Genomic DNA, 55,165 nt, shown 5'->3' with positions numbered 1-55,165 from the left:
CGACAGCTTCACCCTGTCCTCGGCCATCAAAGGCAAATACGGCCTGGTGTTCTTCTATCCACTGGACTTCACCTTCGTCTGCCCGTCCGAGCTGATCGCACTGGATCACCGCATGGATGATTTCAAGGCGCGCAACGTCGAAGTGGTCGCTGTTTCGATCGACTCGCACTTCACCCACAACGCCTGGCGCAACACCCCGATCAACAATGGCGGTATCGGTCAGGTGAAATACACCATGGCTGCCGACATGAAGCACGAAATCGCCAAGGCCTATGACGTTGAGTCCGAAGGCGGCGTGGCCTTCCGTGGCGCGTTCCTGATCGACGACAAAGGCGTTGTCCGTTCGCAGATCATCAACGACCTGCCACTGGGCCGTAACATGGAAGAACTGATCCGTCTGGTCGATGCGCTGCAATTCCACGAAGAGCACGGCGAAGTTTGCCCGGCCAACTGGAAAAAAGGCGACAAGGGCATGACCGCTTCGCCTGAAGGCGTTGCCGCTTACCTGGGCGAGCACAGCGACAAGCTGTAAGCGCACCGAGGCATAAAAAAACCGGCCCATGATGGGCCGGTTTTTTTATGGGCGTTTCAAACTTGCCGGCTGAAACACAGGACCTTATGGCGAAGGAATTTATCTGTGAGAGCAAGGCTTGCCCGCGATGGCTGCGATGCGGTCTTCCAAAGACCGAGTCGCCTGTGTCGCGAGCAAGCTTTGCTCCCACGGAGGGCCGCCACAATGGCTCTACTGGTTAGTCGTCGAAATCCTGCCAGCCACCCATCTCTTTCCACCGGTTGACGATGCCGCAGAACAGCTCGGCGGTCTTCTCGGTGTCGTAGCGGGCCGAGTGGGCTTCACGGCCATCGAAATCGATGTCAGCCGCCTGGCACGCCTTGGCCAGGACGGTCTGGCCGTACGCCAGGCCAGCCAGGGTCGCGGTGTCGAAGCTGGAGAACGGGTGGAACGGGTTGCGCTTCATGTCCAGGCGCGCGACGGCGGCGTTGAGGAAGCCCAGGTCGAAGCTGCTGTTGTGGCCGACCAGGATCGCTCGCTTGCAACCGTTGGCCTTGAGCGCCTTGCGCACGCCACGGAAGATGTCGGTCAGGGCCGTTTCTTCGCTGACTGCCATGCGCAACGGGTGATCGAGCTTGATCCCGGTGAACTCCAGGGCCGCCGCTTCGACGTTGGCGCCTTCGAACGGTTCGACACGGAAGAAGTAGGTGTGGTCAGGGAACACAAAGCCTTTTTCGTCCATGCCGATGGTGGTCGCCGCGATTTCCAGCAAGGCGTCGGTGGCGGAGTTGAAACCGCCGGTTTCTACGTCGACGACAACCGGCAGATAGCCACGGAACCGAGCAGCCATGGGGTGACGGGCGCCGCCCGAACCACCGTTGCCGTCCAGTTCGTCGTCGAAATGATCTTCACTCACGCGTTTTCCTCCAGCAGGCGCCAGCGCAGTTTTTCACCGGCGCGCAGCGGGATGACAGCCAGGTCGCCGAAAGGCAGGCTGGCGGGGGCGGTCCACTCATCGCGAACCAGGGTAATACGATCGGTGTTCACCGGCAGGCCATAGAAACGCGGGCCATGCAGGCTGGCGAAACCTTCGAGTTTGTCCAGCGCGTTGCGCTGTTCGAACGCCTCGGCGTACATCTCGATGGCGGCATAGGCGGTGTAGCAGCCGGCGCAACCGCAGGCCGCTTCCTTGGCGTGCTGGGCGTGGGGTGCCGAGTCGGTGCCAAGGAAAAACTTGGCGCTGCCGCTGGTGGCGGCGTCCAGCAAGGCTTCCTGGTGGGTATTGCGCTTGAGGATCGGCAGGCAATAGAAGTGCGGCCGGATCCCGCCCACCAGCATGTGGTTGCGGTTGTACAGCAGGTGATGGGCGGTAATGGTCGCGCCGACGTTGGCCGGTGCCTCGTTGACGAACTGCACGGCATCGCCGGTGGTGATGTGTTCGAACACCACCTTGAGCGTCGGGAAACGCTCCACGACGCGGCGCATGTGCTCGTCGATGAAGATTTTCTCGCGGTCGAACACGTCGACGTCGCCCCGGGTGACTTCACCATGGATCAACAACGGCATGCCGACTTCGGCCATGGCCTCCAGCGCCGGGAAAATCTTGTCGATGCTGGTGACGCCGGAGTCGGAGTTGGTGGTGGCACCGGCCGGGTACAGCTTGGCGGCATGGACGAAGCCGCTGGCCTTGGCCTCGCGGATCTCTTCGGGCTGGGTGCGGTCGGTGAGGTAAAGCACCATCAACGGTTCGAAGCGGCTGCCAGCCGGGCGTGCGGCGAGGATGCGCTGGCGATAGCCGTCGGCCTCGGCGGCGTTGCGCACTGGCGGAACCAGGTTAGGCATGATGATTGCGCGCCCGAAGGTGCGCGCGACATCGGCGACGGTATGGGTCAACACAGCACCATCGCGAAGATGAATATGCCAGTCGTCGGGACGCAGCAGGGTCAGGCGGTCGGACATTGGGGGGCTTCCAGGCGGGTCAAACTGTGGGAATGCTACCGGAAAAGACCGATTCAGGCACCCGCTATCAAGTTCTGCCGCAACTTACCGATAGCTCCTACAGGTGTGCCACGAATCCGTGCAGTGCGCCGGACAGGCGTCATGCCTCCAGCATGCGTCGATCTTTGTATAAAAGTCAGTGGAGCCTCCCGTGCGCCAGCGTTATCTAGCCTTGCTCAGTGTGTTTGCCAGCCTTCCCGCCATGGCGCTCACTTTCCAGACCCGTCTGGAGAGCATTGAGTGGACGGTCGAAGGCGACAAGTTCGAGTGCCGGCTGAGCCAGCCGATCACTGATTTTGGCAGTGGCGAATTCGTGCGCCGGGCGGGCGAACAGGCGACGTTTCGCCTCAAGACCTATAACCCGATGCTTGGTGGCGGTTCGGCAACCTTGCTGGCGGCCGCCGCACCGTGGCAGCCGGGGCGGGGCGATATCAACCTGGGCTCGGTCAGCATCGGCAGCGGCGACGTACTGTTCAACAGCTCCCAGGTCCAGGCTGGCCGCTTGATCAGTGGGCTGATGGAAGGTCGCAGCCCCGTGGTGCGCCGCAACACCGAGGACGGGCGAGTCTCGGAAGTCCGTCTGCTGCCGGTGCGTTTCAGCAAGGCCTTCAACGACTATCAAGGCTGCGTGGCAAAACTGTTGCCAAAGAATTTCGAGCAGGTGAAACAGACACAGATCGGCTTCCCCGGCGAAGCTGCCGAACTCGATGCCCATGCCAAGGCGCAGTTGCAGGTGATGCTCGACTTCATCAAGGCCGACCCCAGCGTCAATCATGTCGAGCTTGACGGCCACTCCGACAACAGCGGCAACCGCCTGACCAACCGTGAGCTGTCACGCCGCCGGGCCCTGGCGGTCCAGGACTTCTTCAAGGCCAATGGCTTCCAGGAGTCGCAGATTACCCTGCGCTTCCACGGCGAGCGTTATCCCCTGGTGCCCAACACCAACGCCGCCAACCGAGCCAAGAACCGTCGCGTAGTCGTGCGCCTGGAGCGCGTGGCGCCGACCGAAGCGCCGGCACCGCAGGCACCCGCCGCGCAGCCCGCGCCCACTGCCGCGCCTGCCAAGGCTCCGGCGCCAACCGCAGCGCCGGCCAAGGCGCCCGCTGGGGCTACGGCACGGACGTCCTGAGTCGATTTTGACCGTCGCACGCTCGACATAATCTGTCGCTTCGTCGTCATAAGCTGTCGCGCCCCTGTAAATTATCCGCGCTGGACGTTAGACTTCCCGGCTTTCCGTACAACCCGTGGAGTGATGGCATGGCGGACGTAAACAAGGTCGTTCTGGCGTATTCCGGCGGCCTGGACACTTCGGTGATCCTCAAGTGGCTGCAGGACACTTATAACTGCGAAGTGGTGACCTTCACCGCTGACCTGGGGCAGGGCGAAGAAGTCGAGCCTGCACGCGCCAAGGCCCAGGCCATGGGCGTCAAAGAGATCTACATCGATGACCTGCGCGAAGAGTTCGTCCGCGACTTCGTGTTCCCGATGTTCCGCGCCAACACCGTTTACGAAGGCGAGTACCTGCTGGGTACCTCCATCGCCCGTCCGTTGATCGCCAAGCGCCTGATCGAAATCGCCAACGAAACCGGTGCCGATGCCATTTCCCATGGCGCCACCGGCAAAGGCAACGACCAGGTGCGTTTCGAACTGGGTGCCTATGCCCTCAAGCCGGGCGTGAAAGTCATTGCCCCGTGGCGTGAATGGGACTTGCTGTCCCGTGAAAAACTGATGGACTACGCCGAGAAGCACGCTATTCCGATCGAGCGCCACGGCAAGAAAAAATCCCCGTACTCGATGGATGCCAACCTGCTGCACATCTCCTATGAAGGCGGCGTGCTGGAAGACACCTGGACCGAGCACGAAGAAGACATGTGGCGCTGGACCGTCTCCCCGGAGAAGGCTCCTGATACCCCGCAATACCTGGAACTGACCTATCGCAACGGCGATATCGTCGCTCTGGACGGCGTTGAGATGAGCCCGGCCACTGTGCTGGCGACCCTGAACCGCATCGGTGGCGAACACGGCATCGGTCGTCTGGACATCGTCGAAAACCGTTATGTGGGCATGAAGTCCCGCGGTTGCTACGAAACCCCAGGCGGCACCATCATGCTGCGCGCCCACCGGGCGATCGAGTCGATCACCCTGGACCGCGAAGTGGCTCACCTCAAAGACGAGTTGATGCCCAAGTACGCCAGCCTGATCTACACCGGCTACTGGTGGAGCCCGGAGCGTCTGATGCTGCAACAGATGATCGACGCCTCCCAGGCTCACGTGAATGGCGTGGTCCGCCTGAAGCTGTACAAGGGCAACGTGATCGTCACCGGGCGCAAGTCCGACGAGTCGCTGTTCGATGCCAACATCGCGACCTTCGAAGAAGACGGCGGTGCCTACAACCAGGCTGACGCGGCTGGCTTCATCAAGCTCAACGCCCTGCGCATGCGCATCGCGGCGAACAAGGGTCGCAAGTTGTTCTGACCCTGTTGACATGAAAGCGGCCTGCCATGAGCAGGCCGTTTTTTTGCCCTTTTTTTGTGTGACCCTTGCTGCGGCGCTGCCCTCGGTCGCTCATTCATCCTGCCCTTGCGTTGCCAGGCCTGCGTTGCTGTAGATGACGTACACGACGATGCTGGCTTGCTTCAAATGTCTTGATCGACGGGGTTCGATCGGGCGTTTCGATTGGCTGCATACGATACAAAGGCTGTCTGGTTCGTGCCTGCGTCGATGAAGACGTATGACCAGCAGTTCTTTGACGTCCTCCGCCCGACGTAGCTGTCGTTTGCGTCGACAGGGCGAATCATCCATGGTCTTTATGAAATGTTTGCTCTTGCGAAAATCCGAAGGCGAATACAAGGAGCGATAATTGAAGTTGAGCGTTATGAAAAAAAGCAGCAATAGATAAAAAGGAAAACTGATCAGGAACCAGAGATAGTATTCACGATCCTGGTCATCCAGAAAGGGCAGGGAAATCGCTGCGGAAGTTTCGGATAAAGTTGCGAATATGGCGATGAGGGTCATGGGGTTGGTTATGGTCTTCAACGGTTTGTTCATGGTTAATGCTCATGGAATACTTGTGCTCGGAGAGTGAGTTGGAAAGTGGCAGTCCATGCCTAATGAAATATAGGCGAAGGCGCAATGGCCGGCCATGTTGAATATTAGGCGTCTGAGTGTGTTTTATATATGAATTTCTCTTCCTTAAGTGAGTGGAAGTCAGTTTTGACAGTAAATAATTCAGTTACTTTCTATGAATAAAGCGCTTTTCAGTGGGCTGCCTGCAGGTGGGTATGGCGGTGAAAGAGCGCATTGTTCATAGGGTTTCGGGATTGTTAAGAACGGCCATTCCTTCTCTTTAAAAAAATCCATGACACATTTTTTTTGCGGCGATTTGTAGGAATATTCTGTATAGCTTGTAGGTTCTGTCTCTCGATGCGAGCGTTCAGGGGGGGGCAGCATGCCAAGGTAGAAATGACTAGGCTATTGTGCGTGCTCTAAAAATTCGAACAGCGAAGTTGGATTTGCCCATGAATAAAGTGCTGATCGTGGATGATCATCCCGTCATTCGTCTTGCTGTACGTTTGCTGATGGAGCGTCATGGTTATGAAGTCGTTGCCGAAACCGATAATGGCGTCGATGCGTTACAGTTTGCTCGCGAACTTATGCCCGATATTGTCATTCTCGATATCGGTATTCCGAAGCTGGACGGATTGGAAGTCATCGCTCGCCTGACGGCCATTCCTTCACCCATGAAAGTGTTGGTGCTGACTTCCCAGGCACCGGGACATTTTTCGATGCGTTGCATGCAGACGGGGGCGGCCGGGTATGTATGCAAGCAACAGGATCTCACCGAGTTACTGAGTGCAATCAAGGCGGTACTTTCCGGTTACAGTTACTTTCCCAACCAGGCATTGCATACGGTGCGGTCGAGTCTGGGTAATGCCAGTGAGTCCGATATGGTCGATCGATTATCGGGGCGGGAAATGATGGTCTTGCAGCAACTGGCGCGCGGAAAGACCAACAAGGAGATCGCCGATGGAATGTTCTTGAGCAACAAGACCGTCAGTACCTACAAGACGCGCCTGTTATTGAAGCTCAATGCCCGTTCGCTGGTCGACCTGATCGAACTGGCGCAGCGCAATGGCTTGGTGTGAGTTTTCGGGTCACGCGTACTCAGTAAAAAGCCTCCATCAGGGAGGCTTTTACGTGTCAGAGGTCAAAGTCATAATCGGCCAGTTGTTTCTGCAGGCGACGCTCTTCCAGCAGGTTATCAATGGTGCGGCGCTTGCTCAGGTTGGTTTTCGCCACTTCCACGACCACAGGTTCGACGTCGTCGGCTTCAGCGGCGATGAATTCGTCTTCTACATCCAGTTGTTCTTTGCCAGCACTCATGGGTTCGACTCCAGGCTAAGACTGCCATTGGCGCTCCTTATATCGATAAACCACGGGCGGGTAAAAAAGATTTTTTCAATCGATGGATCGATAAAAGCAATAGCGTCTCAATCGTCGGAGGTCTTGTGCTTGTATTCGCATAAATCTTCGATTCGGCAGCTGCCGCAGCGAGGCTTGCGCGCCAGGCAAACGTAACGCCCGTGAAGGATGAGCCAGTGATGGGAGTCCAGCAGGAATTCCTTGGGAACAAATTTCATCAATTTCTTCTCGACCTCCACCACGTTTTTGCCGGGGGCCAGCCCGGTGCGGTTGCTGACGCGGAAAATGTGGGTATCGACCGCCATGGTCAACTGCCGAAACGCGGTATTGAGCACGACGTTGGCGGTTTTGCGGCCGACCCCCGGAAGGGCTTCCAGCGCTTCGCGAGTCTGCGGGACTTCACTGCCGTGGCGCTCGATCAGCAGGCGGCAGGTCTCGATCACGTTCTTGGCCTTGCTGTTGAACAGCCCGATGGTCTTGATGTACTCGGACAGTCCTTCGACGCCCAGGGCATAGATGGCCTCCGGCGTATTGGCCACCGGGAACAGTTTGGCCGTGGCTTTGTTGACGCCGACGTCGGTGGACTGGGCTGACAGGATGACCGCGATCAGCAACTCGAACGGCGAGGAATAGGCCAGTTCGGTTTTCGGTTCCGGGTTGTCCTCGTGAAGGCGACGAAATATTTCCAGGCGTTTTGCGGCGTTCATGGGCGCGGCGTTTCCTCAACGGATGAATGGGGTTTGGCGGCCGTCCAGGCCTGTCGAGCCGCCAGCAGCAGCCCGAGCAGAATGAACCCGCCGGGGGCGAGCAAGGCCAGGGGCAGGCCGCTGCCGATCAGCCCACGCACGGCACCGAGGCTGATCATCAAGAGGCCAAACAGCCCGGCCAGCCTGAGGCGTCCGAGCCAGCGGGATTCAACGAAGAAACCCTCATGCTCCAGCGCGACGCAGCTCAGGGCGATCCAGCCAGCGTAAAGGTTCAACGGTCGATACAATTCCAGCACCCAGGCCTGGGCGACAAGGCCAATGCAGGTGGTCAGGGTAGCGGCCAATACGATGGCGGCGAGCAGCCGTTGACAGGCTGTCAGGCGTTGCCGGACAAGCCCCATTGCCAAGCCATGGCTGAAAAGAACCACGGCCCAGGCGAGCCATAACCCCAGCGCGCCAACCAGCGAGTCGCTTGCGCCGACCAATGGGACGAGCAGCAGGCCGTGTGTCAGTCCCCATGGCTTATTCATTGGCTGCCACCCCCATCAACTGGGCCTTGTGCTCGTCGAAGTAACGCAGCGCATCGTGAACAGCCTGGAGCACTGCCCGGGACGTCACTGTCGCGCCTGCCAGTTGATCGAACTGGCCCTGGTCCTTTTTCAAGGCCCAGCCGCTGTCATCAGGCGCCTGGCGTGATTTACCCGTGAAGGTCTGCAACCAGGCGTTCGGCCAGCCGGCAATCGCTGCGCCCAATCCGGGTGTCTCGGATTGACGCAGGGTCTTGACGCCCAGCAACCGGCCCTGTGGATCGATGGCGACCAGCAATTCGATGCTGCCTTCATAGCCCAGCGCCTGGCTACGCAGCAGCACGGCGCTGGGTTGGCCGCCGCGAGTCGCCAGGTAGCCGCCCAACAGCGTGCTATGGGCCAGGGGCACCGAGGCTGTGACAACGGGCTGCGTCAACGGCTGGTTATCATAGTGGTCGGTGGGCAGCACCTCGAGCAAGGCCCTGTTCGCCAGTGCTTGCTGCTGGGTCTCGATACGCCCGGCGGTGCCGAGGTGCGTGAGGTAAGTGGCACCGATACCCAGGCCGATCAACAAGGTCAGGATTGCCACGCCGAGGGGATTGTTCATGTCAGCGGCCGCCGTTGTCGCGCCTCGGCAAACCGCTCCAGTGCCGGCACGCCGAGGTTCATCAGCAACACCGCGAACGCCACGCCGTCGGGGTAGCCACCCCAGGTGCGTATCAGATAGACCAGCAGTCCCATGCCCGCGCCAAACAGCAGGCGGGCGAGAGGGGCCTTGGCACCCGAGACCGGTTCGGTCGCGATAAAAAACGCGCCGAGCATGGTTGCGCCGCTGAACAGATGAAACAGCGGCGAGCCATGGGAGTCGGAACCCGAACCGTTCCAGCACAGCAGGCTGACGGCGGACAGGCTCACCAGCATGCCCACGGGTGCATGCCAACTGAACACCCGTTGCTGCAGCAGAAACAGACCGCCCGCCAGGAAGGCCAGGTTGACCCATTCGACACCCCGGCCACCGAAACGCCCGAACGCAGGATCGTTGGCGAACAGTTCATCGACGGTCAGACTCGTGTTGATTCGCAGGCTGTCCAGTGCGGTCGCCCCGGCCCAGGCATCGGGCGCCGGATGAGCGCCGAATACCTGCTGCAAGCCTTCAGACAGGCCCATGCCGTGGAGCGCCGGCCAGTGACTCATCTGGGAAGGAAACGCCACCAGTACCAGGGCGTACCCGAGCATTGCCGGGTTGAACGGGTTGCTGCCGACGCCGCCCCACAGGTGCTTGCCCAACAGCAAGGCGCAGGCGGCCGCCGTGACGGTCAGCCACCAGGGGCAATAGGCCGGCAAGGCCAGGGCCAGCAGCGTGGCACTGACCAGCGCACTGCCATCGTTCAGGTCGGGCTTGAGTGGCCGGCGTCGCAAGCGCAGCACCAACGCTTCGACCGCCAGCGCAGTGGCGCCGGACAACAGCAGGTTGAGCGCCACGCCCCAGCCATGGAACCACAGCAACGCCAGCACGCCGGGCAGCGTCGCCAGCAACACTCGCGTCATCGCCTGGCGCAGCCGTTCGTCCGCTGGCTCAAGAGGCGGCATGGGCGTCCACCTGGCGTTCGGCATCCTTCACCGCGTGTTCCAATGCCTGCAGTTGTTCATCCGATGCCGTAGCTGCGCGGGCTTTGCTGAGTTCGGCGCGGCGCATCGCCAGTTGGATCTTGGCTCGCTTCAGCTCGGCGTTTTGCGTCGGTGCAGGGGCTGGCGCGGCCGCGGGTGCGGGTGCGGCATTTTCCAGTTGGCTCAGGGCCTGTTCGGCCGCTTCGAACTGGCGTTGCAGCACGATCAGTTGCGATTGCTGCTCAAAGGTTGGCGGGTGGCCGAACGCTTTCAAGGATTTGTTCAGCTGTGCCCGGCTCATGGCCAGGTCGACCTTGGCTTTTTTCAAGGCTGCATCGGCCGTGGCGGCTTTTTGCGCGCGAACGCGCTCCAGTGCGGCTTGTACGGGATCGAGTGCCGGGTCCTGGGTTTGCGCCTGGGCCTGGGCCGCCCGTTGGGTTCGAGCCAGGCGTTCGGCCTGGCGCTGTTCTTCTTCGCGGCGCAGGCGCGCATTGCGTTGTTCGAAGCGGCGCCGGGCATGATTGCGCTTGGCGGTTCGCGCCAGTTGTTCTTCGACGCTGAAGGCCAGGCCGCCGACGATCGGCAGCACGTTTGCCGTCGGCAGCGGGTGCATTTCAATGCAATCGACCGGGCAGGGCGCCACGCACAGATCGCAGCCTGTGCATTCGTCGATGAGGATGGTGTGCATCAGCTTGGCGGCGCCGACAATCGCGTCCACCGGACAGGCCTGGATGCACTTGGTGCAACCGATGCATTCGGCTTCACGGATAAAGGCGACTTGCGCCGGGGCCACGCCGCGGCTGGTGTCCAGCTCCACCACCGGTATTTTCATCAGCTCGGCCAGGGCGGCGATGGTTTCGCGCCCCCCGGGCGGACATTTGTTTATCGGCTCGCCCTGGGCGATGCCTTCGGCGTAGGGCTTGCACCCGGGGTGGCCGCACTTGCCGCATTGGGTCTGCGGCAGCAGGGCGTCGATACGTTGAATCAGGCTCATGTTTTGACCAGCCCGCGCAATCCGAGAAAGGCCACCGCCATCAGTCCGGCGCTGATCAACTGAATCGGCAGGCCCCGAAAGGGCAGGGGAATATCGTTATTGAAGGTGCGCTGGCGCAGATCGTCGAACAGGCTCAGCACCAGCCAGAACCCCAGTCCGGCACCCAGGCTCAGGGCGATGGCGTAGCCCAGGTCTCGGTCATGCTGGCCGTTGAGCAGCGTGACGCCAAGTATGCCGGCATTGCCGAGCAACAGCGGCCACAACCCCTCGAACGGCATTGTCGGCCGCCAGCGGGCCAGCAGGCGCAGCAAGGGGCCGATCAGCAATACGCTCAAGGACAGCCAGGCCAACAGGCGCAGCGAGACCAGGTTGGTCGGCACCAGCAGCCCATGATCGATCAGGTAGCCCAGGGTGCCGACGATCAGCATCAGGCATGCCGTCGCCAGGCCCAGGGCGTGTACCTGCTTCCTGCCGTTGACCGCCAGCAGCGGATCGACGCCCAGCGGCCAGTGCAACACCAGGTTGTTGATCAGGGCAGCGCTGAACAGCGTGAGGACGATTTCGGTCATGGGTGTGTTGGCGACAAAGGGCCTGTTACAAGATTAGGCATTATCCGGCACGCCGGGGGCGTGGGCCAGATATGAAAATCCCACAGCCACCTGCAAGGCGACTGTGGGATCGGTGCAGCAAGCGGTTGCGTTACTTGATCCGCTGGCCCGGCTTGGCGCCGCTGTCAGGGCTCAACAGGTAGATTTCCTCGCCGCCGGGGCCTGCCGCCATCACCATGCCTTCGGAGATGCCAAAGCGCATTTTGCGCGGCTTGAGATTGGCGATCATCATCGTCAACCGGCCTTCGAGCTTGGCCGGGTCCGGGTAGGCACTCTTGATGCCGGAGAACACGTTGCGTTGCTCGTCGCCAATGTCCAGGGTCAGGCGCAGCAGCTTGTCGGCGCCTTCGACGGCCTCGGCCTTGACGATCAGCGCCACGCGCAGGTCAACGGCGGCAAAGGCGTCGAAGTCGATTTCCGGCGACAGCGGGTCCTTGGCCAGTTCGCCGTTCCCGGCAGGCGCGCCGGTGTCGGTCTGGCTGGCGGCCAGGTCTTCCTTGGAGGCGTCGGTCATGGCTTGCACCTTGGTCGCGTCGATACGGGTCATCAACGGCTTGAACGCGTTCAACTGATGGTTGCTCAGCAGCGTCTGGTGATCGTTCCAGGTCAGTGGCGCGACGTTGAGGAACGCCTCGGCATCGGCAGCCAGCAGCGGCAGCACCGGCTTGAGGAAAATCACCAGTTGGCGGAACAGGTTGATGCCCAGGGCGCAGATTGCCTGGACTTCGTCCTGCTTGCCTTCCTGCTTGGCCAGGGACCAGGGCGCCTTGTCGGCGATCCAGGCATTGGCGCGGTCGGCCAGGGCCATGATTTCGCGCATGGCACGGGCGAAGTCGCGGGACTCGTAGGCGTCGGCGATGCTTGGCGCGGCCGCCAGGAAGGCATCGGTCAGTTCCGGCGCGGCATTGCCGGCGACCAGGACCCCGGCGTTGCCCTTGTGGATGAACCCGGCGCAACGGCTGGCAATGTTGACGACCTTGCCCACCAAGTCGGAGTTGACCTTCTGCACGAAGTCTTCGAGGTTCAGGTCCAGGTCGTCGACGCCGCGGCCGAGCTTGGCCGCGTAGTAGTAGCGCAGGTATTCCGGGGACAGGTGGTCCAGGTAGGTCCGCGCCTTGATGAAGGTGCCGCGGGACTTGGACATTTTCTGGCCGTTGACGGTCAGGTAGCCGTGGACGTTGATGCCGGTCGGCTTGCGGAAGCCGGCGCCTTCGAGCATGGCGGGCCAGAACAGCGCGTGGAAGTTCACGATGTCCTTGCCGATGAAGTGATACAGCTCGGCGGTGGAATCCTTGCCCCAGAACGCGTCGAAGTCCAGCTCCGGCGTGCGGTTGCAGAGGTTCTTGAAACTCGCCATGTAACCGATCGGTGCGTCCAGCCAGACGTAGAAATACTTGCCGGGCTCGTCGGGGATCTCGAAGCCGAAGTACGGCGCATCGCGGGAAATGTCCCATTGCTGCAGGCCGGCATCGAGCCATTCGGCGATCTTGTTGGCGACGGCGTCCTGCAGGGTGCCACTGCGGGTCCAGGCTTGCAGCATCTGCTGGAAGTCCGGCAGCTTGAAGAAGAAGTGCTGGGAGTCCTTGAGCACCGGCGTTGCCCCGGAAATCGCCGATTTCGGGTCTTTCAGGTCGGTCGGTGCGTAGGTGGCGCCGCATTTTTCGCAGTTATCGCCGTACTGGTCTTCAGTGCCGCATTTCGGGCAGGTGCCCTTGATGAAGCGGTCGGCCAGGAACATTTTCTTTTCCGGGTCGAAATACTGGGTGATCGAACGGGTGGCGATGTGCCCGGCGTCACGCAGTTTCAGGTAGATCTGGCTCGACAGCTCACGGTTTTCTTCGGCGTGAGTGGAGTGGAAGTTGTCGAAGTCCACCAGGAACTCGGCAAAGTCGGCGCTGTGTTCAGCCTGGACGTTGGCGATCAGTTGTTCCGGGGTGATGCCTTCCTTTTCTGCGCGCAGCATGATGGCCGAACCGTGGGCGTCGTCGGCGCAGACATAAATGCATTGGTTGCCGCGATGCTTCTGGAAGCGCACCCACATATCGGTCTGGATGTACTCCAGCATATGGCCGAGGTGAATCGAACCATTGGCATAGGGCAGGGCGCTGGTGACGAGGATCTTGCGTGGCTCGGACATGGGGCTCGGCTACTTGATGAAACGGAGGTCGGCCACTATAAAGCGCTGGCGGCTTTTTTTCACCCTTCGGGGCTGTTTATGGATGCATTGCCGGGAGCGGCGCAAGGATCAAGCCAGGCACAACTTGCGGCGAGGGGATTGTGGGAGCAAAGCTTGCTCGCGAAACAGGCGCCTCGATTTCTGAAAGACCGCATCGACCGCATCGCGGGCAAGCCTTGCTCCCACACAGCGGGAGCATTCGTCGCCTTTAATCGGGTCGCCACAAAAGCATGCGCGGCGTAGGATAGCGGCCTGTTTTCAAGTCTTGCTATCGGAGTTGCCCATGAGCGCCGTCAATCGCGCAGCGGTGGAAGCCGTCCTTCGCCAGTACACCGACCCCTACCTGAACCAGGACCCGGTCAGCGCCGGATGCGTGCGCGCCATCGACATCCAGGGCGATCGCGTCAGTGTCCAGCTGGAAATCGGCTACGCCGCCGACCTGTTCAAGAGCGGCTGGGCGCAGATGCTGCAAATGGCGATCGAGGCCCTGGACGGGGTGAGCGCCGCCAAAGTCGACATCACCAGTGTGATCGCCGCTCACAAGGCCCAGGCGCAGGTGCCGGGGCTGGCGAACGTCAAGAACGTGATCGCCGTGGCCTCGGGCAAGGGCGGCGTGGGCAAGTCCACCACCGCGGCCAACCTGGCCCTGGCCCTGGCCCGTGAAGGGGCGAAGGTCGGGATTCTCGATGCAGACATCTACGGCCCGAGCCAAGGCATCATGTTCGGTGTTGCCGAAGGCACCCGGCCGCAGGTCAAGGACCAGAAGTGGTTCGTGCCGATCCAGTCCCATGGCGTGGAAGTCATGTCCATGGCCTTCCTGACCGACGACAACACGCCGATGGTCTGGCGCGGGCCGATGGTTTCCGGTGCCTTGCTGCAACTGGTCACGCAAACCGCGTGGGGTGACCTGGATTACCTGGTGATCGACATGCCTCCGGGCACCGGCGATATCCAGCTGACCCTGGCGCAGAAAGTCCCGGTGGCCGGTGCGGTGATCGTCACCACGCCTCAAGACCTGGCCTTGCTGGACGCGCGCAAGGGCGTGGAGATGTTCCGCAAGGTCAACATCCCGGTACTGGGCGTGGTGGAGAACATGGCCGTGCACATCTGCTCGAACTGCGGGCATGCCGAGCACCTGTTCGGCGAAGGTGGCGGGGAAAAACTGGCGACCCAGTACGGCGTCGAATTGCTGGCTTCGCTGCCGCTGTCGATGCTGATCCGCGAACAGGCCGACGGCGGCAAGCCGACGGTCATCGCCGAACCGGACAGCCAGATCGCCATGGTCTATCAGGAACTGGCCCGCCACGTGGGCGCGCGGATCGTGTTGCAGGAAGCGGCCATGCCGGCGATGCCGAACATCACTGTCAGCGACGATTGATCAGCTGAAATGCAATCTAATGTGGGGAGCAAGCCTGTAGGGGGCAAAGCCTGTGGGAGCATAGCTTGCTCGCGATGACGGCGTCACACCCAACATCTCTGTTGGCTTTAAAACCGCTATCGCGAGCAAGCTATGCTCCCACAGGCTTTGCCCCCCACAGGCTCGCTCCCACAGGGGTTATGTGGTGCTTTTAGATGCGCAACCCGCCATCCATCTCCAGGATCCGACCGGTGTAGTAGTCGTTCTCGAAGATATACGCCGCCGAATGAGCAATCTCCTCAGGCTTGCCCATACGCTTGAGCGGAATCCCCGAGGTCATTTTTTCCAGGGCCTCGGGCTTCATGCCCAGGGTCATCTCGGTTTCAATGAAACCCGGTGCGATGCCAGCGACACGGATGCCGTAGCGTGCCAGTTCCTTGGCCCAGGTCACGGTGGCGGCGGCCACACCAGCCTTGGCGGCCGAGTAGTTGGTCTGGCCGACGTTGCCGGCGCGGGAGATCGACGAGATATTGATGATGGCGCCGCTGTTCTTCAGCTCGACCATTTTCGCCGCCACTTCACGGGTGCACAGGAATACACCGGTGAGGTTGACGTCGATCACGGCCTGCCACTGGGCCAGGCTCATCTTGGTCATTTCGCCGTCCTTGACCTTGAGCAGCAGGCCGTCGCGCAGGATCCCGGCGTTGTTGATCAGGCCGTGGATCGCGCCGAAGTCCTCGGCGACCCGGGCGACCATGTCGCTGACCTGCTCCTCATTGGCCACGTTGCACAGATACGCCCGGGCCTCGACGCCCTTGGCTACACACGCGGCAACCGCCTGGTCGAGTTTTTCCTGGTTGAGGTCCACCAGGGCGAGCTTCGCGCCTTTGCCCGCGAGATACTCGGCCATGGAGCGGCCCAGACCCTGGCAACCGCCGGTGATAATGATTACTTTGTCAGTGAGTTGCATGCTCATGTCCAGGTGGCGCAGCGGTGAAGGGGGAGACTTTTTGGGACGTCTCTCGATTTGCGACGGTGTAGCCCGGTTGCACACGAGAACTGTCCTATCGGTGTGTCGGAACATTACTCCAGTCGCCTGACCGTTTTCTAGACGGATTTTATTAAAGGAGTCATAAATTGAGCGTTGAAGCTGCCAAGCATGCCCGGGAACTGCTGCTCAAGGAGTACCGTGGAGTGCTCTCCACTCATTCCAAATCCATGCCCGGCTTTCCGTTCGGCTCCGTGGTGCCCTATTGCCTGGACGAACAAGGTCGGCCACTGATCCTGATCAGCCGTATCGCCCAGCACACCCACAATCTGCAGAAAGACCCCAAGTGTTCGATGCTGGTGGGCGAGCGGGGCGCCGAGGATGTGCAGGCCGTGGGGCGCCTGACCTACCTGGCCGAGGCCCGCAAACTCGAAGACAGCGCCGCCATCGAGGCTGCCGCCGAGCGTTACTACCGCTATTTCCCTGACTCGCAGAACTACCATAAGGCCCATGATTTCGACTTCTGGGTGCTCGAGCCGGTGCGCCATCGCTACATCGGCGGCTTTGGCGCCATCCACTGGATCGACCAGCTCACCCTGGCCAATCCCTTCGCTGGCAAAGCCGAAGCCAGCATGGTCGAGCACATGAATGCCGATCACGCCAAGGCCATCGCCCATTACGTGGAATTGACCGGCCTGCCGAAAAGCGAACCGGCACAACTGGCGGGTATCGACAGCGAGGGCATGCACTTGCGTATTGGCCAGGGCCTGCACTGGCTGGGGTTTCCAACGCCTTGCAACACCCCGACACAAGTGCGCGAAGCCTTGGTTTATCTGGCTCACGCCGAGCAATGGCCGAAAAATGCCGAGGTCGACGCTTGAATTCACGAAAGGGCGACGTCATTTAGGGTTTCATAGCAAGGTATTCTTGCGTTGAGGAACCATTTGATGCGCCCTTTTTTATTGCTCTTTCTGCTGTTCCCGGTGTTGGAGCTGTTCATATTCGTCAAGGTCAGCGGTGCGATCGGGTTTTTCCCGGCCCTGCTGCTGGTCATTCTCGGCTCGATGCTCGGCGTGTTCGTGCTGCGTATCGCCGGCCTCGCCACGGCATTGCGTGCCCGTGAAAGCCTGAACCGCGGCGAGCTGCCCGCCCAGACCATGCTCGAAGGCCTGATGCTGGCCCTGGGTGGCGGTCTGTTGATCCTGCCAGGCTTTATCAGCGACGTGTTGGGCCTGGTCATGCTGTTGCCGTTCACCCGTAGGCTGCTGGCCAATAAAATGCGCCAGCGCGCCGAAGAGCAGGCGATTCGTCAGCGCGCTTTCGCCGATGACCTCCAGCCCCGTGGCGGTCCGGCTCCGCGAGAGCCTGTGGGCCGCGAGCCCAACGTGATCGAAGGCGAGTTCGAACACCGCGACTCCAAGTAAAACCATCAGCACGGCGCCTTCGGGCGCCGTGCTCGTTTTGGTGGCATGGAGTAAAAAATTTTCTGTCCCCACCCTTGTAATCCACTTGTGCGCCCTTATGTAACGGTCACCGCAAGGTTTCCGGTGGTGACACCGGACAGACTTCCGCGGTTCGACTGACGAACCGCACCCGGCTCCGCCGGCTTTGTTAAACCCGCCGGGACTACACCGGCCGATGAAAACCAAAAATTAGGAGAGATCGACAATGAAGCTTCGTCCTCTGCATGACCGCGTCGTCATCCGTCGCAGCGAAGAAGAGAAGAAAACCGCTGGCGGTATCGTCCTGCCAGGTTCGGCTGCTGAAAAAGCCAACCACGGTGAAGTTCTCGCTGTAGGCCCAGGCAAGGCACTGGAAAACGGTGAAGTACGTGCGCTGGCCGTGAAAGTGGGTGACAAGGTTGTGTTCGGCCCTTACTCCGGCAGCAACACAGTGAAAGTCGACGGCGAAGACCTGCTGGTAATGAGCGAGAACGAAATCCTCGCTGTCCTCGAAGGCTGATTCCCCCGCCCATTTTCCCGTTACTACAAAGTATTTAAGGAATATCGATCATGGCTGCTAAAGAAGTTAAATTCGGCGATTCCGCCCGCAAGAAAATGCTCGCCGGTGTCAACGTCCTGGCTGACGCAGTAAAAGCGACCCTCGGCCCGAAAGGCCGTAACGTGATCATCGAGAAGAGCTTCGGCGCTCCGACCATCACCAAGGACGGCGTTTCCGTAGCCAAAGAAATCGAGCTGAAAGACCGCTTCGAAAACATGGGCGCGCAACTGGTCAAAGACGTTGCCTCTCGTGCCAACGATGACGCCGGCGACGGCACCACCACCGCTACCGTCCTGGCTCAATCGATCGTCAACGAAGGCCTGAAAGCCGTCGCTGCCGGCATGAACCCTATGGACCTCAAGCGCGGCATCGACAAGGCGACCATCGCCATTGTCAAAGAGCTCAAAGCCCTGTCCAAGCCATGCGCTGACACCAAGGCAATCGCTCAGGTCGGCACCATCTCCGCCAACTCCGACAACTCCATCGGCGACATCATTGCCGAAGCCATGGAAAAAGTCGGTAAAGAAGGCGTGATCACCGTTGAAGAAGGCTCGGGCCTGGAAAACGAACTGTCGGTTGTAGAAGGCATGCAGTTCGACCGTGGCTACCTGTCCCCGTACTTCGTCAACAAGCCAGAGACCATGACTGCCGAGCTCGACGGTCCGCTGATCCTGCTGGTCGACAAGAAGATCTCCAACATCCGCGAAATGCTGCCAGTGCTGGAAGCCGTTGCCAAAGCCGGCCGCCCACTGCTGATCGTGGCTGAAGACGTTGAAGGCGAAGCCCTGGCGACCCTGGTTGTGAACAACATGCGCGGCATCGTTAAAGTCGCAGCCGTCAAGGCTCCAGGCTTCGGCGACCGTCGCAAGGCCATGCTGCAGGACATCGCCGTACTGACCGGCGGTACCGTTATCTCCGAAGAGATCGGCCTGAGCCTGGAAAGCACCACCCTGGAGCACCTGGGTAACGCCAAGCGCGTGATCCTGTCCAAGGAAAACACCACCGTGATCGACGGTGCCGGCGTCGAGACTGACATCCAGGCTCGCGTTCTGCAGATCCGTCAGCAAGTGGCCGACACTTCGTCCGACTACGACCGTGAAAAACTGCAAGAGCGCCTGGCCAAGCTGTCCGGCGGCGTTGCAGTGATCAAGGTTGGCGCCGGTTCCGAAGTTGAAATGAAAGAGAAGAAAGCCCGCGTTGAAGACGCCCTGCACGCTACCCGTGCAGCCGTCGAAGAAGGCGTGGTACCTGGCGGCGGCGTGGCACTGGTTCGCGCTCTGCAGGCTATCTCCGAGCTGAAAGGCGACAACGATGACCAGAACGTGGGCATCCAGTTGCTGCGTCGCGCTGTAGAAGCCCCGCTGCGCCAGATTGTTGCCAACTCCGGCGACGAGCCAAGCGTTGTGGTCGACAAGGTCAAGCAGGGTACGGGTAACTACGGTTACAACGCTGCTACCGGCGAATACGGCGACATGATCGAAATGGGTATCCTGGACCCAGCCAAAGTGACTCGTTCGGCTCTGCAAGCGGCTTCGTCGATTGCCAGCCTGATGATCACCACCGAGGCGATGATCGCTGAAATCAAGGAAGACGCTCCAGCTGGCGGCGGTATGCCAGACATGGGCGGCATGGGTGGCATGGGCGGCATGATGTAAGCCAGCCTTACCCCTGTAGCGAAAAACCCCGCCTGCGAAAGCAGGCGGGGTTTTTTATTGCCTTGGGTTTATCCCGGCATTGAGCTGGACCCAGCTGTCTTTGTGGGAGCAAAGCTTGCTCGCGATTGCGGTGGGTCAGCTTGCCGGGATGCTGAAGCTGCCATTGCGATCGCGAGCAAGCTTTACTCCCACAGGGTTTGTCCGGGGCGTTGTCAGGCGTTGGAAGGCTGGCTCAACGCCACGCGATCGGTCATGACGGCCGGTCGGTACAGGATGTAGTAGTAGCACCCCAGGCTGATCAGCCAACAGAACACTGCGGTCCACACGTTGTGGGAAAAGAAGTGCGCTCCTTGCATCATCCGCCCCAGGGAGAACACCGTTCCCAACGTGAAGGCGAATATCAAGGCCTGGCGGGCCAGGCGTGGGCGACGGTCGCGCAGGACGAAGAACAGCGCAAACAAGGTGAACCCGGTGGCGGCGTGACCGCCGGGCCAGCATCGACCTGGTTTGTCCGTGGCCGGGCGCGGGCTGAGCAGTTCGCTATAGGTTTCCTTGCCGCCGAATTCCTTCAGGCTCCAGGGGCATTGCACTGCCGTCACCGCTTTCATCGGCGTGACGAAGGACGTCGCCAGTGCCAGGGACAGCACCAGGCAGCCCAATTCCCGCTTGAACGGTTTGAGCCGGGTGATGAAGAACGAGCTGATGAATCCCAGGATCGCCAGCACGGAGAACACGATGACCGCCTCTTTGGCTCGATCGTGCAGGATGTCTTCCAGGAAAAAGCTGTGCCGACCGATGAATCCACCCGCCATCGGGTCGTAAAACAGCTTGGCCACGTCCATGTCCAGCGTAGTCAATTCCAGCAACACCAGCGTCGCTGCGACAACGGCGGGCAGGCCCAGGGCAACCCAGAAATTCAGGGGCCTGGAAGCGGGGCGGATGGCGGTGGAAACCATGGCAGTACCTTTGATGGAGATTTTCGTAAGCAGCGCGTTGCGCAGTCTGGTCCGCATTGCGTCGGGACGGTGTGAATGTTGGGTGAAAAACTCGTCAATGCCCACACAGTCCTGTTCCTGGGCTCACCGGATCTTTGTGGGAGCGAGCTTGCTCGCGATCGCGTCGGAACATCCAACATTGATGGGGCTGATCCACCGCTATCGCCAGCAAGCTCGCTCCCACAGCCGATACAATCCTAGCCGTCAGCCAAACTTGGCCGTAAGCTGCGCGGGCCAGATGGCTGTTAACTGTGTACACAGAGGTGCCCATGCGAATTCTATTGGTCGAAGACAACCGCGATATCCTGGCCAACCTGGCCGATTACCTGGGGCTCAAGGGTTACACCGTCGATTGCGCCCAGGACGGTTTGTCGGGATTGCACCTGGCCGCGACCGAACACTACGACCTGATCGTGCTCGACATCATGCTGCCGGGCATCGACGGCTACACCTTGTGCAAGCGCCTGCGCGAAGACGCCCGGCTCGATACGCCGGTGATCATGCTGACCGCCCGGGACCAGTTGGACGACCGGCTGCAGGGCTTCAAGTCCGGGGCCGATGACTACTTGATCAAACCGTTTGCCCTGTCGGAACTGGCGGCGCGGATCGAAGCTGTCATGCGTCGGTCCCAGGGTGGTGGCCGCCGTGCCTTGCAGGTCGGCGACCTGAGCTACGACCTCGATACCCTGGAAGTGACGCGTGAAGGCAAGCTGCTCAAGCTCAACCCCGTAGGCCTCAAGCTGCTGGCGGTATTGATGCAGAAAAGCCCTCACGTGCTGCGCCGCGAAATCCTCGAAGAAGCGTTGTGGGGCGATGATTGTCCGGACAGCGACAGCCTGCGCAGCCACGTCCATCAACTGCGCCAAGTGATCGACAAGCCGTTCGACAAGCCGTTGTTGCACACGGTACACGGCGTCGGCTATCGCTTGGCCGAGGGCCGCGATGGAGTTTAAGCAGAGCCTCGCCCAACGGATCATCATCGCCTTTGCGCTGATGAGCGCATTGGTGGCTGGCGCTTTCGCCATGGGCATCGTGGCGACGGTCCACCTGGTCGAAGAAAAACTGATCTCCGCCGGGCTTGGCGGCGATCTGCAGCGCTTGCTGTTGATGGACAGTGTCTCGGACTGGCACCATCGCCCGGAACCCGACCAGTTGTTTTATTTCAGCGGTGGCCCAGGTGACTTCGAGTTGCCCAAGGACCTGCGCCATCTGGAGCGTGGTTTTCACGAAGTGTTTCGCGAGCAGTTGTCGTATCACGCCATGGTCGAGATCGTTGATGGCCGGCATTACGTGTTGCTGCAGGACCAGAGCGACTTCGAGGAGCGCGAGCGGGTGCTGTTCGCCGTGGTGCTGGTGGGCTTTGTGCTCAGCCTGGCGCTGGCGGTATTTTTGGGCTGGGTCCTGGCACGCCGAGTGATGGCTCCGGTGGTTCGCCTGGCCCGGCAAGTGCGCCATCGCGACCAGCTCCTGGGCCTGGCTCCGCCGCTGGCCCCGGATTATGCCGCCGATGAAGTGGGTGAACTGGCCGTGGCGTTCGACGCAACACTGGGGCGCTTGCGCCAGGCCCTGACCCGTGAACGATTGTTCACCAGCGACGTGAGCCATGAATTGCGCACACCGTTGATGGTCTTGGCGACCTCCTGCGAATTGCTTCTGGAAAACCCGGCACTGGATCTGCGTGGTCGCACCCAGGTCGAGCGCATCAACAGGGCCAGTGAAGAGATGCGCGAACTGGTGCAGACCTTCCTGATGCTTGCCAGGGCACAGCGCGACGACAACGGCATGTCGCCTCGGTCGAACCTTGCACAGGTGGCCGAAAATCTCCTCGGATTGTGGCGCGACCCCATCGAATCCAAAGGCCTGACGCTGATCTTCGAACCAGGACAAACCCTCGACACCCTGTATAACGCCACTTTCCTGACTGCCGTCATGGGCAACCTGTTGCGAAATGCCTTGCACTACACCGACCAGGGGTTCATCCGTCTCTCGTTGTCTGCGACCGGCTTCGTGGTCGAGGACAGTGGCGTGGGCATCCCGGAGGAGAAGCGCGAGGCGATGTTCGAGCCATTCGTGCGCGGCAACGAAAAGCGCGGCGAGGGGCTGGGGTTGGGGCTGTCACTGGTGCAACGGATTTGCGAGAACCAGGGCTGGACGGTGAGTCTCAGCACGATGGAGCCCAACGGTTGCCGTTTCGAGGTGGAGTTGAACCCGAAGGTATGATCGCTTAGGTTGGAAAAATCCTGTAATGATTCGGTCATGTACATGACAAACTTTTCACAAAGTGACGACCTGACCCTGACATATCAATTCATAAGGTGGGGGCTATTCAGACATGGAGGCCCCCATCAATGCCCGACCCTATCAAACTCGATTTTTCCGAGAAATACGACGAGCAGCACGCCAAGAAGTATTTTCATAAGCATCGAGGCAGCTTGAGTCGCCGTCTTTCCAACCTAAGAGACCAGCAACTGGCCCGCCGGGCATTGGCGCTCGTGGGTGATCCAGGCCTGGTATTGGATTTGCCGTGCGGTGCCGGGCGATTCTGGTCCTTGTTGGCCGAAAAACCGAACCGGGTCATCATCGGCGCGGACAATTCCGAGGCCATGCTCAAGACCGCAATGGAGGCTCAACCGGCCGATGTGGTGAAACGGGTACAACCCTTGCAGACTTCTGCGTTCGACATCGCCTTGCCTGATAACGCCGTCGATAGCATTTTTTGCATGCGCCTGTTGCACCACATCGGTGAACCCGCGCATCGACTGGCGATTCTTAGGGAATTCCAGCGTGTCAGCCGCGACAGCGTGATCGTTTCGTTATGGGTTGATGGCAATTTCAAGGCCTGGAAACGCAAGCGCCAGGAGCGCACTCGTGGGCAAAAAGACTACCAGAATCGATTTGTGTTACCGGTTGCTACAGTAGAGGAGGAGTTTCGGCAGGCAGGGTTTCGTATTCAGGAACGACTGGATTTTCTACCGCTCTATGCCATGTGGCGAGTTTATGTATTACGCAAGAGGTAAAGGCATGGGTGTACAGGCAGCAGAACCATCAACGATTCTTCACGACGACTTCGAACATTTCTGGAGTCAGCAGGGTGAGTGGGTGGAAGAACCCAATGTGCGTCGCGGCGGTGAAAGCGGCGTGCAACGGATCAAGAGCAAGGACGGCAAGCTGCTTTATGCCAAGCGTCAGACCGGACATATTTATCGCAGTTGGTTGCACCCGTTCGGTCGACCGACTGTGCTGCGCGAGCAAGACGCACTCCTGGCGTTGACCCGATTGGGTGTTCGCGTCCCCCAGCTCATTTTCTGTGGCGCCCAGCGGGACCCGGTTCACAAGTGGCGTGCGCTGCTGGTGACCCAGGCGCTGGAAGGCTTTGAAGAGATCGAGCACTGGTATGCCGCAGGTGGCCGCGAGCGCCATGGCGAAGCGGTGCACGATCAAATCCTCCTGGGTCTGGCTGAAAATCTGGCGCGCATGCACATGGGGCGCTGGCAACATGGCTGTATCTACATCAAGCATGTCTTTGTGCGCGTGACCGGAGAGGGCGAGGCGGCCAAGGCTGAAGTGGCTTTGCTCGATTTTGAGAAGTGTCGCCAGCGTCTGACCGCCCACCGTGCGGCATCCCATGACCTGAAGCAGTTGCGGCGCCACTCGTCGTTCAGCGACGCTGACTGGAAAAAACTCGTCTACTTTTACGAGGCGGCGTTTGGCAGCGCTATCAAAGGTTTATAGCGATGAAATTAGAAATTGCTAGAGGTTTGTTTTTAGTCGGAGCCCTGGCAGTTGCATCGATGGCGGTGGCTGTGTGGGAACAGCCACGCTCGCAGATCCTCAGTGCTTCCAATGCTGATGCGCATTGTCCTTTGCCGCGCGTGGCAAAGGTCAGCGAGACGATACGACCGGACAATGACCTGCTGCTGTTCATGTTCAGCCTGTCCCAGGGGATGAGGCCGCAAAGTTGAGAGACATGAAGCCAAAATAAAGGCCTCGCTTGTGCGAGGCCTTTATTTTTTGACTGCAGAAAAACCATTGTGGCGAGGGGATTTTGTGGGAGCAAAGCTTGCTCGCGAAACAGTCGCCCCGATTCCTGGAAGACCGCATCACCTTCATCGCGGGCAAGCCTTGCTCCCACAGTATCCCTCGCCACAGGTGTTCACTTCAGGCCTTGTCCGGCTTGGCCAGCAGCGTGTAGACGCAAGGCAACACGAACAGCGTGAACAAGGTACCAATCGACATCCCGGTGGCGATCACCGTGCCAATGTCGAAGCGGCTCACCGCCCCGGCGCCTGTGGCGAAGATGAGCGGCACCATGCCGAACACCATTGCTGCGGTGGTCATCAGTACCGGTCGCAGACGAGTCGACGCGGCTTGTTCCACGGCTTCGCGCGGTGTCAGGTTCTGTTCCCTGCGCAACTGGTTGGCGAATTCGACAATCAGGATCCCGTGTTTGCTGATCAGTCCAATCAGCGTCACCAGGCCCACCTGGGTGTAGATGTTCATGCTCGACCAGCCGAGGAACAGCGGAATCAAGGCGCCGCAAATCGACAGCGGCACGGTCACCAGGATCACCAGCGGGTCCCGGAAGCTTTCGAACTGCGCGGCCAGTACGAGGAAGATGATCGCCAGTGCCAGGGCAAAGGTCACCCACAACGCGCTGCCTTCCTGTACGAATTGGCGCGAAGCCCCGGCGTAATCGAAGGCGAACCCCACCGGGGCTTCCTCCCGGGCGATCTGGCGGACGGTCTCGATCGCCTCGCCCATGCTCACGATGGGAAAGCCCGAAATGGTCACCGCATTGAGCTGCTGGAACTGGTTCAGTTGTCGCGGTCGCGCCCGGTCGCTGACCTTGATCAGGGTCGAGAGCGGGAGTGATTCACCCTTGGCATTTTTCACGTAGTAATTGTTCAACCAGTCCGGGTTGTCCCGGAAGGGGCGTTCGACCTGGGCAATGACCTTGTAGCTGCGTCCCTCGAGCGTGAAGCGGTTGATCTCGGCTTCACCCAGCAGTGTCGCCAGGGTACCGCCCAGGTCCTGCATCGAAACGCCCATCTGGGCGGCCTTGGCGCGATCGATATCCACCACGACTTCGGGCTTGTCGAACGCCAGGTCAATGTCCATGAAGGCGAACTTACCGGATTCCAATGCGCGCTTTTTGACCCGGTCGGCGATCTCCAGCAGCGTCGCATAATCCTTCGGCGAGTTGATGACGAACGCAAATGGCAAGCCTTCACCGGTGCCCGGCAGCGAGGGCAGGTTGAAACCGAAGATCTGCAAGCCAGGCACGCTTTCCAGCTTGGCCTGGACCTCTGGCAGGATTTCCATCTGGGTTCGGCTGCGTTCGTTCCAGGGCTTGAGCAGGAAGCCGCCGATACCCGACTGTACGCCGTTGTAGCCGTTGATCTGGAACGAGGAGTAGTACTCCGGGAACTCCTTGAAGATGGTAATGAAGTGATCGGTGTACGTGTTCAGGTAGTCGAGGTTGGTTGGCTGCGGGGCGCTGGCCATCATGAAGATGATGCCCTGGTCCTCGTCGGGGGCCAGTTCGGACTTGGTGAACATGATCAGCACCGGGATCAGCAGCAGGACGATCACGGCGAACACCAGTACCACCGGCCGGGTGTTGAGCGTGCCGTGAAGCATGCGCTGGTAACGGCTCTTCAAGCGCTCGAAAACCATGTCCAGCCTATGGGCCAGGCCCGAGGGGTTCTCATCGTGGCGCAGCAGCATGGCGCACATCATCGGTGACAAGGTCAGGGCGACGATGCCGGAGATCACCACCGCCCCGGCCAGGGTCAATGCGAACTCCTTGAACAAAGCGCCCGTCAGGCCCTGGAGCAGGCCGATCGGCGCGTACACCGCCGCCAGGGTGATGGTCATCGAGACCACCGGCATGGCGATTTCCCGGGCGCCTTCTATCGCGGCGTCGAGTGGGGTCTTGCCTTCCTCGATGTGCCGGTGGATGTTCTCCACCACCACGATGGCGTCGTCCACCACCAGACCGATGGCGAGCACCATGGCCAGCAGGGTCAGGAGGTTCATCGAGTAGCCCATCAACTGCATGAAGAACATCACGCCGATCATCGACAGCGGGATGGTCACCACCGGAATGATCACCGAACGCAGGGCACCGAGGAACAGAAACACCACGACAATGACGATCAGCACCGCCTCGAACAGGGTTTTCACCACTTCGTCGATGGAGGCCTGGATGAACAGGGTGGCGTCGTAGGCGATCTCGGCCTTGAGGTTGGCCGGGAGCTGGGCCTCCACGTCCGGCATGATCTTGCGCACTTCCTTGATCACATCCAGCGGGTTCGCACCGGGTGTGGCCTTGATCCCGATGTACACCGAGGGCGTGCCACCAAAGGAACTGATGGAGTCGTAGTTCTCGGCGCCCATTTCCACGCGGGCCACGTCCCGTAGCAACACGCGGCTGTCGCCGTCGGTCTTGAGCGGGATCGCGCCGAAGGCCTCGGCGGACTTGAGTTCGGTGTTGGCGTTGATGCTGGTGACCACATACTCGCCTTTCACTTCACCGGCGGCGGAGAGGAAGTTGTGCTGGCGCACGGCATTGGTCACGTCGGCGGCAGTCAGACCGAAGCCGGCGAGTTTGACCGGGTCCAGCCACAGGCGCATGGCGAAGACCTGGTTGCCGAGGATCTCCGCCTCAGCCATGCCTGGCAGGGTCGCCAGTTTGGGCTGGATCACCCGTGACAGGTAGTCGGTGATCTGCGGGTTGTTCAGTTCCTTGCTGAAGAAGCTGATGTACATCAGTGCCGAGGCATCGGCGGCCTCGCGGCTGAGGACTGGGTCCTCGGCATCCTGGGGCAGCTGGTTCTTGACCTCGTTGGCCTTGGCCAGCAGTTCGGTAAAGAGCCGATCGCTGTTGGAGCCGATGCGGGCATAGACCGAAATCACCGAGAAATTCTGGCGGCTGACCGAGGTCATGTAATCGATGCCCTCGGCACTGGCCAGGCTCTGCTGCATCGGCTGGGTAATGTAGCCCTGGATGGTTTCGGCGTTCGCCCCGGGGTAGGCGGTGGTCACCGTGATCAGGGCGTTCTCCATTTGTGGATACTGACGCAGGGGTAATTTGCTCCAGGCCTGGAAGCCCAGCAGCACGATCAACAGGCTGACCACGGTGGCGAGCACCGGACGGCGGATGAATGGATCGGTAAAAGCCATGGGGGTTCCTTGATCAGTCCACGCGCGGTGGGCTGTTCTGTTCGGTCAGGGTCTTGTCGTCGCTGATGGCGATCGGCGTGCCGTTGTCGAGTTTGAGCTGGCCGGCGATCACGACTTGCTCGCCGCGCTGCACGCCTTTGGTAACCAGCACCTGCCCGTCGCGTCGCTCGCCGGTTTCTACGGAACGCCGTTCAGCGATCAGGACCGGCTGGCCCTTGTCGTCTTTCTCGACATTGCCGTCGGCGGTTTTCTTCTGGCTCACCACGTACATGGAGTTGCCATAGAGGGTGTAGGTCACGGCGCTTTCCGGCACGACGATTCCGGCGGCCACGTCCGGCAGGATCACCTGCAGGTTGGCGAACATGCCGGGCAGCAGCTTGCCGTCGGGGTTGGCCAAGGTGGCACGCACCAGCACGTTGCGGGTGCTGTCCTCGACCTTGGGGTTGATCGCGCTGATGGTGGCGACGAAGTTTTGCCCGGGGTAGGCCGAGACACTGACGTTGACCGACTGGGCAACGGCGAGCCTGGGCACGGTTTGCTCAGGGATGTAGAAGTCCACGTAAAGGCTGCTGAGGTCCTGCAGGGTGGCGATCATCGTGCCGCTGGCCAGGTAGTCGCCAACGTCCACCTGGCGAATGCCGATGGTGCCGCTGAATGGCGCCAGAATCTGTTTTTTGGCCAGCGAAGCCTTGAGCTGGTTGACCGTGGCCTGGTTCTTCTTCAGTTGCGCCGAGAGCCGGTCGAATTCACCCTTGGAGATCGCCTGGCTGCCCACCAGTTGTCGGCCGCGACCGAAATCCAGTTGTGCCAGGCCAAGGTCGGCCTCGGCGGTTTCCAGCAGGGCGCTTTCGACTTCACTGTCCAGTTGCAGGAGCGGCTGGCCGGCCTTGACCTTCTGCCCCGACTGGAATTGCACCTTCTGCACGGTCCCGGCGATTTCCAGGCTCAGGTCCACGCCTTGCAGCGCCTTGAGGCTGCCAACGGTGGGCAGGCGAGCTTGCCAGGGTTGCTGGGCTGCCGTGGCCACGGCCACGCTGACCGGCGGTTTGGGTGCAGAAAACATCTGGATCTGCTGGTAGACGGAGAAGGCCTTGTAGCCGGCGAGCAACAGCACAACCAGCAGGACAACACCCAACATGATCAGCATGCGGCGTCGCAGCATGTTCCACTTCCTTGGAAAAGAGCTGAGAGAAAATACAGATAGGCGGGCACATTACTCTGAGTGTGCGGGCTATTCCAGATGTTGGCGGGTCGGTGATGCGTGGGATTTTTCCGAAAAATCAGGGAGCTCGGCACCGAGGTGCTTCGCTCCCTGGCTCAGGCCAGATGCAAATGGTTGTCCCAGAGCCCTGCCGGCAGATCCAGTGGTTTTGCAACCAGTTGTGTCTGTCGGCAATCATAATAGCGGCAACGCCCTTGGCCCGACGTCACGACAAACCCGTCGGCCACCGCACCCACGCCGGCACAGTCCGGCAGCGGCGCATCCAGGCGTACTTCGCCACTGTCCAGGTCCCAGATGAAGAAGCGGTTGCCGCGAGGAGCGGTCAGGGCCACCAGGCGCAGGTCGCTGTGCACGGCGACGCTGGCGGTGTAGTGCCCCATGGCCTGCAATTGCTCTTCGGGCACCGGGAACGCCTGGAAAGGCTGGCCCGGCCGCTTGATCGCCAGCAGTTCCGAGGACTCGTGGGCAGCGCCCATGAACTGCTGGCCGGAGACGATGGTGCCGTCGCTGGCGACGCCCAGGTGGCGCACGCTGTTCATTGACTGGGCGAGGGTTTCCTTGCTCAGCAGGGTGCCATCGCGTTGCATCAGCACCAGGCTTGGCTCCATGGCGTCGAGGTTCATTTCGACCCGGCTTTCGGCCTCGGTGCGAATGCCGCCATTGGCCACCACCAGCGTTTCGCCATCAGGCATCCATGACACCTGGTGCGGCCCGATACCATGGGTGGACATCTCACCGCTGTGCACCAGTCGCTCGCCTTCGAAACGGTACACGCCCAACAGGCCGCGTCCCGGGTCGGTGGTGTCGTTCTCGGTGGCATACAGCCATTCGCCGCTTTTGTGGATCACCGCATGGCCGTAGAAATGCCGGTTCGGCAACGAAGTGATGGTTTGCAGCAGCGTCCCGTCGCGCAGGTCGATCAGGTAGCTTTCGGTACCTGGACGACGGGCGACGAACAGCGCAATCGGCTGCGTCGGATGATTGATGATGTCATGGCAACGCTGGCCTACCTGGGTGGCGAACACCCGGGTGCCGTCCAGTCGATAGCCAACGGCGTAGTGCTTGCCGTCGCCATCGTCCCGTGCCGAAAGCAAGAGTGGGTGCTTGTCCTTTTGCTTGAACAGCGTCCAGCCGCCCAGGGTGACGGCGCCGAGCAGCAAGCTGCCCAGTGCCAGAACCTGACGTCGAAACATGATCAGTCACCGTCGTTGGCATTGAAGCCCAGTTGAATGCCCAGCGCCTTGGCCAGTTCGCCTTCGTGCAGGCGATGGACGACGTTGAGGCTGTCATACAAATCGTTGAGTTGCTGGCGCCCGGCATCGTCGTTGAGCATTTCGGTCAACGAGCGCTGGCTGCTGGCGAACAACTTCAAGGAGGCATCGTAGGCGGCATCGATCTTGTCGGCCAGTGGCTTCTGGTCGCTTGGCAACAGACCGCGCAGGCCCTTGTTGTCCACGCCTGCCCAGACGGTCCTGGCCGCACTCAGGCTGGCCTCCAGGCCTTGCAACGACGACTGGCTGCGCCAGGCATCGGCCTGGAACGGCTGTGGCACGCCTTTGCTCTGGCGGCCCATCGGAGTGCCGAGTTTTTTCTTCAGCGTGTCCAGGGCGGTGACCTGGACACGCAGCAGGTCAGCGATGGCCTCGTGGGAATCGGCGTAGCGCTGGTTGGGGAATTTGCTCATCTGGGCGAGCATGCCGTCGTTGGTGTTCCAGCGCGACAGGATCTCTTCGGCCAGTTGTTTCTGGCGTTCGCCGATGGCGGTGAGCAGCGGGCAATACTTGGCTTTTTGCGCGCTGTCGGCCATGTCGATCTTGGCGTCGAACAGCAGGTATTCATAGGCCGAGAGGCCCTGGACCACGACGCTGGACTTGGCCAGGCCGGCGGCGTCGATCTGTGGCTCGCTGTTGACCAATTGCTCGACCTGACGGCCCACCAGGTTTTTCTTGTCCGGCCAGAACTGCACCTGCCAGGCGCGGTTGCCCTCGGCCAGCGGACCGATCAGCAGCGGTTGCAGCTCGGCCCAGGCTTTTTGCGCCTTGAGGAAATCGGCGCGGGCGGTTTCCAGGTTTTCCTTGCCTTGGCAGAACGCCAGGGCGCTGGTCGCCAGTTGCCGGTCGGCATCGACCCAGCGGCTGTAGGTCGGCAGGATCACTTGCTTGGCGATGGCGGCCGAGGTGACCGCTTGCGGGTCCTGGGGCGAACAGGCACCGAGGGCGATGGCGGCGAGGCTGGTGAACAACAGCTTGGGACGGAACATGTCGTGCTCCCACTTCTGGAAAAGGCGTTTAAAGGGAATTCAGGAAGGCCAGCAACGCAGCGCGCTGCTCGGCATTGAACGCTAAAACCTGGCGCTGCGCCGCTTGTGCTTCGCCGCCATGCCACAGCACGGCTTCGAGCAGGTTGCGGGCCCGACCGTCATGCAGGAACTGGGTGTGGCCGTTGACGGTTTCGGTCAGGCCGATGCCCCACAGCGGCGGGGTTCGCCAGTCACGGCCGCTGGCCTTGAATTCGCTGCGGTTGTCCGCCAGGCCTTCGCCCATGTCGTGCAACAGCAGGTCGGTGTAAGGGCGGATGACCTGGTTCGCCAACTCCGGTTCGGCAGCGTTGGCGGCGGTGGTGTATTTCGGTGTGTGGCAAGACTGGCAACCGGCCTGGAAAAACAGATTCTTGCCCGCCAGCACCTGGGGCGAATTCACCTCGCGCCGGGCCGGTACGGCGAGGTTGCGGCTATAGAACAGCACCAGTCGCAGGATGTTGTCGCTGACTTCCGGTTCGCCACCGGGGCCATTTCCGCTGGGCGCGCGCTTGCAGTCGACCTGGCTCTCGGTGCAATCGTCGAAGGGCCGCAGGCTTGTCGTCAGGCCCATGTCGCCGGAGAACGCGTGGACGTTCTGCTGGTTGAGGTTGGGCTGTCCGGCCTTCCAGCCGAACCGTCCCAGGACGGTTTTTTGCTGGGCATCGTCCCAAACCTGGTTGGGACGCCCGGCGATGCCGTTTTTCTCCCGGGCCTGGGCTTCGGCGTTCGCCAGGATGGCTTCGTCGGGGATGGCCTCGAGCAGCCCCAGGCCGATCATCGGCGGGGCGACGCGGGCGGAAAAACGCGTGTCCGGGTGCATCGGTCCATAGGCCAGTTGGGTGATCTGCAGGTCCGGCTTGCGCAGTTCCACGATGGTGCCGTCCTGGAAGCGTAGCGGAACCGGCGTGTAATCGACCCGCACCTTGCCTTCCGGAGCGACGCCGGGCACGGACATGTCCTGCAATTGCCCACCGTAAACCGGTTCCGGTACCACCCCGAGTTGCTCGATGACCTTGGCGTAAGGCGGCGCGTCGGGGATCGACAGGCGCACCAGCATCGATACCGCGCTGGTCGCGTCCGGCGTTGGCGGGTGGCCGCGACCGTCCTTGATGTGGCAGTTCTGGCAGGCGTTGGTGTTGAACAAAGGCCCGAGGCCGTCGCGGGCGGTGGTGGTCGAGGGGGCGATCACCCAGGGGCTGCGGAAGAAACTGTTGCCGACGCTGAAATCCACACGCCGCGAGGGCGACAGGTTGGCCGAGGGCAGGGAAAAGGCGTTCTGATCCGTCTTGCGTACCGTCGCGGCACCACCGGAACGGGCTTCCCCCGGTTCGGCCTGGGTAAAACGCGGGGCATCATCGCAGGCGCCCAGGCCCAGGGCCATGAACAGCGCACATAAACGAAGAGGCAACGACGGCATCGGGTGTCCTGGGAGATGAGTGAAAACGAGGGCGCAAAGTCTAACAGGGCGGGGCAGTTTGAATAAGAGGGATTATCGTTTGGTTTTTGAGCAGCACCTTATCCAGATTACCAGGCTGCTTTTCTAAGGCTTGGCTCCAGCGTCCAGTCATTCTCTCCCTAACCGTTCGTCGGCGATCGGCTCTGACCTGTCAATCCTGACAGTAGCCAGCGTCCCCTACCTGAAGTCTCATGGCTCCATGCCGAAAAGCCGCGCGCCCTCCGTTTGTCAGGAACCGTCATGGACATTCAATCCCCTGCCTTGAACGAACTATTCGATCTGATTCCCGTGATCATCATGGGGTGGGTGACGCCAGTTAAACCGGCCGGCATTGCGGATGGCGGTATCCCCAAGAGCCTTTACGACGATCAGCCCAGAGGGCTGAGATGTCTGATCGACCCGTGGAGCGAACTCCAGCGACGTTCCTGGACAATGGCTGTGGATGATCGAGCTGATTTATACGTCAATGACGATCCCTTTCCGGTGGCTGGCAAAGATGTAGGGCCCGGAGAAGAACAGCTGCGCATGGAGTTGTATGTGCCCCATGGGCGGTTGTTGCATGGCATCAACCGGTTGCATTACAAGGTAACCCGTCCCAGTCAAAACGGTGAATCATCCAGGGACCTGCACGTGCTTTATCACTTACGGGCACCGGGTGAGCCGGCGCCCCAAGGCCTGGATCTGGTGATCCCGTCGGATGTGCTCCGTGATGGGGTCAGCGCCGAGCGGGCGGCGCAGGGTGTGGCGTTTGGTTTTACCTATTCCAATCCGCGAGATTACGACAGCATCAGGTTTTTAGTGGGCGATGTGACCGTTCCAGTTGACGGATTTGATGCCTCCAGACCGGTGACGCATACGCTGTTTACCGACACATTCAGACAGGCAGGGGACAACCCCAATACAGCGCTCCAGTTCACGGTGACTGACCAGTTGGGCAACTCCAACCAGTCGTCGATCAAGTACTTGGATATCCATTTGGACCGCGTGCTGATTGCTCCTACTCTTACCAATGTCAAGGATTCCACCGGCCAGGAGATTCCTGACAGAGGCGAAACAACCAGCACCACCTTGGCGCTGTCGGGTCAGGCAAGTAATGGCAAGGAAATCGAGGTCTACGACGGCAGCGGAGCCAGTGCCGTCCCTAAGGGCAAAGCGCTTACCGATGCGACAACTGGCCTATGGACCAAAGAAATTACCGTCCCGGTCGGTGCTCGCCGCCTGTATGCAAAGTCGCTCTACCACCCTACGAACATATATTCGAACGTACGCACCCTGACCGTGATGCCTGAACCCCTAAGCATCGATACCAGCGACGCCATTCTCGACCAGTTAATGTTTAGAGCCGATAAGTTTCCTGATCGTCCGCCAGTAGGGGCGTTCGTAGAGCGGATACCGTCGGGAGGTGTGCCTCCCTATATCTATACTTCCAGCGACCCAGAGGTGGCAGAGCTTTTTTCATCATCAGAACCGCGGGTTGTATCGAAGCGCTCAGGGACCGCTACGATAACCGTTGGAGATCAAATGGGTGCACGCGTGTCTTACCGAGTCATTACTTCCAAGGTTTGGCTGCTGTTTGACTTAGGCAAAGACAATGATTGGCAGACATATTGGAATTGCTCGGGGGCTGCGTGGACCGCCGGAGGGGGCATCCCTGACCTGGTGACTTGGGGAGCACTTCGAACCATCCATGACGGCGACCCAGGTTTGGGTGACTCGCGTGCATGGACTTCGGACCAAGGTCCTGGTGAAAGGACTGTTTATACAATCAACCCCAAGACAGGACTCCGAGAGCTACTGTCCCAGGATAGCGACTATGCAAGGGGATGGATGATCAAAGAGGTATGACCTTTCCTTGGCATTGATGCGACGAGACTGGCAACGCTGTGCAACAGGTAAACCCTGCCAGCCAGTTTGCGGCTGCTGCGCAGCCGAGCGGGAGCAAGCAATCTCCCTTGCCACGGGGGGTTAAGGCTGGACGACAGCCCCCGGCACCAACGGCAGCTCCAGCGTTGCGATGAACCCGCCGCCAGGATGATTGCCCAGCACCAGCGTGCCGCCATGGCGTTCGGCGGCGCGGCGTGCGATGGCCAGGCCCAGGCCATGGCCGGCGGCGGTCTGGCCTGGCGCACGGTAGAACGGCTCGCCCAATTGCCCCAAGTGTTCGGCCTCCACGCCCGGCCCGTGGTCGCGCACGCTGATCAGGATCCGGTCGCCCTGGCGCGCCGCGCGCATCTCGATGGGTTGCCCGGCCGGATTGAAGCGCTGGGCGTTGCGCAGCAGGTTGTCCACTGCTCGCTCGATCATGGTCGGCCAGCCCTTGAGGGTCAGGTCCGCCTCGGTTTCGAGCTGCACGGTTTGTTCCGGTGAGGCCAGTTGCGCATCTTTTTGCAGGGTGACCAGCAAGCCGTTGAGTTCCACCTCTTCGGCGCTGGCGTTGTCGGCATCGACCCGGGCCAGCACCAGGATTTCACTGATCAGCGCTTCCAGGCGATCGCATTCGCGGGTCAGGCGTGGCCAGAGCCTTTCACGTTCCTCGGGGCTGGCCCGTTCAGCCAATGCCAAGGCAATGCGCAGCCGGGCCAGGGGCGAGCGCAATTCGTGGGACACGTCGCGCAGTAGTTGTCGCTGGCTGGTGATCAAGCTTTGCAGGCGCGCGCCCATGCGGTTGAAATCAGTGGCCAGTACGCCGAACTCATCCCGCCGGTTGGCCAGCTTGGCGAGGCTGTTCTGCTGATAGGCGGCCTGGCCCAGGTCATGCACCGCACCACGCAGGCGACTCAGCGGACGGGTGATGGAAAGCGTCACCAACAGGCTGAACAACGTCAGCACCACCAGCGCGATCCCCAGCGCACTGAGGGGCCAGAGCAGGCTGTCGCGGTGCCAGGCATCCAGTTCAGGATGGGGAATGCGGTAAATGAACAGATACGTGTCACCGGTTTTGGCGCTGGTGAATTCGTCGGTCAGTCGCCGCCAGGGCAGGCGTCGCTCGTTGTTGTTCTGCCGAGCTTCGAAGGCCGCGGCGCGATGGGGGAAGGTGCCGCGCACCACCGGGTCGCCGCTTTCGTTGAACACCTGGACGTCGATGTGATACTGGCGCTTGCGCTGTTGCAGGATGTCCTGGGCGGCGTCCTCGCCCTGGCTTTCGTAGGTTTGCGTCCACTCTTCGGGCAGGGTATTGAGACCCGGGTGGCGGCTGAGGATCCAGGCGTCCTGATTGAGCATGTGGCCCATCAGGATCGAAAGCCCTGCAACCAGGGCGATGGCCAGCCAGAAACTGGCCAGGATGCGCCAGAACAATGAACGCACGGTAAATCCTCGAAAACAAAGAAAGCCCAACGGCGATTTGCCGTTGGGCTGGGGGCGTCAATGCATTATTGCGCTTTTTGCGGCTGTTGCGCTTTCCAGGCCTTGAACTCAGCCCACTCGGCGCGACGCTCGGCCTGTTTCTTCTGGATCGCGTCGAACTCTTTCTGCTGCTCAGGCTTCAACAGCCCGCGGATCTGGGCATCGACCTTCTGATGCCGGGCCTCCATTTCGTCCTGCATGGCTTTCTGGTCGGCTGGCGACAGCTTGGCCAGGTACTTGTCTATCAGTTCGCGTTGTTCGTGGCGCTGTTCGCCCATGATCCGGCGAATCTGCTGGCGCTGTTCGCGGCTCAGGTCCAGGTCGCTGAAGGGACCTTTGTCATGCATCATGCCGCCGTGGCGCGGGCCATCCATCGGACCCATCGGGCCGGCGTCTCCAGGCATGGCCATGGCGACGGTCGGCAGGGCAGCAGCGAACATCAGAGCGATAAGGGTCTTGCGCATGGTGTGTCTCCTTGTCTCGTTCCCGGTCAGTTCCGGATGAGTGCAGATTACGGAGATCAAGGTCAGCGGCGGTCAGGGGTGGGTAAAGCTTGGGTAAAGACGGTTTGGTGCGGACCTGACAAATCTGCAGGGCCGGACACAAAGCCCTGTGGGAGCTAGGCTTGCCCGCGATGAAAATAACGCGGTCTCCGAGGGAACCCAGGCGCCTGCATCGCGAGCAAGCTTTGCTCCCACAGCCCCGCGGCGCAGTGTTCAGAGGCTGTAGTAGTAACCACGGCTACGCAGCGCCACGATGCGCGGGCGGCCGTCGGGGTGGGGGCCGATTTTCTTGCGCAGGTTGCTCACGTGCATGTCGAGGCTGCGGTCGTACAGGGTCAGCTTGCGGCCCAGGGCGATCTGCGCCAGTTCCTGCTTGTCCAGCGGCTCGCCCGGCTGCTTGAGCAACGCTTCGAGCAGGCGGCTTTCGGAAACGGTGAGGGTTTGTTCCTGTTCATCGATGCTGACCACGCCGCGCACCGGGCTGAAAGTCAGGTCACCCAGTTCGATCTGGCTGGACACGGCCGTCGGGTGGCTGCGGCGCAGCACGGCGCGCAGGCGGGCGGTCAGTTCACGTGGGTCGCAGGGCTTGGCCAGGTAGTCATCGGCGCCCAGTTCCAGGCCGAGGATACGGTCCAGCGGTTCACCCCGGGCCGACAGCATCAGCACCGGCAGCTCCGGGTGATCGCTGCGCAATTGCTTGAGCAGTTCCAGGCCACTGCCGTCGGGCAGCATCACGTCCAGTACCACGGCTGCCGGGGCGGTTTCGGCCAGGGCCTTGCGGGCACTTTGGCCATCGTGACAGGCCCGGACCTGAAAACCTTCCTGGCTCAACCAGCTTACAAGGAGCTCGCACAGCTCCTGGTCATCGTCTATCAGTAACAGCTCGCTCATGACTCACTCAATTTAGCCATTGCCGACGTTGTCTACGTCCACCGCTGGCAAAGATACCGCAGAGCAGGGCCAATAGCGCTACCCCGGCACCGATGACAAACCATTGCTGTTGATCGGTCAACAGGCGTGGCAGGGGGCTGGCCTGGGCTTCCTTGAGTTGCAGCTTCAGGCGTTGGTTCTCCTGGCGCAACCGGCCCAGCAATGCGCTCTCGCGCTCGGTGTCGGCGCTTTGCAATTGCTTGCTCAGTTCTTCGCGCTGGCGTTCGCTGTCTTTCAAGCGTTGCTGCAGTTCGGCGATCTGGCCGCCGGCACTCAGGGACAAAGGCGTCGAATGACTGCCCTCGGCGTTCTCCTCGCCATGGGCGGGTGCCCCGATCGCCAACGTGACCAATAACAGGCACAACGGACCTTTGCGCATTGCAACTCCTGAATTCCAATCGAGATTAGACAGGTTGTCGGCAGGCAAATGAGAAAGATGAGCAACTGGGGGCAATGAGCCGTGAAGGCTCATCGCGCCAGGGGCATTTACGGCATGACTTGCTTGAATGGCTTGACCACGACATTGGCATAGACGCCGGCCGCAACGAACGGGTCGGCCTCGGCCCATTGCTGCGCAGCGGACAGGGAGTCGAATTCGACCACCATCAGGCTGCCGCTGAAACCTGCGGCGCCCGGGTCGTTGCTGTCCACCGCCGGATGCGGGCCGGCCAGCACTACGCGGCCTTCGTTCTGGAGTTTTTGCAGGCGCTCCAGGTGCGCGGGACGAGCGGCCTGGCGTTTTTCCAGGGAGTTGGCGACGTCGGTAGCAATGATTGCGTAGAGCATGTCAGTCCTCGGTTTTTGGCGTGGTGGGGTCGGCATCATGCAGATGACGGGACAGGTAGATACCCTGGCCAATCAGGAACAACAGCGTCATGCCCAGGCTACCGAAGACCTTGAAGTCGACCCAGTACTCCTGGAACGTGAACGCAACGAACAGGTTGGCGGCACCGCAGAACAGGAAGAAGGCGATCCAGGCGATGTTCAACCGGGTCCAGATCAGTTCCGGCAGGTTGATGGCATGGCCCATGATGCGCTTGATCAGCAAGCGGTCACCGATGAAGTGGCTGCCTATGAAGGCCAGGGCGAACAGCCAGTTGACCACCGGGGCCTTCCATTTGAGGAAGGTTTCGCTGTGGAAGGCCAGGGTCAGGCTGCCGAACACGAGGCAGGCGATCAGGGTCAGCCACTGGCTCTTCTCCAGCTTGCGCTGGGACACGAAGAGTGCGCCGTAGACCACCAGGGAGCTGATGATCAGCACTGCGGTGGCGCTGTAAATACCGCCTACAGTCAAGGAATGACCGGCGAAGTCGACGGCCCGGGGATCAAGTTTGTAGACGATGAAAAACAGCAGGAGCGGGATGAAGTCGATGAATTGTTTCACAGTGGCAGCCAGAAGCAGGATGTGGCGGCATAATAACAAACATCCTTGGCCGCGATAGGGCCAGCTGATTTGAGGTAACAAACTCTCGTGAATGTTGATTTGCACTGCCATAGCACGGCCTCCGATGGCGCCCTGGCGCCTGCGGTTCTGGTGGCGCGGGCGTTCGAGCACGGCGTGCGAGTCCTGGCCCTGACCGATCACGACACCCTCGAAGGCCTCGACGAGGCCCGCAGCGCCGCCACGGCGCTGGGCATGCAGCTGGTCAATGGGGTCGAGTTGTCGTGTACCTGGGGCGGGGCGACCATTCATGTGCTGGGCTATGGTTTCGATGTGAATGCGCCCGCTTTGGTCCAGGCCATCGCACAGCTGCGCGACGGGCGCTGGCTGCGTTCCGAAGAGATCAGCCGCAAGCTGGCCCTCAAGGGCATGCCCGGTGCGCTGGACGGCGCCCGGCAGATCCAGCAGGAACTGGGCGACAGCGGCAACGCACCGGCCCGCCCACATTTTGCCGACTGGATGGTGCGCGAAGGGTTCGTCAAGGACCGCGCCGAAGCGTTTCGCAAATGGCTGGGGGCCGGCAAGCTGGGGGACGTCAAGCAGCACTGGCCGACGCTGGAAGAAACCGTCGAGACCCTGCGGGCCGCTGGCGCATGGGTCAGCCTGGCACATCCATGGCATTATGACTTCACTCGCAGCAAGCGCCGTCGCCTGGTCGCCGACTATATTCAAGCGGGGGGCCATGCCATTGAGGTGGTCAACGGCCATCAGCCTGCCGAGCAGGTCGGCAGCCTGGCGATACTGGCCCGTGAGTTCGGCCTGCTGGTTACCGCCGGCAGTGATTTCCATGGCCCTGGGGGCTGGTCCGAGATTGGCGAATACCGCCCGTTGCCGGAAGATCTGCCACCACTATGGTGTAGATTCAAACATGATCCCGTTACCGCCGCCGTCTGAACAGGTAGAACACGTGAGTCAATTTTTCCAGATTCATCCGGAAAACCCGCAAGCGCGCCTGATCAAACAGGCCGTGGAAATCATTCGTGGCGGTGGCGTGGTGGTCTATCCCACCGACTCGTCCTACGCCATCGGTTGCCAGATCGGCGACAAGAATGCCGTGGAGCGGGTACGACGCCTGCGTCAACTGGACGACAAGCACAACTTCGCGCTCATCTGCAGCGACCTGTCGCAGTTGGGCCTGTTCGCCAAGATCGACACCGGCACCTTCCGCCTGCTCAAGGCGCATTTGCCGGGGCCATACACCTTTATTCTCAATGCCACGCGGGAAGTCCCGCGGCTGTTGCTGCACCCGAAAAAACGCACCATCGGCCTGCGGGTGCCGAGCCATCCCATTGCCCTGGCGCTGCTGGCGGAACTGGGTGAGCCGCTGATGAGCGTGACGCTGATCATGCCCGGCGAGAGCGAGCCGTTGACCGATCCCTATGAAATGCGCCAGATCCTCGAGCATCAGGTGGACCTGATCATCGACGGCGGTTTCGGCGGCATGTCGGCGTCCACGGTGATCAACCTGGCCGATGGCGAGCCCCAGGTGGTGCGTGTCGGTTGTGGCGATCCGACGCCGTTCATGGTCGAGGCCTGAATGTCCGCCGTGGAAACCGCCGTGGACCGCACAGACAGCCAGGCCGGCGCGCAGCAGGAGCTGCCGTTCGCCATGGTCTATGGCCAGGCGGTCATGGAAATGCCCCTGGACCTGTACATTCCGCCGGATGCGCTGGAAGTGTTCCTCGAAGCCTTCGAGGGCCCGCTTGACCTGCTGCTGTACCTGATCCGCAAACAGAACATCAACATCCTCGACATCCCGGTGGCGGAAATCACCCGCCAGTACATGGGCTACGTCGAGTTGATGCAGTCGGTGCGCCTGGAACTGGCGGCCGAGTACCTGGTGATGGCGGCCATGCTGGCCGAGATCAAGTCGCGGATGCTGCTGCCGCGCTCGGCAGAGGTCGAAGCGGAAGAAGACGACCCGCGGGCCGAACTGATCCGCCGCTTGCAGGAGTACGAACGCTTCAAGGTCGCAGCCGAAGGCCTCGATGGATTGAACCGGGTCGGGCGCGACGTGGTGGTGCCCAAGCTCGATGCCCCCGAGGCGCGGGCGCGCAAGTTGCTGCCGGATGTGAGCCTGGAAGAGTTGCTGATGTCCATGGCCGAGGTCCTGCGCCGGGGCGATATGTTTGAAAGTCACCAGGTCAGCCGCGAAGCGCTGTCCACCCGCGAGCGCATGAGCGATGTGCTGGAGCGGCTCAAGGGCGGCGGCTTCGTGCCGTTCGTCGAGCTGTTCACCGCCGAGGAGGGGCGCTTGGGTGTCGTTGTGACGTTTATGGCGGTCCTGGAATTGGTCAAGGAATCCTTGGTCGAGCTGGTGCAGAATGAGCCGTTCGCAGCGATCCACGTGCGGGCACGAGCCGAATAACGAGCAAATCAATGAATCTGACTGAACCCCGCGAGCTGGCCCCCTTGCTTGAAGCTTTCCTGTTGGCCTCGGGAAAGCCGCAATCGATGGAGCGCCTGTTCGAACTCTTCGAAGAAGGCGAACGACCTGAGCCGGCCGTATTCAAGAAAGCCCTGACGCTGTTGGGCAAATCCTGCGAGGGGCGGGCCTTCGAGCTCAAGGAAGTGGCGTCCGGTTATCGCCTGCAGATCCGCGAGAAGTTCGCGCCATGGGTCGGGCGCCTGTGGGAGGAGCGGCCGCAGCGCTACTCCCGCGCCATGCTCGAAACCATGGCATTGATTGCCTATCGCCAACCGATCACCCGTGGCGAGATCGAAGATGTGCGCGGCGTGGCGGTCAACAGCCATATCGTCAAGACGCTGTTGGAGCGCGAGTGGATCCGTGTCGTCGGCTATCGAGATGTGCCGGGCAAACCGGCGATGTTCGCCACCACCAAGGCCTTTCTCGATCACTTCAACCTGAAGAACCTCGATGATTTGCCGCCACTGGCCGAACTGCGGGAGCTGGAACCCGAGCCTATGCTGGAGTTCGACGACGCCCCGGTGCCCCAGGGCCTGCAGGAACTGGCCGACGCCAGTGCCGAGCCCGAGGAGCCGAAGGAAGAGACCAGTTTCCACTCGTTGTTGCTGGAGCTGGACACCATGGAGGAGGGCTTGAAGACCGATTTCGACGACCTGCTGCGTGAGGGGCCGGGGCCAGAAAGCGAGACAGATGAGTTGCCGGAGCCTGACAGCGAGGCGGAACCAGAGCCAGAGCCAGAAGCGGAACCGGAACCGGAAGAAGACATCCTCGGCGTTGCCCAAGCCCGGGAAAAGCTGCTGGCCGCCGTCGCCGCCCTCCAGCTGCCGGAACCCGAACTGAGTGATGAAGAAGCCGAAGCCCGGGCCTTGGCCGAAGCGATCGAGAACGAACGGCGACAGTTCGACGACTGATCCGATTTTTTGGTGATTGGACCTCCGCTATCGCGAGCAAGCTCGCTCCCACATGATTCGTGCGCCGCACCGGTCGGCGGAAAAAGCGCCGGGCGCGCGTTGATCAGCTAGTCTCTGATGCGCAATCGCCTCAACGAGCGTATGATTCGCGACCCTTTGGCGATCCCTTCGTCGAAGACCCGTTTTCAAAGCGTCAGGCCAAGCCTGGCTCGACCACACCGGGAGGTGCCCAGAATGAAAGACCAAGACCAGAACGACAGCCAGGAAATCGGCCCAGCAGGCGAAAAGCTGCAAAAAGTCCTCGCCCGTATCGGCGTCGGCTCGCGCCGTGACGTGGAAGCCTGGATCACCCAGGGCCGGATCAAGGTCAATGGCAAAGATGCCACCTTGGGCCTGCGTGTCGACATGCACGACGCCATCACCATCGATGGCAAGGTGATCAAGCGCGAAGAGGCCGCCGAAACGGTGCGTCGCGTGATCATGTACAACAAGCCCGACGGCGAGATCTGCACCCGTGACGACCCGGAAGGCCGTCCGACCGTGTTCGACAAGATGCCGCGTCCCAAAGAAGGCCGTTGGATCAACATCGGTCGCCTGGACATCAACACCACCGGTTTGCTGATGTTCACCACCGACGGTGAACTGGCCAACCGCTTGATGCACCCGTCCTACGAGATGGACCGCGAATACGCCGTGCGTGTGCGTGGCGAAGTCGACGACGAGATGATCGAGCGCCTCAAGGCCGGCGTCGTGCTGGAAGACGGCCCGGCGCGTTTCACCGACATCAAGCAGGCGCCCGGCGGTGAAGGCTTCAACCACTGGTACCACTGCGTGGTGATGGAAGGTCGTAACCGTGAAGTACGTCGCCTGTGGGAATCCCAGGGGCTGGTGGTCAGCCGCCTCAAGCGCGTGCGTTTCGGTCCGGTGTTCCTCAATTCCGACCTGCCGATGGGCCGCTGGCGCGAAATGAGCCAGTACGAAGTCGACATCCTGGCAGCCGAAGTGGGCCTCAAGCCCGTGGCAATGCCGCAGATGACCGCCAAGAGCAAGGACAAGCTGGAGCGGATGCAGCGTAAATCCTCGCGCCCGATGGGCAAGACCGAGCGCGTGCGTACGCTGCGTCCGGCTGCCGAAGGCGCACCGACCGGTCCGCGTCCTTCGCGCGAGCCGCAGATCGAAGGCGAACGCCCGGCCCGCAAGCCTGCTCCGCGTCAGGACGGTGAGCGTGGTCCACGCACGCCGCGTCCGGCCAACGGTCGGACTGAACGTGGTGAAGGGCGCGGTGCTCCGGCTGGCCGCGGTACGCCAGTCGCCGATCGCCCGGCCGACACCAAGCGCCCGGCCAAGCCCGCGCCGAAAAAGCGCCCGGGTATCGTCCTGGCCGATCGCGATGCGCCATCGGGTAAACGCCGTGGTGCACCGGCAGGTTCGGGACAGCGTCCGGGGTTTGGGCGTCGTAAGCCGGAGTGATCGGCGAGCGCCCATGAAAAAAAGCCAACTTTCGAGTTGGCTTTTTTTTGAGCAGACTTTAGTGATGCGGTGCCGGTGAGTTCGCTATCGCGAGCAAGCTCGCTCCCACAGTTGATCTTCGGTGGATGGAGATAGGTGTTCGACACCGTTCCAGTGTGGGAGCGAGCTTGCTCGCGATGGAGGCATCAGCCTTGCAGAAATCCCAACCTAAAGCACAAACCGCCCATCAAACATCGGCTCATTATCCAGCGCCAACATCCCCTTCTCGAAAATCAGATCCAGGTGATGGCTGCCCTTGGCCCCGCCGCCGAGCCCCAGGTGCAGGCCGCAATGGCGCTCCTCGAAACCGGCATTGCGGGCGTACAGGCTCTTGACCCCTTCGTTGGTGCCGATCCCCAGTTCCTCGATGCGGCGGTTGGACGGGTTGGCGTCCAGGTATTTGTTGAAGTCGTGCTCCAGACCCGGCACCTCGGTGGCGATTTTCTGGATGGTGGAGTCTTCGATCCACAGCTCCAGCGGCGATTGCAGGACGCCGTATTTGCGCGCGAACGGGATGGTGCTCAGGAAGGTGCCGACAAAATTCACTCGGCCATTGATGGTGTCGCTGTGAGTAGCGATTTCGCCGGGGGCCAGATCGTAGTTGCCGAGGCCGTTGATGTCGGTCCATTTCTTCACGCCGCCCAGGGCGGTGTCGAAATACGAACCGTGGTCATCCTGGAAACTCAGGGTCGTCGCCTGGGACATGCGCCGGATCAGGTGACTGTTGAGCCCGGCGATACGCTGGGGAATCACGCTGAAAGTGTCATAGAAGTAGTCGCCGTAGTCCTTGAACAGCAGCGATTTCTTCCAGTTGTCGGCCATCACGCCTTGCAGTGCGCGGACAAAGTCCGGGCCGTCGGGGCGAGGGTTGGGCAGGGTGGAGGAGTCGTAGAAGAAAATATACAGATCGCTGTCGGCAATGGCCTTGGACAGGCGTTCCGTGGGTTCAAGGTCCAGGCGCATGGCGCTGAACCGGAAGGGCGAGCCGCTGCCGGCCTGTTCGGCGATGGCGCCGGTCAGCGCTTCGTAGTCAGCGGTATGGCCGAGCAACACCTTGGCGGGCTGGATGCCGGCCAGGGCGGGATGGTGTTCGAGGTAGTAAAGGAAATGTGAGATGGCTCGTTGTGTGTCCATGCTTATTCTTCCCTGACAAGTTCATTAAACGTCCCTGACAACCGGCAAAAGTGGCGGAGTCGACCGGCCGGATCGCCTCCGCCGGGCGGTGCCTACAGAGGCCACATCGCCGTGCCGAATGGAACGACGGCATCGGCCTGCATCATTTCAACGGCGGCTTCATGGGTTGGGGCTTCAAACCATTCGTCCAGTTGCAGTTCGGTTTCCAAGTCTTTGTCCAGTGCTTGCATAGTGAATCTCCTAGATGACTTTTACGGAAATAAGCGGCTCGATTCGGCGAATGGAAACAGGCCGGCAACGGCACCGCAGAACTTGTCGGCACGATGCCTGGGCAAGTCGCTGAAAACCTAGTCGAGGGATTTTTGGATTGCAAAAAAATAATTTTATTTTTTTTGTTTGAACTTTTTGTTCCATTTTCAGCGACGGCATTAGTCATTCAAAAACAGCCGCCTGGGTGTTTTTTTAAATAGGTAGCTACCTACCGTCAATTTGCAGTCAGCCCCCGGAAATTTCCTGCTTGGAAAGTTTGCGTTACGCACCGTAAAGGAATGCTGACGATTTTTGCCTTGTGAACGGGCCTCTATCGGCGTTTCGGATGGCTGTAAGAAAAAGCTGCCGAGGGCCCCGGTTTGACGAGTTTTCTGATACTTCGCAGCGCTTGTTTCAGGCCAAGGGGAAGGGTCAGATGCGCGCCATACCTGAAGTGCGGGGTAAGACGCTGATCCGGTGGTGTCTGGCAGCAGGAGGGCCGCAGTGTACAATGCGCGGCGTTTTACTGTGACCCTTAGCGTACCCACGCATTTTCAAGGTTATCCGCCTTGTTCACTCCGCCACGTCATAAGCGTGTCGGGTTCGATTTCGTCACAGATAAAAACAAATAGGTGACGCATGACCGTTGTAGAAAATACGCATTCGGGCGAGCTGAAGCGCGGCCTGAAAAATCGCCACATTCAACTGATCGCCCTCGGTGGTGCGATCGGCACCGGCCTGTTCCTCGGCTCGGCGGGGGTGCTGAAATCAGCCGGCCCGTCGATGATCCTTGGCTACGCCATCTGCGGCTTCATCGCCTTCATGATCATGCGCCAGTTGGGTGAAATGATCGTCGAAGAGCCGGTGGCCGGTTCCTTCAGCCACTTTGCCCATAAGTACTGGGGCGGTTTCGCCGGGTTCCTCTCGGGTTGGAACTGCTGGATTCTCTACATCCTGGTAGGCATGTCCGAACTGACTGCAGTCGGCAAGTACATCCATTACTGGGCCCCGGACATTCCGACCTGGGTCTCGGCGGCGGCATTTTTCATCCTGATCAACGCCATCAACCTGGCCAACGTCAAAGTCTTCGGCGAGGCCGAGTTCTGGTTCGCGATCATCAAGGTCGTGGCGATTGTCGGCATGATTGCCCTGGGCAGCTATTTGCTGGTCAGTGGCCATGGCGGGCCGCAGGCGTCGGTGACCAACCTGTGGTCCCACGGCGGGTTCTTCCCCAACGGTGTGAGCGGGCTGGTGATGGCCATGGCGATCATCATGTTCTCTTTCGGTGGCCTGGAAATGCTCGGTTTCACCGCCGCTGAGGCCGACAAACCGAAAACCGTGATCCCCAAGGCCATCAACCAGGTGATCTACCGGATCCTGATTTTCTACATCGGTGCGCTCGTGGTGCTGTTGTCCCTGACCCCTTGGGACAGCCTGCTGACCACGCTCAACGCTTCCGGCGATGCCTACAGCGGCAGCCCGTTCGTGCAGGTGTTCTCGATGCTGGGCAGCAACACTGCGGCGCATATCCTCAACTTCGTGGTGCTCACCGCCGCGCTGTCGGTGTACAACAGCGGCACCTATTGCAACAGCCGCATGTTGCTGGGCATGGCCGAGCAGGGCGATGCGCCCAAGGCCTTGTCCAAGATCGACAAGCGCGGCGTGCCGGTGCGTTCGATCCTCGCGTCGGCGGCTGTCACGCTGGTGGCGGTGCTGTTGAACTACCTGATCCCGCAGCATGCGCTGGAGCTGCTGATGTCGCTGGTGGTCGCGACCCTGGTGATCAACTGGGCGATGATCAGCTACTCGCACTTCAAGTTCCGCCAGCACATGAACCAGACCCGCCAGACGCCGCTGTTCAAGGCGCTGTGGTACCCGTACGGCAACTACATCTGCCTGGCGTTCGTGGTGTTCATCCTGGGCGTGATGTTGCTGATCCCCGGCATCCAGGTATCGGTCTATGCGATTCCGGTGTGGGTGGTGTTCATGTGGGTGTGCTACGTGATCAAGAACAAGCGCAGTGCCCAGCATGAACTGGCTGTGGCGGCTGCCACCAAGTAAGCAAGCCTGAAATACAACAAACCCGGCCAAGTGCCGGGTTTGTCGTTCAAGGAAGGTACAAAATCTGTGGGAACAAGGCCTGTGGGAGCAAGGCTTGCCCGCGATGCAGTCACCGCGATTTATCGATAAACCGCATTACCGTTCATCGCGGGCAAGCCTTGCTCCCACAGACCTCTCCACAGGCCAGACTCCCACAGACCTCTCCACAGGCCAGGCTCTCACAAGCCTCATTCCAGCGGTTTCGAGTATCCTGTGGGTCCTGATACCGGATACTTTCCATGCTGGCGATTTCCAACACCGTGCACATCCCGGACGCCGAGATCGAGCTGACGGCCATCCGCGCCCAAGGGGCAGGGGGGCAGAACGTCAACAAGGTCTCCAGCGCTGTGCATTTGCGCTTCGACATTCCGGCCTCGTCGCTGCCCGAGTTCTACAAGGAGCGGCTGCTGGCCCTGCGCGACAGTCGCATTACCAGCGATGGTGTATTGATCATCAAGGCCCAGCAATACCGTACGCAGGAACAGAACCGGGCCGATGCCCTGGAGCGCCTGACCGAACTGATCCTCAGCGCCACCAAGGTCGAAAAGAAGCGCTGTCCGACAAAACCGACCCTGGGTTCGAAAAAGCGTCGCCTGGAATCCAAGACCAAGCGCGGCTCGATCAAGGCCGGGCGCGGCAAGGTGGACTTCTAGCTTTTCTCCCGTTCCTGGCGATGCCTCGGCGCCTGTCGGTACAGGTAGACGCTCAATGCCAACCCGCCCAGGGCCGCCAGTGCGGCGAATAGAAAGATCGAGGCAAAGCCGAAGCCCGCGGCAATCGCACCGGCCAGCGGTCCGGTGATCCCCAGCGACAAATCAATGAACAGTGAATAAGCACCCACCGCCGCCCCGCGGCTGGAGGCCGGCACCAGGTTGACCGCTTCCACGCCCAGCGCCGGAAACACCAGGGAAAAGCCGAAGCCGCTCAACGCCGCGCCCGCCAGGGCCCAGTGGGCATCCGGTGCGAGCCACAACAGCAACAGGCCCAGGGTTTCCACCGACAGGCAGGCAATCGCCACACGAAAGCCGCCCAGACGGTTGATCAGGTTGCCGAACAGCAGGCGCGCGCCGATGAAGCTGGCGCCGAACAGGCTCAGGCACAGCACGGCGTTGTCCCAGTGCTGGGTGGCGTAGTACAGGGTGATGAAGGTCGCGATGGTGCCAAACCCGATGGAACCCAGGGCCAGGCCGCAGCCGTGTGGCAGCACACGCCCCAGCACGTGCATGAACGGCAGGCGTTCGCCAGTGACGATGGGCGCGGCGGTTTTGCGCCAGGCCAATGCCAACCCCAGCAAGCCGAGCAAGATAATGCTCACGCCCATGCTCCATAGCCCCAGCGCATTGACCAGCCACACCCCCAGCGGTGCGCCAATCGCCAGCGCGCCGTAACTGGCGATACCGTTCCAGGAAATCACCTTGGCGGTATTCGCCGCGCCGACCCGGCCGATGCCCCAGCCAATCGAACCGGAGCCCACCAGGCTTTCCGCGCTACCGAGCACCAGGCGACCGATCAGCAGGCTGATCAGGCTGAACGTTGGCAGGTGGGGCGTCCAGGCAGACACCAGCATGAACACACCACTCAGCCCGCAGCCGGCGAGGCCGAACATCACCGCGCGCTTGCTTCCCAGGTTATCGATGATTCGCCCTGCATAAGGACGACTGAGCAGAGTGGCCAGGTATTGCACGCTGATCACCAACCCGGCGATCACCGCGCCGAAGCCCAGTTCGCCGTGGACGAACCCGGGCAGTACGGCCAGGGGAATGCCGATATTCAGGTAGCCGATGAATGTGAACAGGACGATGGAAACGACTTGCAGCGTGACCGCCAGGGGGCGCTGGGAATCTGACATGGGGTAAAGGTCCACGGAGCAGCAGGATAGGTAGGCTGCTTATGATAACGGCGACCGTGGGGTCAGGGCGGGGAAAAGTAAAACTATTTGCCCAATGGTGGTTCAGCTGCCGTTCTCACCGCTGACCAGGCGTGTGGTCACCAGTGCGGCGATGGCGTTTTCTTCGCTGCCAAAGCGCGCCAGCAGGGCTGCTTGTTTCTCGGCAGGAAGGCGGGTCCAGATCTCGACCATTTTTTCGGCAGTGCCGATCAGCACGCTGGCCTGGGCTTCGCTGAATGGAGGGGTGTCATCGGTCATGGAGGGCTCGGGATTCAGGCAGTGTGGAAAGCGCATCTTAGCGCTTTCCACACGGTCTGGTGGTGCGGGTCAATCAGTCTTCGCTGTCGGCCTGGCGGCGTTCAGTGGCTTCTTTAGGCTCGGGTTGCTGGGCGTCTGCTTGCCCCCCGGCTTGTAGCGTGGTCGTCTGCTCAGTGTCGTGCAGGCTTGGGAAGGGGAGATTAGGGATCTCGTGCATATCGCGCTCCTCGCAAGGTCTGTGGATAGATCTGGTAGATCCGCGCTTTTACAAAGCCTGGGCAGGATACAGCAGGAGAAATGACAAAAAGACTTTTAAATCCCGTCGGGCCGACAAAAGGGATTGTCTGGACAAGTCATGACCAATCCCTCCGTGCGGCGTCCTGGCGCAACTTTTTCAGCCCCGGCTACCGGCCGTTACCAGTGGTCGGCAAGGCTCAAGAATGCCTCTGCAAGGCCGATGGTCTGTACAAATCCTTTGGCATTCGGTTTCGACACCGGACATGGAAGTCGGGGCGTCGTTAGCTCTTTTTACCCCCACGAGATTCTTTCCATGTTTCTACAAAAATCCTTGAGAGCCCAGATCCTTGCCTTGCTCAGCGGCAGTCTGTTGGCGATGCTGCTGATCGCCCTGGCGTCCTTCCATTTCCTGTCCGAGGGTGTCCAGAATTATCGCCAGCTGATTGATGGCCCGTTGCGCGCCTCACAATTGATCGACGAGGCCAACCTGCAATTCAAGGTGCAGGTCCAGGAATGGAAAAACGTCCTGTTGCGCGGCAAGCAGCCAGCGGACCTGGATAAGTACTGGAAGCAATTCGAGGAACGCCAGCACGATGTCCAGGGCATTCTGGGTGAGTTGATCGGGCACAAGGACCTCCCAGCCCAAATCAAGGCGCGCATTGAACGCCTGCGGGACGAACACCGTCAGTTGGGTTCGGCGTACCAGAAGGGCCGGGACGCGTTTGTGGCGGCAGGTGCTGATGCGACGGCTGGTGATGCAGCGGTCAAGGGCGTCGACCGTGCTGCCAGTGAGCAGATGAGTGAGCTGGTCGCCGAGTTGCACAAGATGGGCAGCGAGCAATCGGTGTCGATCAGTACCGGGGCCGACCGGACCATTCTGCTGGGTACTGTGGTGATGCTGGTCTCAGGCCTGCTGATTGGGGTGTTCAGCCTGTGGATGGTCAACCGCAATCTGGTGCAGCCTATCCGCAACCTGATCGCATACGTGACCCAATTGAGTCACGGTCGTTTTTCCGAGCGGGTCGTCAGCAATCGCCAGGACGAACTGGGCGATCTCGCCCTGGCGGCCAATACCTTGCGCGATTTCCTCGCCGAAACCTTCACGCGCCTGCAACGCAGTGCCACGGAGCTGGACAGTGCCAGCGGTGAACTCAATGCCATCGCCAGCCTGATGAGCCAAGGCACCAGCGAACAATTCGAACGCACCGATCAGGTGGCAACGGCAATGAACGAGATGTCCGCCACCGCCCAGGAAGTTGCCCGCCATGCCGCCGATGCGGCGCGGGCTGCCGATGATGCCGATCACTCGGCGCAGCAGGGCGAGAAAGTGATGCAGGGCACTATCCACACCATCACCCAGATGCGCGGCGAGATTGCCAACACGGCCACGGTGATCCGTCGTCTGGAAACCGACAGCGGGCGCATCGGTAAAGTGCTTGAAGTGATTCGCGGGATTGCCGAGCAGACCAACCTGCTGGCCCTCAACGCTGCCATCGAAGCGGCCCGGGCGGGGGGGCCGGACGTGGTTTCGCGGTGGTCGCCGATGAGGTTCGCAACTTGGCCCAGCGCACGGCGTCATCGATCATCGAGATCAATCAGATTATCCAGACCGTGCAGACTGGCGCAGTGGACGCGGCCCAGGCCATCGAAAGCGGGCAGTCGCGCAGTGAAGAAAGTGTCGAGCAGGTGACCCAGGCCGGCGCCATGCTGGAACGCATCACCCAGGCGGTGGAAGCGATTCGCGACATGAACCGCCAGATCGCCACCGCCGCGGAAGAGCAGACCTCCGTGGCCGAAGACATCTCGCGCAACCTCACCGAAATCACCTGCATCGCCAGCACCAACCTCGACAATGTGCAGCGCACCGAAGCGGCCAGTCGGGATTTGCATGGGTTGTCGGGGCAGTTGAATGAAGTGACGGCGCGGTTGAGTGCCTAACCCCAGTGGCGAGGGAGCAAGCTCCCTCGCCACACAAGCTTATGCGAACCTGAGGTGGATCAATCTCAATAATCGCGCCGCTTGCGAAATGCCCATCGGCCTGCAATCACGGTGAAGGTTGCCACCAGCGCCACCAGGATCCAGAAGCCCTCCGGATCACCGGCCAGCGGCACGCCGCCGACGTTCATGCCGAAGAAACCGGCAATGATGTTGATGGGCAATGCCAGGACCGTGACCACCGTCAGGGTGAACAGCGTGCGGTTGCTTTGTTCGTTGAGGTTGGCGGCGATCTCTTCCTGCAGCAGCTTGATCCGCTCGCCCAGGGCGGTGAGGTCGTTGATGATCAGGGCGAACTCCTCGGTGGACTTGCGCAACTCCTTGACGTCTTCCTTCTGCAGCCATTGCGGTGGGCGGTTGAGCAGGCGCAGCAACGAGCCTGGCTCCAGGGCCAGCAGGCGTTGCAGGCGTACCAGCACTCGGCGCTGGGCGCCCAACTCGGAGCGGTTGGTGGACAGTCGCGAAGAGAGCAGTTGGTCTTCGATCTGATCGACGTTGAGGCTGGTCTTGCGCACGATCTGGGTCAGCACTTCGCCTTGGTCGCGCAGCAGATGCACGAGCAGTTCCAGCGGTGAGCGAAAGCACTCGCCGGCCTTGACCGATGAGCGCAGCTTGTCGACCGAGTGCAAAGGTTGCAGCCGCGCGCTGATGATCAGCCGACTGTGCACGCAAACCCACAACGTCGATACATCCGAGGACACCAGGTTGCTGAGGTTGAACACCACATCGTTCACCACCGCCAGCAATGCCGAGTCCACATGTTCGATGCGGGTCGAGCGCGAGCCTTCGTGCAGGGCTTCGAAGAATTCCTGGGGCAAGGCCAGGTGGCTTTTCATCCAGCGCTCGCAGGCAGCGTGGGCCAGGTTCAGGTGCAGCCAGAGGAATTCGTCGGCGTCTTGCGGTTGTTGCAGGCTTTGCAGGGCCTGGGCCGAATCGATCTCCCTGCCACGCTCGCCGGGGCGGAAACGAAATCCGTAAAGCAGGCCGAACAGGTCCGGATCGCGATGGCTTTGGTCGATGCTGTGGTTCATGAGGGCTCGCTGGCGGGGAGTGCCTGTCGCGGCGACAACAGGGTCACTTGAGCGGCATCATTGCAGGGTTTTTTGAAGGTTTTGTGACAGGTGGCTGTGTCACTTGGACCGTTAGCCGTTTACATACGCACGCAAAAGAGCCGCGCAACTTGAAAGTTGCGCGGCTCTACATGGATTAAATCAGTCATCTCGGTCTTGTTTGTTTTCCAAGACCTCTCCGGTAGCGGCATTGAGTTCAACGTCAAACTCTCTGCCATCTGGGTAACGTACTTCAACTTCGTATTCATAACCGTTGAAACGCTCATCCAAGTCAGCAAGTCCGATGGTCGCTCCCGGGTGCAGCTTCTCGACGATCTGTTTAAGTTCGTCCATTGATTTGATCTTGCCTTCCTTGACCAGTTGGGGAATCTGGGTGGCCGGAACATCCTTCGCCTGGGCCAGGCCAGCGGTGAGGGTCAGGGCGGCAACGGTAAACAGGGCAGTCAAAGTTTTCATAGGTCTTTCCTTTGTCGTTAAAGGGTGATTCGTTTAAGTGGGCTCAGATTATCTGTGGCAACTTAATTCACCCTTAATTCGGAAAACTTGCAGCGACTGCACCGATCCGGCCCTGATTCCTCAGTAACCGTTCTTCTCCAATAGTTGCGCCACACTGCCTGTTTCGGGACGCTTGAAGTACTTGAGCAACTCACTGGCCCGATTGGTGAAAATGCCATCCACGCCGGCGTTCATCACTTTCTTGAAGTCCACCGGCTCATCAACAGTGTAGACATGCACCAGCAGACCCTGGTCATGGGTGTACTGGTTCATCCATGGCTGCACCAGGTCCGCGTAACTCTGGCTGCCGCCATGGGTCAACGCCGCGGACGGCCCAGTACCGATGGCGCCCTGGGCCTTGGCGTACTGAATCCATGTTTCGAATTCTGCCTTGTCCTTGGGTTCCTGCTTGGCGTAATAGGCGGCCTTGTCCGTTTCGCCGGACTCGGCAAAAGGCACCTTGGACTTGGGCTCGATGTTGCCTTCGCCCACCCACAGCAGCAGGATCTTCGGCACCTTCGGCATCTCTTTGTGCAGCAGTTCGAGACTGCTCTTTTCAAAGGTCTGCAAGACCACTTTGCCTTTGCCCTGGCCGACACCCGTGGCGCGCTTGGCCAGTTTCGACCCGGCCGGGCTCAGCCAACCGCGGTCCTGCAGTTTGTCCTTCAAGTCGCGCTCAATGCCGGGGAACAGCTTCGGCGCCTTGGTCTCGATGTACAGCCCGGGTTTTTGCTGCGGGTTGCCCTCGGCGATATTGATCACTTCATCGAGGGTCAGGATTTTCAGGCCGGCGAACGAAGGTCGCGCGCGGTCCGGGTAAGCGGTGTTGAACCAACTGCCGGCATCGAGGGTTTTGAGCTCCGCCATGGTGAATTCGTTGGCGGTGCTGTCCTTGCGCTCGGGGAATTTGACCGCGACATCCGTTGTGCGCAGCAGGCTGTCGTCATGCAGGACGAACAACACGCCGTCCTTGCTGCGTTGCAGGTCCAGTTCCAGGTAGTCGGCGCCCAGGTCGCGGGCCAGCTTGTAGGCAGCAGCGGTGGATTCCGGCGCGTCGAACGAGGCGCCGCGATGGGCGATGACCGCCGGATGTGGAATACCCTGGAGGGCTGCCAGGGCCTTGGGGCTCGGGGCCTCGGACGCTTGGGTCTGGCCGAAGCCGAGCAACAGGCTCAGCATCAAGGCGGTGCGGGTGAAGGTGACAGGCATGCTCGAAATCCTTTCGTAGGTGTGTGCAAAAAACTATCTTTTAACAACTGAACGCTGTCGGCGCTATCGCCATACCGACATAAACCTGTGCAAAGAAGATTTTTCCCACGCATTTCCAGGCCGCTTTGCAGTACCCTTGCCGCATCAGTTTCCCCGGCAGAGGGAAACCTTAAATCCTGTGTCCGCTTGCCCTGCGTGTAAACCATTGATCAGACGTCCCGAGGGACGTATCCATGAGGTTTACCATGCGCACCACTTCGACATTCATCTGCCAGGCCGCCGACCAGCTCAAGGGTTTTGTCGGCCTGAACCGCAAGACTGGCCAGTACATCGTGCGGTTCAGCGAAGACGCCTTCGGCATGGACGTGGCCGACGACGGCATCATCCCCACCTGCGAATTTGTCTGGGCCCCCGTGGCGGACGGCACCATGGCCCTCAAGCGCGAGCGCATCCAGTTGCTGCTGGACCAGCACATCGACGACCGGATCAACCTCTCCGAACCTTTACGGGTGTACATGGCCCGCAGCGACCTGCCGGAAATCGTGGCGGTGCGGCAGTTGGTGGAAGGCTGAAGCCACGACCTTCACCCCGGTGGGAGCAAGCTCAGCTCCCACAGAGGATTTGTGCTGAAGGCAGGATCTGTGCCCCTCCTTCGAGATTCAATGTGGGAGCAAGGCTTGCCCGCGATGGGGTGGCACATTCAACATCGCTGCAAGCTGTCCCACCGCCATCGCGAGCAAGCTCAGCTCCCACA

The 55,165-nt window shown here is 60.8% G+C and carries 55 protein-coding genes and 1 pseudogene (1 of these 56 cut by a window edge); 24 read left to right on the top strand and 32 right to left on the bottom strand.

All coding sequences use genetic code 11. The features are described 5' to 3' along the window. Positions 1-532 carry the 3' portion of a peroxiredoxin gene (locus F7R20_RS08805; protein ID WP_003204949.1) on the top strand. Its footprint begins 71 nt before the window's first position, so 532 of the gene's 603 nt are visible here — the last part of the coding sequence; its start codon lies beyond the left edge, outside the window; the stop codon is at positions 530-532. Positions 533-749: 217 nt separating this feature from the next. Here F7R20_RS08805 and rnt read toward each other — a convergent pair whose 3' ends face one another. Both rnt and pyrC read right to left on the bottom strand, forming a co-directional pair. Continuing rightward, a complete protein-coding gene (gene rnt, locus F7R20_RS08800) occupies positions 750-1,427 on the bottom strand; it encodes a ribonuclease T (protein ID WP_003204947.1) in 678 nt (225 codons plus the stop codon). Beyond that, complete coding sequence (pyrC, locus tag F7R20_RS08795; protein WP_003204946.1) at positions 1,424-2,470, bottom strand: dihydroorotase; 1,047 nt, start codon at positions 2,468-2,470, stop codon at positions 1,424-1,426. The genes rnt and pyrC overlap by 4 nt, the downstream gene beginning before the upstream one ends. A gap of 190 nt (positions 2,471-2,660) precedes the next feature. On the opposite strand from pyrC, the gene F7R20_RS08790 reads away from it, so the two are divergent. Together F7R20_RS08790 and F7R20_RS08785 are read left to right on the top strand one after the other, a co-directional pair. Continuing rightward, a complete protein-coding gene (locus F7R20_RS08790) occupies positions 2,661-3,638 on the top strand; it encodes a flagellar protein MotY (protein ID WP_003204944.1) in 978 nt (325 codons plus the stop codon). A gap of 128 nt (positions 3,639-3,766) precedes the next feature. After that, the gene (locus F7R20_RS08785; RefSeq protein WP_003204943.1) at positions 3,767-4,984 is read left to right on the top strand and encodes an argininosuccinate synthase; all 1,218 of its coding nucleotides are present in this window, start codon (positions 3,767-3,769) and stop codon (positions 4,982-4,984) included. Positions 4,985-5,074: 90 nt separating this feature from the next. Here F7R20_RS08785 and F7R20_RS31900 read toward each other — a convergent pair whose 3' ends face one another. Beyond that, positions 5,075-5,557 carry a hypothetical protein gene (locus tag F7R20_RS31900; RefSeq protein ID WP_003204941.1) on the bottom strand — a complete coding sequence of 161 codons (483 nt, stop codon included), beginning with the start codon at positions 5,555-5,557 and terminating at the stop codon, positions 5,075-5,077. Positions 5,558-6,027: 470 nt separating this feature from the next. Between F7R20_RS31900 and F7R20_RS08775 the strand changes: the two genes are divergently transcribed. Continuing rightward, on the top strand, positions 6,028-6,654 hold the full coding sequence (locus F7R20_RS08775) for a response regulator transcription factor (protein ID WP_003204939.1): 627 nt from the start codon (positions 6,028-6,030) through the stop codon (positions 6,652-6,654). A 55-nt stretch (positions 6,655-6,709) separates the two neighbouring features. Here F7R20_RS08775 and F7R20_RS08770 read toward each other — a convergent pair whose 3' ends face one another. The 8 genes from F7R20_RS08770 to metG all read right to left on the bottom strand — a co-directional run bounded on the left by F7R20_RS08770 (position 6,710) and on the right by metG (position 13,512). After that, positions 6,710-6,892: a PA3496 family putative envelope integrity protein gene (locus F7R20_RS08770; protein WP_003204937.1), complete on the bottom strand. Its 183-nt coding sequence runs from the start codon at positions 6,890-6,892 to the stop codon at positions 6,710-6,712. Between the two features lie 107 nt (positions 6,893-6,999). After that, positions 7,000-7,638: an endonuclease III gene (gene nth, locus F7R20_RS08765; RefSeq protein ID WP_003204935.1), complete on the bottom strand. Its 639-nt coding sequence runs from the start codon at positions 7,636-7,638 to the stop codon at positions 7,000-7,002. After that, the gene (locus F7R20_RS08760) at positions 7,635-8,168 is read right to left on the bottom strand and encodes an Rnf-Nqr domain containing protein (protein ID WP_003204933.1); all 534 of its coding nucleotides are present in this window, start codon (positions 8,166-8,168) and stop codon (positions 7,635-7,637) included. The genes nth and F7R20_RS08760 overlap by 4 nt, the downstream gene beginning before the upstream one ends. After that, on the bottom strand, positions 8,161-8,772 hold the full coding sequence (locus F7R20_RS08755) for an RnfABCDGE type electron transport complex subunit G (RefSeq protein ID WP_003204931.1): 612 nt from the start codon (positions 8,770-8,772) through the stop codon (positions 8,161-8,163). The genes F7R20_RS08760 and F7R20_RS08755 overlap by 8 nt, the downstream gene beginning before the upstream one ends. Further along, on the bottom strand, positions 8,769-9,755 hold the full coding sequence (locus F7R20_RS08750; RefSeq protein ID WP_003204928.1) for an RnfABCDGE type electron transport complex subunit D: 987 nt from the start codon (positions 9,753-9,755) through the stop codon (positions 8,769-8,771). The genes F7R20_RS08755 and F7R20_RS08750 overlap by 4 nt, the downstream gene beginning before the upstream one ends. Beyond that, positions 9,742-10,767, bottom strand: coding sequence for an electron transport complex subunit RsxB (gene rsxB, locus F7R20_RS08745; RefSeq protein ID WP_003204926.1), 1,026 nt, complete (start codon positions 10,765-10,767; stop codon positions 9,742-9,744). Before rsxB ends, F7R20_RS08750 begins: the two co-directional genes overlap by 14 nt. Beyond that, positions 10,764-11,336 (bottom strand): Rnf-Nqr domain containing protein, encoded by a 573-nt coding sequence (locus F7R20_RS08740; protein WP_003204924.1) that lies wholly within the window; start codon positions 11,334-11,336, stop codon positions 10,764-10,766. The genes rsxB and F7R20_RS08740 overlap by 4 nt, the downstream gene beginning before the upstream one ends. 130 nt (positions 11,337-11,466) lie before the next feature. Next, positions 11,467-13,512 (bottom strand): methionine--tRNA ligase, encoded by a 2,046-nt coding sequence (gene metG, locus F7R20_RS08735; RefSeq protein WP_003204922.1) that lies wholly within the window; start codon positions 13,510-13,512, stop codon positions 11,467-11,469. A 322-nt stretch (positions 13,513-13,834) separates the two neighbouring features. Here metG and apbC point away from each other — a divergent pair, with 322 nt between their 5' ends. Next, a complete protein-coding gene (gene apbC / locus F7R20_RS08730; protein WP_003204921.1) occupies positions 13,835-14,929 on the top strand; it encodes an iron-sulfur cluster carrier protein ApbC in 1,095 nt (364 codons plus the stop codon). A 190-nt stretch (positions 14,930-15,119) separates the two neighbouring features. On the opposite strand, the gene F7R20_RS08725 is transcribed toward apbC, so the two are convergent. Further along, entirely contained in the window at positions 15,120-15,878 is a 759-nt protein-coding gene (locus F7R20_RS08725) for an SDR family oxidoreductase (protein ID WP_003204919.1), read from the bottom strand. Between the two features lie 167 nt (positions 15,879-16,045). Between F7R20_RS08725 and F7R20_RS08720 the strand changes: the two genes are divergently transcribed. From F7R20_RS08720 to groL, 4 genes are all read left to right on the top strand, one after another. Next, positions 16,046-16,777 carry a HugZ family pyridoxamine 5'-phosphate oxidase gene (locus F7R20_RS08720; protein ID WP_003204917.1) on the top strand — a complete coding sequence of 244 codons (732 nt, stop codon included), beginning with the start codon at positions 16,046-16,048 and terminating at the stop codon, positions 16,775-16,777. A gap of 66 nt (positions 16,778-16,843) precedes the next feature. Then, complete coding sequence (locus F7R20_RS08715; RefSeq protein WP_003204915.1) at positions 16,844-17,320, top strand: FxsA family protein; 477 nt, start codon at positions 16,844-16,846, stop codon at positions 17,318-17,320. Positions 17,321-17,564: 244 nt separating this feature from the next. Next, the gene (locus tag F7R20_RS08710; RefSeq protein WP_003204913.1) at positions 17,565-17,858 is read left to right on the top strand and encodes a co-chaperone GroES; all 294 of its coding nucleotides are present in this window, start codon (positions 17,565-17,567) and stop codon (positions 17,856-17,858) included. A gap of 50 nt (positions 17,859-17,908) precedes the next feature. Beyond that, positions 17,909-19,552, top strand: a complete 1,644-nt coding sequence (groL, locus tag F7R20_RS08705; protein ID WP_003204912.1) for a chaperonin GroEL — start codon at positions 17,909-17,911, stop codon at positions 19,550-19,552. 212 nt (positions 19,553-19,764) lie between these two features. On the opposite strand, the gene F7R20_RS08700 is transcribed toward groL, so the two are convergent. Then, entirely contained in the window at positions 19,765-20,508 is a 744-nt protein-coding gene (locus F7R20_RS08700; protein WP_003204910.1) for a phosphatase PAP2 family protein, read from the bottom strand. Positions 20,509-20,816: 308 nt separating this feature from the next. Here F7R20_RS08700 and colR point away from each other — a divergent pair, with 308 nt between their 5' ends. From colR to F7R20_RS08675, 5 genes are all read left to right on the top strand, one after another. Further along, positions 20,817-21,500 carry a two-component system response regulator ColR gene (gene colR, locus F7R20_RS08695; protein WP_003204909.1) on the top strand — a complete coding sequence of 228 codons (684 nt, stop codon included), beginning with the start codon at positions 20,817-20,819 and terminating at the stop codon, positions 21,498-21,500. Continuing rightward, positions 21,490-22,767, top strand: coding sequence for a sensor histidine kinase (locus F7R20_RS08690; RefSeq protein WP_003204907.1), 1,278 nt, complete (start codon positions 21,490-21,492; stop codon positions 22,765-22,767). The genes colR and F7R20_RS08690 overlap by 11 nt, the downstream gene beginning before the upstream one ends. Positions 22,768-22,895: 128 nt before the next feature. Continuing rightward, a complete protein-coding gene (locus F7R20_RS08685; RefSeq protein ID WP_003204905.1) occupies positions 22,896-23,564 on the top strand; it encodes a class I SAM-dependent methyltransferase in 669 nt (222 codons plus the stop codon). A 4-nt stretch (positions 23,565-23,568) separates the two neighbouring features. Further along, a complete protein-coding gene (locus F7R20_RS08680) occupies positions 23,569-24,279 on the top strand; it encodes a lipopolysaccharide kinase InaA family protein (RefSeq protein WP_003204903.1) in 711 nt (236 codons plus the stop codon). Positions 24,280-24,281: 2 nt separating this feature from the next. Then, positions 24,282-24,509 (top strand): hypothetical protein, encoded by a 228-nt coding sequence (locus F7R20_RS08675; RefSeq protein ID WP_013694093.1) that lies wholly within the window; start codon positions 24,282-24,284, stop codon positions 24,507-24,509. A 196-nt stretch (positions 24,510-24,705) separates the two neighbouring features. Here F7R20_RS08675 and F7R20_RS08670 read toward each other — a convergent pair whose 3' ends face one another. From F7R20_RS08670 to F7R20_RS08650, 5 genes are all read right to left on the bottom strand, one after another. Continuing rightward, positions 24,706-27,732: a multidrug efflux RND transporter permease subunit gene (locus tag F7R20_RS08670; protein ID WP_003204898.1), complete on the bottom strand. Its 3,027-nt coding sequence runs from the start codon at positions 27,730-27,732 to the stop codon at positions 24,706-24,708. A 13-nt stretch (positions 27,733-27,745) separates the two neighbouring features. Beyond that, entirely contained in the window at positions 27,746-28,894 is a 1,149-nt protein-coding gene (locus F7R20_RS08665) for an efflux RND transporter periplasmic adaptor subunit (protein ID WP_003204895.1), read from the bottom strand. 155 nt (positions 28,895-29,049) lie between these two features. Continuing rightward, on the bottom strand, positions 29,050-30,147 hold the full coding sequence (locus tag F7R20_RS08660; protein ID WP_003204893.1) for a DUF1513 domain-containing protein: 1,098 nt from the start codon (positions 30,145-30,147) through the stop codon (positions 29,050-29,052). A gap of 2 nt (positions 30,148-30,149) precedes the next feature. Next, entirely contained in the window at positions 30,150-31,214 is a 1,065-nt protein-coding gene (locus tag F7R20_RS08655; protein WP_003204891.1) for an imelysin family protein, read from the bottom strand. Positions 31,215-31,242: 28 nt separating this feature from the next. Then, positions 31,243-32,670, bottom strand: a complete 1,428-nt coding sequence (locus F7R20_RS08650) for a di-heme oxidoreductase family protein (RefSeq protein WP_003204889.1) — start codon at positions 32,668-32,670, stop codon at positions 31,243-31,245. 279 nt (positions 32,671-32,949) lie between these two features. On the opposite strand from F7R20_RS08650, the gene F7R20_RS08645 reads away from it, so the two are divergent. Beyond that, the gene (locus F7R20_RS08645; RefSeq protein WP_003204887.1) at positions 32,950-34,554 is read left to right on the top strand and encodes a hypothetical protein; all 1,605 of its coding nucleotides are present in this window, start codon (positions 32,950-32,952) and stop codon (positions 34,552-34,554) included. 120 nt (positions 34,555-34,674) lie between these two features. Here the strand turns inward: F7R20_RS08645 and F7R20_RS08640 are convergent, their stop codons facing one another. The 6 genes from F7R20_RS08640 to F7R20_RS08615 form a co-directional block, all read right to left on the bottom strand. Further along, positions 34,675-36,015 (bottom strand): sensor histidine kinase, encoded by a 1,341-nt coding sequence (locus F7R20_RS08640; RefSeq protein WP_003204884.1) that lies wholly within the window; start codon positions 36,013-36,015, stop codon positions 34,675-34,677. A 65-nt stretch (positions 36,016-36,080) separates the two neighbouring features. Next, positions 36,081-36,518, bottom strand: coding sequence for a Spy/CpxP family protein refolding chaperone (locus F7R20_RS08635; protein WP_003204882.1), 438 nt, complete (start codon positions 36,516-36,518; stop codon positions 36,081-36,083). A gap of 252 nt (positions 36,519-36,770) precedes the next feature. After that, positions 36,771-37,448: a response regulator transcription factor gene (locus tag F7R20_RS08630; RefSeq protein ID WP_003204879.1), complete on the bottom strand. Its 678-nt coding sequence runs from the start codon at positions 37,446-37,448 to the stop codon at positions 36,771-36,773. A 7-nt stretch (positions 37,449-37,455) separates the two neighbouring features. Then, the gene (locus F7R20_RS08625; RefSeq protein ID WP_003204877.1) at positions 37,456-37,866 is read right to left on the bottom strand and encodes a hypothetical protein; all 411 of its coding nucleotides are present in this window, start codon (positions 37,864-37,866) and stop codon (positions 37,456-37,458) included. Between the two features lie 107 nt (positions 37,867-37,973). Further along, positions 37,974-38,273, bottom strand: coding sequence for a YciI family protein (locus tag F7R20_RS08620; protein ID WP_003204875.1), 300 nt, complete (start codon positions 38,271-38,273; stop codon positions 37,974-37,976). Between the two features lies 1 nt (position 38,274). Then, complete coding sequence (locus tag F7R20_RS08615; RefSeq protein ID WP_003204874.1) at positions 38,275-38,871, bottom strand: septation protein A; 597 nt, start codon at positions 38,869-38,871, stop codon at positions 38,275-38,277. A gap of 87 nt (positions 38,872-38,958) precedes the next feature. Between F7R20_RS08615 and F7R20_RS08610 the strand changes: the two genes are divergently transcribed. From F7R20_RS08610 to rluB, 5 genes are all read left to right on the top strand, one after another. Beyond that, complete coding sequence (locus tag F7R20_RS08610; protein WP_003204872.1) at positions 38,959-39,822, top strand: PHP domain-containing protein; 864 nt, start codon at positions 38,959-38,961, stop codon at positions 39,820-39,822. A gap of 13 nt (positions 39,823-39,835) precedes the next feature. Then, a complete protein-coding gene (locus tag F7R20_RS08605; RefSeq protein ID WP_003204870.1) occupies positions 39,836-40,465 on the top strand; it encodes an L-threonylcarbamoyladenylate synthase in 630 nt (209 codons plus the stop codon). Between the two features lie 132 nt (positions 40,466-40,597). Continuing rightward, a complete protein-coding gene (locus tag F7R20_RS08600) occupies positions 40,598-41,296 on the top strand; it encodes a segregation and condensation protein A (RefSeq protein WP_165826070.1) in 699 nt (232 codons plus the stop codon). 11 nt (positions 41,297-41,307) lie between these two features. After that, positions 41,308-42,267 carry an SMC-Scp complex subunit ScpB gene (gene scpB / locus F7R20_RS08595; RefSeq protein WP_003204867.1) on the top strand — a complete coding sequence of 320 codons (960 nt, stop codon included), beginning with the start codon at positions 41,308-41,310 and terminating at the stop codon, positions 42,265-42,267. Positions 42,268-42,501: 234 nt separating this feature from the next. After that, positions 42,502-43,737, top strand: coding sequence for a 23S rRNA pseudouridine(2605) synthase RluB (gene rluB / locus F7R20_RS08590; RefSeq protein WP_003204865.1), 1,236 nt, complete (start codon positions 42,502-42,504; stop codon positions 43,735-43,737). Positions 43,738-43,944: 207 nt separating this feature from the next. Here rluB and F7R20_RS08585 read toward each other — a convergent pair whose 3' ends face one another. Both F7R20_RS08585 and F7R20_RS31605 read right to left on the bottom strand, forming a co-directional pair. After that, a complete protein-coding gene (locus F7R20_RS08585) occupies positions 43,945-44,910 on the bottom strand; it encodes a M29 family metallopeptidase (protein ID WP_003204863.1) in 966 nt (321 codons plus the stop codon). 92 nt (positions 44,911-45,002) lie between these two features. Further along, positions 45,003-45,140 (bottom strand): hypothetical protein, encoded by a 138-nt coding sequence (locus F7R20_RS31605; RefSeq protein WP_003178782.1) that lies wholly within the window; start codon positions 45,138-45,140, stop codon positions 45,003-45,005. Between the two features lie 658 nt (positions 45,141-45,798). Here F7R20_RS31605 and F7R20_RS08580 point away from each other — a divergent pair. Both F7R20_RS08580 and arfB read left to right on the top strand, forming a co-directional pair. Then, on the top strand, positions 45,799-47,220 hold the full coding sequence (locus tag F7R20_RS08580) for an amino acid permease (RefSeq protein WP_003204861.1): 1,422 nt from the start codon (positions 45,799-45,801) through the stop codon (positions 47,218-47,220). Between the two features lie 278 nt (positions 47,221-47,498). Beyond that, positions 47,499-47,912: an alternative ribosome rescue aminoacyl-tRNA hydrolase ArfB gene (arfB, locus tag F7R20_RS08575; RefSeq protein WP_003204859.1), complete on the top strand. Its 414-nt coding sequence runs from the start codon at positions 47,499-47,501 to the stop codon at positions 47,910-47,912. On the opposite strand, the gene F7R20_RS08570 is transcribed toward arfB, so the two are convergent. The 3 genes from F7R20_RS08570 to F7R20_RS31600 all read right to left on the bottom strand — a co-directional run bounded on the left by F7R20_RS08570 (position 47,909) and on the right by F7R20_RS31600 (position 49,622). After that, positions 47,909-49,108 (bottom strand): MFS transporter, encoded by a 1,200-nt coding sequence (locus tag F7R20_RS08570; protein ID WP_003204857.1) that lies wholly within the window; start codon positions 49,106-49,108, stop codon positions 47,909-47,911. The genes arfB and F7R20_RS08570 overlap by 4 nt on opposite strands. Before the next feature lie 102 nt (positions 49,109-49,210). Further along, positions 49,211-49,441 carry a hypothetical protein gene (locus F7R20_RS08565; RefSeq protein ID WP_003204855.1) on the bottom strand — a complete coding sequence of 77 codons (231 nt, stop codon included), beginning with the start codon at positions 49,439-49,441 and terminating at the stop codon, positions 49,211-49,213. Between the two features lie 37 nt (positions 49,442-49,478). Beyond that, the gene (locus tag F7R20_RS31600; protein ID WP_003204853.1) at positions 49,479-49,622 is read right to left on the bottom strand and encodes a hypothetical protein; all 144 of its coding nucleotides are present in this window, start codon (positions 49,620-49,622) and stop codon (positions 49,479-49,481) included. Between the two features lie 333 nt (positions 49,623-49,955). On the opposite strand from F7R20_RS31600, the pseudogene F7R20_RS08560 reads away from it, so the two are divergent. Then, positions 49,956-51,580: pseudogene (locus tag F7R20_RS08560) on the top strand (methyl-accepting chemotaxis protein). A 65-nt stretch (positions 51,581-51,645) separates the two neighbouring features. Here the strand turns inward: F7R20_RS08560 and F7R20_RS08555 are convergent. The 3 genes from F7R20_RS08555 to F7R20_RS08545 all read right to left on the bottom strand — a co-directional run bounded on the left by F7R20_RS08555 (position 51,646) and on the right by F7R20_RS08545 (position 54,411). Next, positions 51,646-52,668: a transporter gene (locus F7R20_RS08555; protein WP_003204846.1), complete on the bottom strand. Its 1,023-nt coding sequence runs from the start codon at positions 52,666-52,668 to the stop codon at positions 51,646-51,648. A 180-nt stretch (positions 52,669-52,848) separates the two neighbouring features. Continuing rightward, the gene (locus F7R20_RS08550) at positions 52,849-53,163 is read right to left on the bottom strand and encodes a PepSY domain-containing protein (RefSeq protein WP_003204845.1); all 315 of its coding nucleotides are present in this window, start codon (positions 53,161-53,163) and stop codon (positions 52,849-52,851) included. Between the two features lie 120 nt (positions 53,164-53,283). Further along, a complete protein-coding gene (locus F7R20_RS08545) occupies positions 53,284-54,411 on the bottom strand; it encodes a glycerophosphodiester phosphodiesterase (RefSeq protein WP_003204842.1) in 1,128 nt (375 codons plus the stop codon). 245 nt (positions 54,412-54,656) lie between these two features. Between F7R20_RS08545 and F7R20_RS08540 the strand changes: the two genes are divergently transcribed. Continuing rightward, a complete protein-coding gene (locus tag F7R20_RS08540; protein ID WP_003204839.1) occupies positions 54,657-54,983 on the top strand; it encodes a DUF2025 family protein in 327 nt (108 codons plus the stop codon). The last annotated feature ends 182 nt before the right edge of the window (positions 54,984-55,165 follow it).

Source organism: Pseudomonas brassicacearum subsp. brassicacearum (genome assembly GCF_008801605.1).
GTDB classification, from domain to species: Bacteria; Pseudomonadota; Gammaproteobacteria; order Pseudomonadales; family Pseudomonadaceae; genus Aquipseudomonas; species Aquipseudomonas brassicacearum.
The sequence above is the reverse complement of the archived record's forward strand: the minus strand, read 5'-3'. Positions and strand labels throughout refer to the sequence as shown.

What these genes read in the sequence shown, in the direction of transcription:
- pyrC (WP_003204946.1), bottom strand. Translation starts at nt 2,470, where the DNA reads ATGTCCGACCGCCTGACCCTGCTGCGTCCCGACGACTGGCATATTCAT.
- F7R20_RS08785 (WP_003204943.1), top strand. Translation starts at nt 3,767, where the DNA reads ATGGCGGACGTAAACAAGGTCGTTCTGGCGTATTCCGGCGGCCTGGAC.
- F7R20_RS31900 (WP_003204941.1), bottom strand. Translation starts at nt 5,557, where the DNA reads ATGAACAAACCGTTGAAGACCATAACCAACCCCATGACCCTCATCGCC.
- F7R20_RS08775 (WP_003204939.1), top strand. Translation starts at nt 6,028, where the DNA reads ATGAATAAAGTGCTGATCGTGGATGATCATCCCGTCATTCGTCTTGCT.
- F7R20_RS08770 (WP_003204937.1), bottom strand. Translation starts at nt 6,892, where the DNA reads ATGAGTGCTGGCAAAGAACAACTGGATGTAGAAGACGAATTCATCGCC.
- nth (WP_003204935.1), bottom strand. Translation starts at nt 7,638, where the DNA reads ATGAACGCCGCAAAACGCCTGGAAATATTTCGTCGCCTTCACGAGGAC.
- F7R20_RS08760 (WP_003204933.1), bottom strand. Translation starts at nt 8,168, where the DNA reads ATGAATAAGCCATGGGGACTGACACACGGCCTGCTGCTCGTCCCATTG.
- F7R20_RS08755 (WP_003204931.1), bottom strand. Translation starts at nt 8,772, where the DNA reads ATGAACAATCCCCTCGGCGTGGCAATCCTGACCTTGTTGATCGGCCTG.
- F7R20_RS08750 (WP_003204928.1), bottom strand. Translation starts at nt 9,755, where the DNA reads ATGCCGCCTCTTGAGCCAGCGGACGAACGGCTGCGCCAGGCGATGACG.
- rsxB (WP_003204926.1), bottom strand. Translation starts at nt 10,767, where the DNA reads ATGAGCCTGATTCAACGTATCGACGCCCTGCTGCCGCAGACCCAATGC.
- F7R20_RS08740 (WP_003204924.1), bottom strand. Translation starts at nt 11,336, where the DNA reads ATGACCGAAATCGTCCTCACGCTGTTCAGCGCTGCCCTGATCAACAAC.
- metG (WP_003204922.1), bottom strand. Translation starts at nt 13,512, where the DNA reads ATGTCCGAGCCACGCAAGATCCTCGTCACCAGCGCCCTGCCCTATGCC.
- apbC (WP_003204921.1), top strand. Translation starts at nt 13,835, where the DNA reads ATGAGCGCCGTCAATCGCGCAGCGGTGGAAGCCGTCCTTCGCCAGTAC.
- F7R20_RS08725 (WP_003204919.1), bottom strand. Translation starts at nt 15,878, where the DNA reads ATGCAACTCACTGACAAAGTAATCATTATCACCGGCGGTTGCCAGGGT.
- F7R20_RS08715 (WP_003204915.1), top strand. Translation starts at nt 16,844, where the DNA reads ATGCGCCCTTTTTTATTGCTCTTTCTGCTGTTCCCGGTGTTGGAGCTG.
- F7R20_RS08710 (WP_003204913.1), top strand. Translation starts at nt 17,565, where the DNA reads ATGAAGCTTCGTCCTCTGCATGACCGCGTCGTCATCCGTCGCAGCGAA.
- groL (WP_003204912.1), top strand. Translation starts at nt 17,909, where the DNA reads ATGGCTGCTAAAGAAGTTAAATTCGGCGATTCCGCCCGCAAGAAAATG.
- F7R20_RS08700 (WP_003204910.1), bottom strand. Translation starts at nt 20,508, where the DNA reads ATGGTTTCCACCGCCATCCGCCCCGCTTCCAGGCCCCTGAATTTCTGG.
- colR (WP_003204909.1), top strand. Translation starts at nt 20,817, where the DNA reads ATGCGAATTCTATTGGTCGAAGACAACCGCGATATCCTGGCCAACCTG.
- F7R20_RS08690 (WP_003204907.1), top strand. Translation starts at nt 21,490, where the DNA reads ATGGAGTTTAAGCAGAGCCTCGCCCAACGGATCATCATCGCCTTTGCG.
- F7R20_RS08685 (WP_003204905.1), top strand. Translation starts at nt 22,896, where the DNA reads ATGCCCGACCCTATCAAACTCGATTTTTCCGAGAAATACGACGAGCAG.
- F7R20_RS08680 (WP_003204903.1), top strand. Translation starts at nt 23,569, where the DNA reads ATGGGTGTACAGGCAGCAGAACCATCAACGATTCTTCACGACGACTTC.
- F7R20_RS08675 (WP_013694093.1), top strand. Translation starts at nt 24,282, where the DNA reads ATGAAATTAGAAATTGCTAGAGGTTTGTTTTTAGTCGGAGCCCTGGCA.
- F7R20_RS08670 (WP_003204898.1), bottom strand. Translation starts at nt 27,732, where the DNA reads ATGGCTTTTACCGATCCATTCATCCGCCGTCCGGTGCTCGCCACCGTG.
- F7R20_RS08665 (WP_003204895.1), bottom strand. Translation starts at nt 28,894, where the DNA reads ATGCTGCGACGCCGCATGCTGATCATGTTGGGTGTTGTCCTGCTGGTT.
- F7R20_RS08660 (WP_003204893.1), bottom strand. Translation starts at nt 30,147, where the DNA reads ATGTTTCGACGTCAGGTTCTGGCACTGGGCAGCTTGCTGCTCGGCGCC.
- F7R20_RS08655 (WP_003204891.1), bottom strand. Translation starts at nt 31,214, where the DNA reads ATGTTCCGTCCCAAGCTGTTGTTCACCAGCCTCGCCGCCATCGCCCTC.
- F7R20_RS08650 (WP_003204889.1), bottom strand. Translation starts at nt 32,670, where the DNA reads ATGCCGTCGTTGCCTCTTCGTTTATGTGCGCTGTTCATGGCCCTGGGC.
- F7R20_RS08645 (WP_003204887.1), top strand. Translation starts at nt 32,950, where the DNA reads ATGGACATTCAATCCCCTGCCTTGAACGAACTATTCGATCTGATTCCC.
- F7R20_RS08635 (WP_003204882.1), bottom strand. Translation starts at nt 36,518, where the DNA reads ATGCGCAAGACCCTTATCGCTCTGATGTTCGCTGCTGCCCTGCCGACC.
- F7R20_RS08630 (WP_003204879.1), bottom strand. Translation starts at nt 37,448, where the DNA reads ATGAGCGAGCTGTTACTGATAGACGATGACCAGGAGCTGTGCGAGCTC.
- F7R20_RS08625 (WP_003204877.1), bottom strand. Translation starts at nt 37,866, where the DNA reads ATGCGCAAAGGTCCGTTGTGCCTGTTATTGGTCACGTTGGCGATCGGG.
- F7R20_RS08620 (WP_003204875.1), bottom strand. Translation starts at nt 38,273, where the DNA reads ATGCTCTACGCAATCATTGCTACCGACGTCGCCAACTCCCTGGAAAAA.
- scpB (WP_003204867.1), top strand. Translation starts at nt 41,308, where the DNA reads ATGAATCTGACTGAACCCCGCGAGCTGGCCCCCTTGCTTGAAGCTTTC.
- rluB (WP_003204865.1), top strand. Translation starts at nt 42,502, where the DNA reads ATGAAAGACCAAGACCAGAACGACAGCCAGGAAATCGGCCCAGCAGGC.
- F7R20_RS08585 (WP_003204863.1), bottom strand. Translation starts at nt 44,910, where the DNA reads ATGGACACACAACGAGCCATCTCACATTTCCTTTACTACCTCGAACAC.
- F7R20_RS31605 (WP_003178782.1), bottom strand. Translation starts at nt 45,140, where the DNA reads ATGCAAGCACTGGACAAAGACTTGGAAACCGAACTGCAACTGGACGAA.
- F7R20_RS08580 (WP_003204861.1), top strand. Translation starts at nt 45,799, where the DNA reads ATGACCGTTGTAGAAAATACGCATTCGGGCGAGCTGAAGCGCGGCCTG.
- arfB (WP_003204859.1), top strand. Translation starts at nt 47,499, where the DNA reads ATGCTGGCGATTTCCAACACCGTGCACATCCCGGACGCCGAGATCGAG.
- F7R20_RS08570 (WP_003204857.1), bottom strand. Translation starts at nt 49,108, where the DNA reads ATGTCAGATTCCCAGCGCCCCCTGGCGGTCACGCTGCAAGTCGTTTCC.
- F7R20_RS08565 (WP_003204855.1), bottom strand. Translation starts at nt 49,441, where the DNA reads ATGCGCTTTCCACACTGCCTGAATCCCGAGCCCTCCATGACCGATGAC.
- F7R20_RS31600 (WP_003204853.1), bottom strand. Translation starts at nt 49,622, where the DNA reads ATGCACGAGATCCCTAATCTCCCCTTCCCAAGCCTGCACGACACTGAG.
- F7R20_RS08555 (WP_003204846.1), bottom strand. Translation starts at nt 52,668, where the DNA reads ATGAACCACAGCATCGACCAAAGCCATCGCGATCCGGACCTGTTCGGC.
- F7R20_RS08550 (WP_003204845.1), bottom strand. Translation starts at nt 53,163, where the DNA reads ATGAAAACTTTGACTGCCCTGTTTACCGTTGCCGCCCTGACCCTCACC.
- F7R20_RS08545 (WP_003204842.1), bottom strand. Translation starts at nt 54,411, where the DNA reads ATGCCTGTCACCTTCACCCGCACCGCCTTGATGCTGAGCCTGTTGCTC.
- F7R20_RS08540 (WP_003204839.1), top strand. Translation starts at nt 54,657, where the DNA reads ATGCGCACCACTTCGACATTCATCTGCCAGGCCGCCGACCAGCTCAAG.